Source organism: Actinomadura sediminis, from assembly GCF_042675525.1.
In the GTDB taxonomy this organism is placed as follows: domain Bacteria; phylum Actinomycetota; class Actinomycetes; order Streptosporangiales; family Streptosporangiaceae; genus Spirillospora; species Spirillospora sediminis.
This window is the reverse complement of record NZ_JBHTJA010000013.1, coordinates 53777-110406: the sequence shown is the minus strand read 5'-3', so window position 1 is coordinate 110406 and position 56630 is coordinate 53777. Positions and strand designations below refer to the sequence as shown.

The following is a 56630-nucleotide window of genomic DNA, read 5'->3' as shown; positions in this document are numbered from 1 at the left end:
CATCACCAAGGAGAAGAAGCTCACGAACATGCGGTCCTCGACGGGCGACGAGCTGGAGCGGCTCACGCCGCCGCGCGTCCTGTCCCTGGAGGAGGCGCTGGAGTTCTGCCGCGAGGACGAGTGCGTCGAGGTCACGCCGACCGCCGTCCGCATCCGCAAGGTCGTCCTGGACGCCAAGGAGCGCGAGCGGGCCCGCGCCCGCAGCAAGCGCTCCGGCTGATCCGCTCCGGCCGGATCCCGGCCGCACGCCGCACAAGGAAAACGGCCCCCGGCTCGATCGAGCCGGGGGCCGTTCCGTCGTCGGTGCCGGTCAGTTGAGCTGGACGTTGCCCGTCACGTCGGCGGCCAGGCGGAGCTGGTCGCCGTTCTTCAGCGGCGCCTCGACGCCGCGCGGGAGCCGCTCGCCGTTGACGAACGTCCCGTTCGTGGAGCCCTCGTCGCGCACCCACGCCGTCCCGGACGGGTCGAGCCACACCGTCGAGTGCCGCCGCGACACGTTGTCGTACTGCGTGAACGTCGACGCGACCGGCGACTGACCGGCGTCCCGGCCCAGCACGAGGTGCTGGCCCACCGACACCTTCAGCTCACCCGTCGGGAACTGCACCCGCAGGACGGGCGTGCCCTGCTGCCCGCCACCGGGCAGCGGCCGCAGGCACTGGTCGCACTGTGCGGCGCCCGGGCTGGACAGGACCGCCTCGCAGTACGGGCACATCATCGCCGTGCTGTCGCTGCGCGGCGGACCACCGTGCTGCTGGTCCGGCGGCAGGAGCGTCTGCTCCCGGCCGTGCGGCGGCGGCATCGGCGGCCGGTGGTCCGGCTGCGGCGGCGGACCGAACTGGTCGTGCTGCGGAGCCTGCGGCTGCGGCGCGCCCCACTGGTCCTGCGGCGGGCCGTACTGGTCCTGGGGCGGCCCGTACTGGTCCTGCGGGGGGCCGAACTGGTCCTGGCCGGGCGGCCCCGGCTGCTGCGGCTGCGGTGCGCCCCACTGGTCCTGCTGCGGCTGCGGAGCCCCCCACTGGTCGTTCTGCGGCGCCTGGTGCTGCGGCGGCGCCTGCATCGCGCCCGGGCCGCCGCCCTGCGGACCCGGAGGACCGTACTGGTCCTGCGGAGCCTGCGGCTGCGGCGCCCCCCACTGGTCCTGCTGCGGGGCCTGCGGCTGCGGTGCGCCCCACTGGTCCTGCTGCGGCTGCGGCGCCCCCCACTGGTCGTTCTGCGGGGCCTGCGGCTGCGGCGGGCCCCACTGGTCCTGGGGAGCCTGGTGCTGCGGCGCCTGCTGCTGCGGGGCCTGCTGGTACTGGTACTGGTCCTGCTGGTACTGGTCCTGGTACTGCGGGGCACCGCCGTGCTGCGGGCCCCCGTGCTGGGGGGCGCCGTGCTGCGGGGCGCCGTGCTGGGGAGCACCGTGCTGCGGGGCGCCGTGCTGGGGTCCCCCGTGCGGCGGGGCGCCGTGCTGGGGCGCGCCGTACTGCGACCCGCCCCCGGCCCGCGCCAGATTCGCGCCGCAGCTCATGCAGACCAGATCCCCGGGCTGGGACTGCTCACCGCAGACTGGACAGTTCAAGCTCGCCATGACACTTCCCCCGAGCGTACGCCGGCGCGTTCGAGCCTCGACGTGAGGTGTTCCATGTCGCCCCTTCGCGGGATCCCGATGTAGTACACCCGCCTTCCCTCCGGCCCTTCGTCCACGGACACCTGCACTCTGGGCCCAGCGCCTTTCTCGATCTTCCCGTCGTCGGCCAGCGCCCCGTACCGTTCTCGCCCGAGCGGCGACAGCGGCACGATGCGCTGGTTGGCCGACCCCCTCCAGAGTAGGGAGCCGCCCTCGGGGTGTCGCCCCCTCGGGTTGAGCCGGTCGACATATGGGCCCGTGATGACGGCGTCGCACATGTCCAGGATCTCCCGAGACTCGCGGGACCGCGCGAGCCGAGAGTAGACATATCCGCTGTAGACCAATATGTCGAACTTAATCGTCTCACGCGTGGGGGCGTCCCGCCATGCGCGGACCCCGTGCAGCAGCGCGGCCAGCGCGGCCGGCTGCTGGAACGGCTCGCCGCCCGAGATCGTCAGCCCGTCCACCGGTCCGGGCAGCGAGGCCAGCCAGCCGAGGATCGTCTCGACCGGCACGGCCTTGCCCGGATCGGCGCTCCAGGTGTCCCGGGACAGGCATCCGGGGCAGTGCAGCGTGCAGCCCTGCGTCCAGATGCCGGCGCGGGTCCCGGGGCCGAGCGCGGTCACCGGATGGTGCGCCTTGGCGAGCAGCAGCGAATGCGGGGAGCCGCCGCCCGTCACAGGAGGTCCAGATGCACGATACTGCCCTCACGGCGTATCCCGGACACGGTGACGGGCTCGTCCGGGACGAGCTCACGATCGAACAGCGCGCGCGCCAGCGGGTTGACGAAGTAGGACTCCAGCGCCATCCCGATGCCGCGCCCGCCGTTGTCGAGCTCGGCGGTGCACCAGCCCCGCAGCGTCTCCAGCGCGTCGTCCTCCATCGTCAGGGCGAGCCGGTGCTCCTCCGACACGCGCTTGCAGATGTTCGCGAACTGCAGGTCGAAGATCTGCTGGGCGGCGTCGGCGGAGATGAAGTCGAACACGACGATGTTGTCGCCGAACCGGTTCAGCAGCTCCGGCCGGTTCAGCACCTCGGTGAAGTGCTCGGCGACGGCGGCCTTGATGCGCTGCGCGACCTCGTCGTACGACATCCCGGGAGTGATGTTCTGCACACGGTTGGGCGACGCGTACGCCGCGCCGCCGCCGGGCGTCGTCAGGTCCCGCCCCGGCACGTACATCCCGAGGTTCGAGGTGAAGATCAGGATCGACTCGGAGAAGTGGACGGTGTTGCCGCGCCCGTCGGTGAGCCGCCCGTCCTCGAGGATCTGCAGGAACTTGTCGAGGATCCGCGGGTGCGCCTTCTCGATCTCGTCGAACAGCATCACCCGGAACGGGTCCTCGCGGACCGCGTTCGTCAGCTCGCCGCCCGCCTCGTGCCCCACATAGCCCGGCGGCGCCCCGATCAGCCGGTCGCCCGACCCCTCCCCGGAGAACTCGCTCATGTCGAACCGCAGGTAGGCCGACTCGTCCCCGAAGATCAGCTCGGTGACCGCCTTCGCCAGCTCCGTCTTGCCGGTGCCGGTCGGGCCCGCGAAGAACAGCACGCCCCGCGGGCGGCTGCCCGAGCGCGTCGCCTGCGCCCCCGACAGGCCCAGGACCGCGCGCTTGAGAATGTCGAGCGTCTTCGTCACCGCCTGCGGCTGCCCGATGACCCGCTCGGGCACCCGCTTCTCGCCCTCCAGCACCCGGCGCCGCAGGTGCCCGCGGCTCCACGGGTTGTCGAGCACCCCGAGCTTGTAGGTGCGGACGGCGTCCGGCAGGTCCGTCAGGCTGACGTTGCGTTCCTTCGCCAGCCGCGTCACCTCGATCATCGACTGCAGGGTGAGCCCGTCGGCCTGCTCGGCGAACGCGTCGCACGCGTCCGCGGCCGCCTGGTCCTCGCCCACGTCGCCGACCCCGAACGCGCGCGCCAGCAGCCGCGCCGTCTCCTGCCGGTCGCCCAGGTGCGGCCGCGGAATCGTGATCTCCCGGATCGTCTCGTTGTCGGCGGTCATCCACGGCGGCAGGTCGCCCGGCCGCTCCACCAGCCACACCACCGGGTTGTACAGCGGCTTCGGCCGCGCCCCCGCCACCCGCACCGGACGGGCCGTGCGCGACAGCTTCGCGCAGAACCGGAAGAAGTCGCGCTCGGCGGGCTCCAGGTCGGTCGGCGTCCGCGCGATCCGCGACGCCGAGTCGATCACGAACGCGGCGCGCACGTTGTCCTGCGGCCGCGCCACCGCCGCCAGGTGCCGCGACAGCGCCTCCAGGGACGGTTTCTCGTCCCCCTTCAACCGGCCCATCAGCCGCTCGGCGGCCCGCTTCGCCTCGTCCGACAGCTCGTCGCCGGCGTCCGGGCAGATCTGCAGCCCGTCCACCGGGTCGTAGACGGCCATGAACGCCGCGCCGCTCGCCCGCAGCGTCTCCCACAGCAGCTCGCGCAGCGGCAGCAGCCGCGCCGGGCCGCCCACCTGCGCGGGCGGCGCGAGGAAACTGTCGTAGAGGTTCCCCGACAGGACGTACTGCGAGTGCACCGACAGCGTCGCGTCCAGCTCCCGGATGAACGGCGGCCAGCCCTGCAGGCGTCCGCCCAGGGTCGGCGAATCAATGCTCATCAGGCCCGCTCCACTCCGCTTCCGTACCGGTCACTCGGCGCCGCGCGCCGTCACTGGCCGTGCGAGCGGCGGCGTTCCCGCCGTTCGGCACGCCCCCTAGTGTGCCGTGACTCGGCCGTCACCGGCAGTTCGCGGACCCCCGGGTCGAGCCGCCAGCCCACGTCGGACCGGATCCCGGCCTCGGCCAGGCGGGCCCGCGCGGCCTCGAACGCCGCGCACCACTCCGCCTCCCGCTCGGCGTCGATCCGCCGGTCGTCCTCGCTCCGCGCGGGCCGCTCCCGCATCATCGACGCCCGCACCTGCGCGTCGTCCACCCGCATCCGGACGCTGTGGTCCGGCCAGGCGCCCTTCGTCAGGACCATCGTGCCGTCGGACGCGGTGAGCGTCTCGAACCCGCCCGCCACCTCGTACCCGAGGTCCTCGAACGCCGCGGTGATCGAGTCGAGCACGTACCGGCGCTCCGCCTCCGCCTGCGCGGCGGCGTCCGCCTCGGCGGCCCGCCGCCGCTCCGCCTCCCGCAGCTCCCGCGTGCGCCGGTTGGCGTCCTGGATCCGCAGCCGCACCTCCTGCAGGACGCCCTCGGCCTCCGCGGCGGTCGCGGCGGACGCGAGCAGCCGCGCCGCCTCCACGACCGCCTCCCGCTCGGCGGGCCCGGCGTCGGGCAGCAGCCGCGCCATCACCCGGGCGAGCGTCCGCCGGACGTCGCCGGACTCCTCCGCCGGGACGGTCTCCGCCGGTTCGAGGTCGCCGGTGAGGGGCTCGGCGGGCGCGGCGAAGATCTGCGCGGTGACCTCGGCGGCCAGCAGGTCCGAGAGCGCCCGCTCGGCGTCGTCCAGGGCCCGGTCGGTGGCGGCGCACCACGCCGTGAGCTCCGCGGCGGGCCGCTCGTCGAGCGCCAGCGGCGTCGGCAGGTCGAGCGCCGCGCCCAGCCGGTCCCGGGTCTCGGCGAGCGCGGCGATGCGCGCGTTGCGTTCGACGACCTCGCGCAGCGCCCGCTCCTGCGTCTCCACCTCGGCGAGCGCCGCCGCCCGCGCCTCCGCGCGTCCCTCCGCCAGCGCGGCCAGCGCCTCCGCGCCGCGCCCCGCCAGGCCCGCGCCCCGCCCCAGCACCCGGTTCATGCCCAGGCTCAGCACGACCGCCGCGTCCAGCGCGATGTCGGCCTCGACTCCGCTGCTCATGCCCCTCCCGTCACCGTGCCCCGCGCCTGCCGCCAGCGGTGCAGCCGGACGCCCGCCGCGACGCCGTGCGCGACCGGCGCGGCGATCAGCACGAGCGTCCACAGCAGCCCCGCGACCGGCGTCACGGCCGCCAGCAGCAGGAAGACCAGCAGCAGCGGGACCGTCCCGGCCAGCAGCACGAGCCCGCAGCCCCGCCGCCCCGTCCGCTGCGCGGCGCCCGACACCGTCTGCGACGCCTTCGACAGGCCCCGCCCGCCCGCGCCCAGCACCTTGGAGAACATCGCCCACGGGCCGTGCGGCAGGTAGTCCGCGCTCTGCGCCCGCGCGAGCACGACCTCGGCGCCGCACTGCAAGCCCCACACGACGACCGACAGCACGGCCAGGAAACCGAACGGGACACCGGACGAACGCTGGAACCCGCCCACCGAACTCGTCCCGCCGTCCGGCCCGCCGCCGAACAGCGCGCCCACGATCCAGGAACCGGACAGCCAGACGGCCAGCAGCGGCAGCGTCCACAGGACGGCCCGCCCGGTGGCGGCGCCGCGCCCCGCGAGCCGCGCCCGTTCACGCTCCGCCCGCTGCGCCCGCAGCGCCTCCGTGCGCTCCGCCTCGGCGCGCCGCGCGCGTTTCGCCGACTCGATCTCGACGACCGCCTCCGGTGCCGCCAGCAGCACCGCCAGCATCCGCAGCGGGTCGTCGCCCGCCCCGCCCGCCAGCCACTCGAACCACGGCACCGGCTCGGCGCCCGCCGTCCGGGCCCGGGCCCGCTCCAGGCCCTCGGCGAGCTTCCGGCGGACGTCCGCCGGGTGCGCCGCGAGGGCCAGCAGCATGGCGAGCACGAGCGGCGGGTCGTCCGCCCCCGCGTCCGGCAGGCGCGCCGCCAGCGCCGGGGGCGGCGCGTCCTGCGCCCGGATCCACCGCGCGAGCTCGTTCCACGCCGCCGCGTGCGCCCGCCACTGCTCGTCCACCCCGGCCAGGTCGGCCCCGCCCGCGAAACCCGCCAGCTCCCGCAGCAGGCCGTGCCGCCACAGCTCCCGCACCAGCCGGCACGCCACCCGGTGCTCCGGCCCCGGATTCTCGACGTACGCGGGCAGCATGCGCAGGTCTTCCGCGGTCACCCGCCGCCCGAGGAAGTGCGGCGGAAGGTCCGGGTCGAGCCACCGCACCAGATACAGCAGCTTCAGGTCCGGGTCGACGTCCGCGGTCAGGCGGCCGTCGACCAGCTCGATGCTGCCGTCGTCCGGAAGTTCGGCGAGCCAGGCGCGCAGGCTCCGCCACGCCTCGCTGTTCTCACCGCGCCCGAAGAAGTACTGCGCGGCGTCCGCCCACTCCGCGACCAGCGCGCGCGCCAGTTCGTCCCGCCGCGCGTATCGGCGCCCCTTGAAGGGCAGACCAGTGCCCGTCTCCGGCCCGGTGGCCTCTTCGGCGACCGGGGGAGACCCGCCGTCCAGCCACGCCGCGACCTCCGCGCCCGACCAGCGCCGCCGCGGGTCGCGGGTCAGCAGCCCCCGGCACAGCAGCCGCAGCCGCGGGTCCGCGACGTCGTCCGCGCTCACCGGCCGGGTCGCGAGATGGTCGACGACCACGGTCTCGCTCAGCCCCCGGAACGGCGCCCGTCCCGTCGCCAGCTCCCGGACGATCATGCCGAGCGACCACCAGTCGCGCGCGGGCGACACCTGCCCCGACAGCGACTCCGGCGCCGCGTACGCCAGCGTCCGCGACGACGAGGCGAACACCACGCTCTGCTCGAGCACCTTGCTCAGGCCGAAGTCGGCGATCGCCAGCCGCAGCGGGTCGCCGCTCAGCACGAGCACGTTCTCCGGCTTGAGGTCGCGGTGCACGATCCCGGCCCGGTGCAGCGCCGTGAGACCGTCCGCGAGCTGCGCGGCGACGTCCGCGACCGCCTCCGGGGGCAGCGGCCCGTCCATGAGGGCCCGCAGGTTCCCGTCGGGCGCGTACGCCGTCACCTCGTAGTCGCGGCCGTCCGCGTGCCCCGTCTCGAGGATCCGCAGCACGTGCGGCGAACCGAGCTCCGGGAGCTTCGCCCACACGTCCCGGTCCGCCCGGTAGCCCCGCCGGAAGATCTTCGCGACGTGCTCGGCGCCCCGTGCGTCCCGGACCAGCAGCAGGTCCGACTCCGCGCCCTGCACGGGCAGCTCCGCGACGGCCTCGTACCGCTCGGCGAGCTCCGCCGGGAGCCGCATCAGCGACGCGCCGCCCGTCCCCCCGGGCCCGTCCCGGCGCGTCTCCGCCGCACCCCGAGGCCCGGGCACCCGGGCCTCGTCGCGCCGCGTCGTCCCCGCGTCCCGCCGCGTCCCGGCCGCCTCGTCCGTCCCGTCGACCTCGCCCACTGACAGCCCCGGCTAGCTCTTGTCCTTGATGACCCGCAGGTATTCGCTGATCTTGAACTGGTTGATGAGGAACTCGAGGGCCATCCGGGTCGTCACGAGTTGGAACAGCCAGATGATCGGGGTTGCGAGAATCGTCAGAACGCCGAGCATCTGATTCCACTCAAGGAATCCGACACCCGTCCAAGCGATGATCAAAGCGAAGAGCGTGATCAGCACGACCGCCAGCCGGTAGATGATCTTGATCATCTCGGCAGTGATCATGTAGTCGAAGCTGGTGTCGAATAGAGCGCCCACCAGGCCCTTACGTCGCGGCGGCGATGCCCATCCCTGCGGGGGTACCTGGGGTTGCGGGCCGGTCGCGTACGGGCCCGGGCCCGGCTGGTTCGGGTTCGGCTGTCCCTGGCCGTGGCCCTGGCCGGGCGGCGCGGCCGGGGGGCGGGGGTTCGGGACCGGGATGGGGCCGGTGCCGTGCTGATGTTGTTGCTGCTGCTGGGGATGCGGCGGGGGCGGTGGGCCGTACGGCCCTCCCGGGGGCTGCCCGCCCGCGGGCGGGCGCGCCGGCTGGCCGGGGTCCGAGGGGTTCGTCATCGCCGTCGTCTCCAGTGTTGAGCCGCCTACAGGGAGACTCTACGGCCTGTGCCCCGTCCCGCGCCGTCACCGACCCGCGCCGCCCGACCGAGGCGCGGGCCCGCCCGCACCGGCCTGTGCGGGGTCAGCGCGGTCTCCATGCCCTCCGGGACGACACGTTCGTGCGTCAACGGGTCGTTACTGTCACCGACGGGTGAGGTCGGGTGCCGTCCGGGCGTCGTTTCGGAACGTCGTTCCGCGTGCCCCGGCGGCGCCGTGGACGAAGACGCCTCGGGCGTCCGGCCCGTTCGGTTATCGTTCCGGGGGCTTCACTCGGCGGATCGGGGCGAGGTTCGATGATCGCGTTGGCGTTGGTTCCGCTGGGGTTCGTCGCCGGCCGGCTCGCCGCGCCGCTGGCGGAACCGTACGTCGGCGACGTGCCCGCCGGGGACCGGACGGCCCTCGGCGCGGTCACCGCACTGGTGTTCGGTGTGCTCGGGTTCGCCGTCGGGCTCGAACCCGTCCTGCCCGCCCTCCTCTACGTCGCGCTGGTCGGGACGCTGCTGGCGTTCGTCGACGTGCACGTCAAGCGGCTGCCGGACGGCTTCACGCTCCCGTCGTACGCGATCGTCCCGACGCTGCTCGCCGCCGCGGCGCCGTTCACCGCGGACGGGACGCGCCACTTCGCGCACGCGCTCGCCGGGATGGCGGCCCTGTTCCTGCTGTACGCGGTGCCGGCGTTCGTGAAGCCGTCCTGGCTGGGGCTCGGCGACGTCAAGCTCGCCGGGGTCCTCGGCCTGTGCCTCGGATGGTTCGGGCTGGAGACCTGGCTCGCGGCCGTCCTGCTGACGTACCTGCTCAGCGGCGTGCTGAACGCGGGCATCATGATCGTCCGCCGCAGTCCGCGGCGCGAGTTCGCCTACGGCCCGTACATGCTGGCCGGGGCGCTCGGCGCCGCGGTGCTCGCCTAGGGACGCCTACTCGCAGAGTTTCTTACCGGACTCGGCCTTCTCCCCGATGTTCTGGATGGCGGGCGGCGCGAGCTTCAGCCCCTTCTTCCCGATCACGAGCCGCACGCCGTCCTCCGGCGCGTTCCCGTCCGGGGTGAGCAGCGCCTCGGGGACGTCCCGCGCGAGGACGGACGCGTGCGCCTCGGCGGACGGGGCGAAGACGATGCGGCCGTCGGTGGCGCCGGGCGCGTCCTCGACGTCGTCGGCGACCGTGAACCCGCGCCGCTTCAGCTGCTTCACCACCCTGTCGACGGCCTTGTCCTTCGCCCCGGCGGACACGACGGTGATCTCGACGTCCTTCGGCTTCGGCGCGGGCTTCGCCGCCGGCGCGGCGGGCGCGGCGGGCAGCTTGTCGTCGTGCCGGATCGCCTCGAACATGGGGCCGGCCAGTTCGTCGTTCCACTGCACCCGGTTCGGGTCGGGCTTGTAGCCCTTGACCGGGACGGTGACGAACCGGACCTGCCCGGCGTTCATGCCCCGCAGGCCGTCCGCGAGCTTGCGCATGTCCGACAGGCCGAACTCGTCGTCGGTGGTGATGGAGTCCGTGGCGGCCTTGAGGAAGTCGTAGGTCCGGGCCGGGTCCGTCAGGACGTCGGAGCTCAGCGCCTTGTCCACGACGGCCGCCATGAACTTCTGCTGGCGCTCGATGCGCCCGAGGTCGGACCCGTTGCCCAGCGAGTAGCGGGCGCGGACGTACCCGAGGGCCTTCTCGCCCTTGACGGTCTGCTTTCCCGCGTCCAGATACAGTTCCGCGCGCGGATCGTTCACGGGCTTCTCGACGCAGATCTCCACGCCGCCCAGCGCGTCCACCATCCGCTTGAACCCGGAGAAGTCGATCTGCACGAAATGGTCGATGTGGACGCCCGTGAGCGACTCCAGCGTCTTCCACGTGCAGGTCGGGCCCGCGTAGGCGAACGCGCTGTTCAGCATTCCGAACCGTGCGGAGACCTTGTCGCCGTTCTCCTTCTCGCACTCGGGGATCTTCACCATCGAGTCGCGCGGGAAGCTCACCGCGACCGCCTGGTCCCGGTTCGGCGACAGGTGCAGCAGGATCGTCGTGTCCGACCGCGCGCCCGCCATCCCGGGCACCGCGTACTCGGCGTTGTCGCCCTCGCGGGTGTCCGAGCCGAGCAGCAGGATGTTGAGCGATTCGTTGAGCTTCTGCGGACGGTCCGTCCCCAGTTGCGACCCGACGTGCTTCTGCTCGATGCCGCCCATCAGGTCGCGGTAGAGCCAGTACGCGCCGCCGCTCCCGGCCACGAGCACCGCCACGAGGCCGATGGCGGTCCGGCGGAGGATCTTGCGGCGCCGGGACCGCCGCGCGTCGTCCCGGTCGGGGAAGGACACCGCCTGCGGGGCGTCGTCGTCCGATCCGCCGCCGGCGTCCTCGCCGTCCGCCTCATTCGCTTCGCCGGCACGGTCCCGCCGCTCGTCACCGCCGTCCGCGGCCGGGCCCTCGCGATCGTCGGCGTCGCCCGTGCCGGTGTCGCCCGTGCCGGTGTCGTCCTCGCGGGCGCGGTCGCGGCCGGACGCGTCCGCGCCGTCGGGAGCCGCGTCGTCCGCGTCGTCCCCCGGACGTCCGTGGACGGTGCCGTCTTCGTGGCCGGAGCCCTCCGCGAGGTCTTCGCGTCGTTCGGGACCGGTCGGCGGTTCGGTGCTCATGGGTGTGCGCAGCCGTTCGTGAAACGGTGTGTGTCGCTCATCGGTCCCGTCTCGGCAAGCCCGGATGGGGCGTGGTCGGTGCGGCTCGTCAGTTTACGAACTGGGGCGGGATCGCGGGTGATCGCGTGACTCCCTCTGTTAGATGCGCGGAAGTCGCGATCTGTTGACACGTTCGCCCGAATCGAGACGCACCGGGCGGTTCCGTACGATCGCAGCGTGAGCACGGGGTGGGTGATCGGCGGCCGGTTCACGATGCTGGACCGGATCGGGACGGGCGGGACGAGCCGGGTCTGGCGCGCGTTCGACCACGCGGAGGGACGGTACTGCGCGGCGAAGCTCGTCCGGCGGCGCGGGCCGACGACGGTGCTGCGGGCCGTCCGGGAGCAGGCGCTGCGGCTCGCGCACCCGCACGTGGTGACGCCCTACGCGTCCTGTGCGGCCGACGACGACGTGCTGCTCGCGATGGAGCTGGTCCGCGGCGGTTCCCTGCAGACGCTCCTCGGCGACTACGGCCGGCTGCCGCCCGCGTACGCGGCCGAGGTGCTGGACCAGCTGCTGGCCGCGCTGGGCCACATCCACGCGGCCGGGGTGGTGCACCGCGACGTGAAGCCTGCGAACCTGCTGCTGGAGCCGAGCGCGGTGGGGGCGCCGCTCGTCCGGCTCGCCGACTTCGGGATCGCGCTGGAGGACGACGGGGTGCGCGTCACCACGACCGGGTTCACCGTCGGCACCCCCGGTTACCTGGCGCCCGAGGTGCTCGACTGGAACCGGCCGGGGCCCCGCCAGGACCTCTACGCGGCCGGGATGGTCGGGTGGCGGATGCTGACCGGCGCGGGCGATCCGCAGCCGCGGCAGCCGGTCGGCGCGCCGCCCGCCGGGACGCCGCCCGGGCTGTGGTCGGTGGTCGGGTGCCTGTGCGACCCCGACCCGGAGCGGCGCCCGCCGGACGCCGCCGCGGCGCGCCGCGCCCTCGCCATGTGCGGGCTGGAGCTGCGGCTCCCGGCGTCCACCCTGGACGGCGAGGCGCTGCAGATCTTCGACCAGCTCGGCCCGCCGCCCGCGGCGCCGGGCGCGCCGGGCTGACCGGGACGGGCCGCGTCGCGCGGATCACGACTCGCTGAAGGTGATCTCGACGCGGCGGTTCCGGGCGCGGCCCTCGGGGTCGTCCTCGCCGTTCTTCTCGTTGGGGGCCACGGGATCGGTCTCGCCGCGGCCCACGGCGGTGATCTCGACGCCCGCGCCGGACAGGTGGCGCAGGAGTTCGGCCTTGACGGCGTCGGCGCGCTGCCGGGACAGGCGGCGGTTGTAGCCGGGCTCGCCTCGCGAGTCGGTGTGCCCGGAGACCTCGACGGTCCCGGTGGCGCCGCGGACGCGGCCGGCGAGCTCGGCGATGTGGCCGCGCGCCTCGGCGGTCAGCGCCGCCTTGTCGAACTCGAACAGGACGTCGGACGAGATCTGCACGGTCACCCGCCCGTCGCTGCTGTCCTCGCGTTCCAGGTCCACGACCGAATCGGACAGGTCGATGTCGCGGACGGCCGAGGCCGCGTCGATGTCCCGGACGGACGCGGTCACCGCGGCGTCCGGCACGTCCGGTCCGGCCGCGGCGGCCGCCGGGGTGCCCAGGGTGAGGACGAGCACCCCCGCCATCACCGTTCTCCGGTGCATGGGGTCACCTTTCGACAGGGATGTTGCGGAACGTCGGCCAGGAACCGAATTGCAGGTCCACCGCCTTGACGTTCTCCGGCGGGGCCGCGAACGTGAACTGCAGTGTTCCGGCCTTGCCGTTGTCGAGGTCGGTGGTGATGTCGTCGGTCGCCAGCTCGGCGCCGCCCGAGTCCTCGACGACGACGTAGCGCTTCAGGTTGACCGGGTCGATCAGCGCGGGGTCGATGCCGTCATTGCCGTTCAGCTTGTACGGGCTCGTTTCGTCCGGTCCGCCGGCGGGAAGCCGCGGGGTCATCTGGACGGTCAGGGTCGCGAGTCGCCCCCGCACCCGCAGGCCCATGACGGCGATCTCGACCTCGGCCGACGGCTCCTGCGGAGGGGCGCCGAGCGTGGCCTTCACGATGGGGTCGCCCGCGGCGTCGACGGACGGGGTGCCGCCGTCGGCCGCGCCCCCGGACGAGCCGGCGTCGTCGAGCATCGAGCAGCCGGTCGGACCGCCGGCCAGCAGCAGGACCGCGGCCGCGGCGGACGCGGCACGGTGGAACGGGCGCATGGGAGGAGCCGCCTTCCTGGTCGTCGCATGTGCAAACGATGATTTTCGTGGAACCATGGCACGGGCACAGACGTTCTGTGTGCGGACGAGAATCTAGTGTTTGCAGCTGCGAACGGTCAAGGGGGTTTCTGCGTTGAGCGCCGCCGAGGACACGATCGTCCGGAACCGGTCCCTGCAGGCCGAGTGGTACGGCGAGCCGCTGGGGGAGCGCGTGCGCCGCCTCCTCGACCGGCTCGGGCTGTCGCAGTCGGGCCTGGCGGGCGTGCTCGGCCTGTCCGCGCCGATGCTGTCGCAGCTCATGTCGGGCCAGCGCGCGAAGATCAGCAACCCGGCCGTGCTGCACCGCCTGATGGCGGTCGAGGAACTGGCCGCCGACCCCGGCTTCGCCGAACTGCCCGCGGCCCGGGTCAAGGAGCGGCTCGCGGAGATCCGCGCCGAGTCCGCGCCGACGACCTCCGGGCTGCGCGTGCCCACCGGCGATCGCGCGCCCGGTGCCGCGCCCGGTGCCGCGGCGCCCGAACGCGCACCGGACGGACGCGCGCCCGGGGTGCGCGCGCGGGCGGAGGCGGGGGCGCGGGACGTCCAGGCGCTGCTGCGCGAGGTCGCGTCGGCTGGCGAGATCGAGGAGGCGGCCGCGCTCCTCGCCGACCGGTACCCCGACCTCGCCGAGGCGCTCCGGGTGTACGGGACGGGCCGGACGGGCGAGGCGGAGGCGCACTTCGCCCAGACGGTGCTGCGGGCGCCGATCCGCTAGCACGAAAACGGAACGTCCGGCCGCCCGAGGATGGGCGGGCGGTCATGCCTACGCGCGCTCGTCTCGATTCCCCTTCGCCATAACGACTGCTTATGTATCTACGGTGCGGCCGGAGACCGTTTGCGCGCCTAAAGGCTGTGGTCAGGGTCACATGCGGGTCCGCCTGTTATGTATGTCACAGGTCCGCGCCAGTGGCGTAGGGTCGCTTCGCTGGAAGCGCGCACGGGGCGTCACCGCCCGCATGCGGCACGGCCTACGGCCGAGGCGCGAGGGCCGCATGGCGCGCGCAGACCGTGGTACGGGGATCACACGACCCGAGGCTCAGGAGAGCGATCGATGAGCACACTGGAGGCGCCGGCCAAATCCCGCGCCCAGATCAAGGAACGCACGCTCCGCAAGGACAACTGGCGGCTCTATCCCATCACCACCTTCGTGATCTTCACGGCGTGGGTGGTGTACGCGACGATCCGGGCTTTCTGGGGCGCGGCCTTCTTCGTCCCGGAATTCCACTACCTGTCGCCGTTCTTCTCGCCGTGCTTCAACGAGATCTGCAACGGCGTGACGGTGAACGGGCACACCGGCGACGCGGCGGAGTTCGGGACGTTCCTCCCGGCCGGCACCCGCGGCTGGATCCCGTTCGCGGTGATCTCCCTGCCGTTCCTGCTGCTGTTCCGGCTGACCTGCTACTACTACCGCAAGGCCTACTACCGGTCGTTCTGGGCGGCCCCGCAGGCCTGCGCCGTCCGCGAGCCGCACGCCAAGTACACCGGGGAGCGGCGCTTCCCGCTGATCGGGCAGAACCTGCACCGCTACTTCTGGATCGCCGCGGTGCTCATCTCCCTGATCAACACCTGGGACGCGATCCGCGCCTTCCACGGCGAGGGCGGCGGGTTCGGCATCGGCCTCGGCACGGTCATCCTCTGGGTGAACGTGATCCTGCTCTGGCTGTACACGCTGTCGTGCCACTCGTGCCGGCACATCGTGGGCGGCCGGCTGAAGAACTTCTCGAAGCACCCGGTGCGCTACCGGATGTGGGGCTGGATCTCCAAGATCAACGAGCGGCACGGGACGTACGCGCTGGTCACGCTCGGCTCCCTGGTCGTCGCCGACGTCTACGTGATGCTCGTCGCCAGCGAGACCATCTCCGACCTGCGCATCATCAACTGAAGGCCAAGGAATCATGACTGAGATCGAGAGGCACTCGTACGACGTCGTGGTGATCGGTGCCGGCGGCGCCGGGCTGCGCGCGGCGATCGAGGCTCGCCTCCAGGGCAAGAAGACGGCGATCATCTCCAAGTCGCTGTTCGGCAAGGCGCACACCGTCATGGCCGAGGGCGGCGCCGCCGCGGCGATGGGCAACGTCAACGCCAACGACAACTGGCAGGTGCACTTCCGCGACACGATGCGCGGCGGGAAGTTCCTCAACAGCTGGCGGATGGCCGAGCTGCACGCCAAGGAGGCCCCGGAGCGCATCTGGGAGCTCGAACTGTGGGGCGCGCTGTTCGACCGCACCAAGGACGGCAAGATCAGCCAGCGGAACTTCGGCGGGCACGAGTACCCGCGGCTGGCGCACGTCGGCGACCGGACGGGCCTGGAGCTGATCCGCACGGCCCAGCAGAAGATCGTCGCGCTGCAGCAGGAGGACCACGCCGAGCACGGCGACTACGAGGCCCGCCTCAAGGTGTGGGCCGAGACGACGATCACGCGGCTGCTCAAGGACGGCGACCGGATCTGCGGCGCGTTCGGGTACGTCCGCGAGACCGGCAAGTTCGTCGTGTTCGAGGCCCCGGCCGTCGTCCTGGCCACGGGCGGGATCGGCAAGGCGTTCAAGGTCACGTCGAACTCGTGGGAGTACACCGGCGACGGCCACGCGCTCGCCCTGCAGGCGGGCGCGACCCTGCTGAACATGGAGTTCGTCCAGTTCCACCCCACCGGGATGGTCTGGCCCCCGTCGGTGAAGGGGATCCTCGTCACCGAGTCGGTGCGCGGCGACCGCGGTGTCCTCAAGAACTCCGAGGGCAAGCGGTTCATGTTCGACTACATCCCCGAGGTCTTCAAGGACAAGTACGCCACCACCCCCGAAGAGGGCGACCGGTGGTACGACGACCCCGACAACAACCGGCGGCCCCCCGAGCTGCTGCCCCGTGACGAGGTCGCCCGCGCGATCAACTCCGAGGTGAAGGCCGGCCGCGGCTCCCCGCACGGCGGCGTGTTCCTCACGGTCGTCGACCGGATGCCGGGCGGCGCCGCGGAGATCGTCCGGCGGCTCCCGTCGATGCACCACCAGTTCAAGGAGCTGGCGGACGTCGACATCACCAAGGAGCCGATGGAGGTCGGGCCGACCTGCCACTACGTGATGGGCGGCGTCGAGGTCGACCCCGACACCGCGGCGGCGAAGGTCCCCGGCCTGTTCGCCGCCGGCGAGGTCGCGGGCGGGATGCACGGGTCGAACCGGCTCGGCGGCAACTCGCTGTCCGACCTGCTGGTGTTCGGGCGCCGCGCCGGGCTCGGCGCGTCCGAGTACGTCGACGCGCTCGACGCGCGTCCCGCCGTCCCGGACGAGATCGTGGACGCGGCCACCGCGGAGGCCCTCGCCCCGTTCGAGCGCGAGGGCGGCGAGAACCCGTACGCCGTCCACGCCGAACTGCAGACCACGATGAACGAGCTGGTCGGCATCATCCGCAAGGAGGAGGAGCTGCGGCAGGCCCTCGAAGCCCTGCAGAAGCTCCGCGAGCGCGTCGCCCGCGTCTCCGTCGAGCCGGTCGCGGTGAACGACGGCCGCGGCTACCACCCCGGCTGGCACCTCGCGCTGGACCTGCGCAACATGCTCCTGGTCTCGGAGGCCGTCGCGAAGGCCGCCCTCGAACGGCAGGAGAGCCGCGGCGGCCACACCCGCGACGACTACCCGCAGATGTCCGCGGAGTGGCGGAAGGTCAACCTCGTCTGCCGCCTGGCGGGCGACCCGGACGACCCGCACGTCGAGCTCACCCGGCAGCCGATGCCGCCGATGCGCGCGGACCTGCTCGGCCTGTTCGAGACCGACGAGCTGAAGAAGTACCTGACCGCCGAGGAACTGCCCGCCGACGTCGTCGCGCCGGGCGCGGCCGGTCCGGACGCGGCGAAGGCGGACGGCAAGGCCGACCACAAGGCCGACCACAAGGCGGACGAGAAGGCCGAGGGCGAGGAGGGCGACGGATGAGCTACGAGGCGAAGTTCCGCGTCTGGCGCGGCGACGAGGGCGAGGGCGAGCTCACCGACTACACGGTCGAGGTGAACGAGGGCGAGGTCGTCCTCGACATCATCCACCGCCTGCAGGCCACGCAGGCCCCGGACCTGGCCGTCCGCTGGAACTGCAAGGCCGGCAAGTGCGGCTCGTGCTCCGCCGAGATCAACGGCCTGCCGCGGCTGCTGTGCATGACCCGGATGTCGACCTTCGACCCGGACGAGACGATCACGGTCACGCCCGTCCGCACGTTCCCGGTCATCCGCGACCTGGTCACCGACGTCTCGTTCAACTACCAGAAGGCCCGCGAGATCCCCTCGTTCGACCCGGGCGACGCGAAGCCGGGCGAGCTGCGCATGCAGCAGGTGGACGTCGAGCGCTCGCAGGAGTTCCGCAAGTGCATCGAGTGCTTCCTGTGCCAGAACGTCTGCCACGTGATCCGCGACCACGAGGAGAACAAGCCCGAGTTCGCCGGGCCGCGCTACCTCATGCGGATCGGTGAGCTCGAGATGCACCCGGCCGACCAGGCCGACCGCCGCGAGATCGCCCAGCAGGACCACGGCCTCGGGTTCTGCAACATCACCAAGTGCTGCACCGAGGTCTGCCCCGAGCACATCAAGATCACCGACAACGCGCTGATCCCGATGAAGGAGCGGGTCGTCGGCCGCAAGTACGACCCGGTCGTCTGGCTCGGCACCAAGCTGGGGATCGTCAAGAAGGGTCAGGACACCCCCTCCGCCTGACCCCCCGGGCGGCCGGCGCCCCCCGGGCGCCGGCCGCCCGGGCCCGCCCGTGCCGGTGGCGGGCGGCGTGCCCCCGCACCGCCGCCCGCCGATCGCCGTTCCCCGTGAACGCCGCCGCGCACACCGCGCACCACCCTGGCGCACCGGCGAGTGGGACGAATAGGGAGAAGTACACACAACGTGTGATGGATTCGTGATTCTTTCCCCGGGACGGGTCCCGGGCGGTTCGCTTTAGCGTGGTGGCATGAGCGCCCTCGAACCGGGTCCGTTCCTGGCCGAACTCACCCCGGCCGAACGCGCCCGACTGGAAGACCTCGGACACGTCCGGGACTTCGGCCGCGGGGAGACGCTGTTCGTCGAGGGCGACCGGTCCGCGTGGGTGGCGATCCTGCTGAAGGGGCGGGTGAAGGCGTACACCTACCGCGAGCAGGGCGGGGAGGCGCTGCTGGCGGTGCGGGAGCCGGGCGCGCTGCTCGGCGAGGTCGCGGCGATCGACGGGCTGCCCCGGTCGGCGACGGTCGAGGCCCTCGAGCCGGTGCGGGCGCTCGCCGTCCCGTCGGCGGCGTTCATGCGGTTCCTCGAGGAGAACGGGCGCGTCTCGATCATCATCATGCGGATGCTGTGCCAGCGGTGGCGGGACGCCGACCGCAAGCGCGCGGAGTTCGGGATGTTCGACGCCACCGGCCGGGTCGCGCAGCGCCTCGTGGAGCTCGCCGAGCGGTTCGGGGTGCCGTACGGGTCCGGGCAGCCGGGCGGCGAGAGCGTCCGGATCACGCTGAACCTGTCGCAGGAGGAGCTGGCCGGCTGGGTCGGCGCGTCCCGGGAGGCGGTCAGCAAGGCGCTGCGGCACCTGCGCGGGCACGGGCTCATCGAGACGGGACGGCGCCGCCTGATCGTCCACGACCTGCAGGCGCTGCGCGAGCACATCCGCTAGCCGCCCGCGGGCGCGCGGGCGGCGGCCCGTACGCTGTGCAGGATGCAGTTGCAGCAGCTCGCCTATTTCGTGGCGGTCGCGGAGGTCCGGCACTTCACGCAGGCCGCCGAGCTCCTGCGCGTGGCGCAGCCGTCGCTGAGCAAGCAGATCCGCGCGCTGGAGGGCGAGCTGAACGTGTCGCTGTTCAGCCGGGCCCGGGGCAACATCGCCCTGACGCCCGCGGGGGAGGCGCTGCTGCCGCTGGCCAAGCGCATCCTCGCCGACGTCGAGACGGCCCGGGTCGAGGTGCAGGAACTCGCCGGGCTGCGGCGCGGCCGGGTGCGGCTCGGCGCGACGCCGTCGCTGTGCGCGGGGCTGCTCGCCGACGTGCTGCGCCGCTTCCACGACGCCTACCCGGGCATCCAGCTGATCGTCGAGGAGGGCGGCTCGCGCGACCTGGTGCGGCAGCTCACGCGCGGCGAGCTGGACCTGGCGCTGGTCATCCTGCCGCTGCACGGCGACCCGCCGCTGGACACCACCCCGATATTGCGCGAGTACCTGGTGGTGGCGTCCCCGGCCGAGCAGGCGGGGCGGACGCCGCTCCCGCGCCGCTCGTTCCTGCGGATCGACGACCTGCGGGACCGTCCGCTGGTGATGTTCCGCCCCGGCTACGACCTGCGGGAGGCGACGATCGGCGCGTGCCGCGCGGCCGGGTTCGAGCCGCGGTTCGCGGTCGAGGGCGGGGAGATGGACGCGGTGCTGCGGTTCGTCGAGGTGGGGCTGGGCATCGCGGTGGTGCCGAGCATGGTGCTGGCCGGGCGGCCGGGCCTGCGCGGCACCCCGCTCGTCCTGGACGAGGCGGCGCGGCGCGGCCACCTCGGCGAGGGCCTGCTGCGGACGATCGCGCTCGCGCACCGCAAGGACGTCGAGCTGACGCACGCCGCGCGAGCGTTCCAGGACACGATGGAGACCTTCCTCGTGGAGGCCGGCCTGGCCGGCAGCCTCCCCGAAGGCGTGGAGACCCTCGTTCACGACTGAGCCGCTCGTCCGCGCCTGAGCCGCTCGTGCGCGGCCGGGACGGGGTCAGCGGCCGAACCCCGGCCAGGCCCGTCCGATGAGCTGCCGGACGGGCCGGTGCGCCGGCCGTTCGGCGTCCGCGCCGGGAAGCCGCAGCCAGCCGCGGGTCCGCGTCTCCTTCACCGCGACGAGGACGGACCGGTAGGCGTCGGGCGCGCACACGGGGGTCTGCCGGATCACCTCGTCGTAGAACCAGTCGGACGCGATCAGCGCGAGGACACCGGGGGAGGCCCGCAGAGCGGACTTGACCGGTTCGGCCTCCAGCAGCCGGAAGGCGAGGTTGAGGGAGGAGCCGACCACGCCGTGCGGGTCGTAGCGGATCTCGCCGGCGTGGAGCGCGACCCGGAGCCTGATGCGCGCACCGGGGGCGGTCGTGCAGTTGTGCCGGACGAGCGGGGGGACGAGCGCGTCCGGGAGGCGCGCGGCGAGCCGTTCCTTCGGCACGCCGGGCGGCACGAGGACCATCGCGCCGTCGCCGCGGTCCTCGTAGTAGCAGGAGTTCCAGGGGACGCCGGATCCGGTGAAGGCGCGCTGGAGCGCGGCGTACATGCCCCGGCGGACGGCGAGCCGGTCCCAGTCCGTCCGGCTCCGGTGCCCGTAGCCCTCGACGTCGACGCACACGATCGATCGGTGAACGGCGGTCATCGGCGTCCGCCCCCTTCCGACTGCTGATGCATCTGCATATGCATGGGACAATGCACGTGCACGGGGACGTCATGCTAGTGCATGCCGCGCGGCGGGGGCCGCAGGACGGCGAAAGGCCCCGCCCGGTTGCCGCGGCCGGGCGGGGCCTCACGTGGGGGGACGGCTACTTCTTCTTGCCGCCCGCGGACGCCTTCAGGTAGTCGCCGTTGAGGCGGCCGATGACGTCCAGGCCGATGCCCTTCGGGCAGACGACGGTGCACTCGCCGGTGTTGGTGCAGCCGCCGAAGCCCTCGGAGTCGTGGGTGTCGAGCATGGACACGGCCCGGTCCCAGCGCTCCGGCTGGCCCTGCGGCATCAGCCCCAGATGGGTGATCTTCGCGCCGAGGAACAGCGCGGCCGAGCCGTTCGGGCACGCCGCGACGCACGCGCCGCAGCCGATGCACTCGGCGGCCTCGAACGCGGCGTCGGCGTCCGGCTTCGGGACGGGCGTCGAGTGGGCCTCGGGCGCGGTGCCGGTCGGCGCGGTGATGTACCCGCCGGACTGGATGATCCGGTCGAACGCGGAGCGGTCGACGACCAGGTCCTTGACGACCGGGAACGCCTTGGCCCGCCACGGCTCGACGTCGATGACCTCGCCGTCCTTGAACTTGCGCATGTGCAGCTGGCACGTCGTGGTGTTCCGCTCGGGACCGTGCGGCGTGCCGTTGATGACCAGCGAGCACATGCCGCAGATGCCCTCGCGGCAGTCGTGGTCGAACGCGACGGGCTCGGCCCCGTCGGCGATGAGCTTCTCGTTGAGGACGTCGAGCATCTCCAGGAACGAGGCGTCGGGGGAGATGTCGTCGAGCTTGTACTCGACCATCTTGCCCTTGTCCTGGGGGCCGCTCTGGCGCCAGACGCGCAGTGTGAGCTTCATGGTTACTTGTACGACCTCTGCGTCGGCTTGACGTATTCGAAGTTGAGGGTCTCCTTGTGCAGGACGGGCTTGGCGCCCTCGCCCTGCCACTCCCAGGCGGCGACGTAGCCGAACTCGTCGTCGTCGCGCTTGGCCTCGCCCTCCTCGTCCTGGCTCTCGGCGCGGAAGTGGCCGCCGCAGGACTCGGTGCGGTGCAGGGCGTCGATCACCATCAGCTCGCCCAGCTCGAGGAAGTCGGCGACGCGGCCGGCCTTCTCCAGCTGCTGGTTGAGCTCCTCGCCCTTGCCGGTGACCTTGACGCGCTTCCAGAACTCCTCGCGCAGCGCCGGGATGAGCTCGAGCGCCTTGCGCAGCCCCTCCTCGGTGCGCTCCATGCCGCAGTACTCCCACATGATGTGGCCGAGCTCGCGGTGGAAGGAGTCGACGGAGCGGTCGCCGTCGATCGACAGCAGCCGGTCGATCTGGCTCTTGACGCGCTCCTCGGCCTCGGCGATCGCGGTGTCGGACGCCGGGGGCAGGGAGTTCTTGGCGATGTAGTCGTTGATCGTGGCCGGCAGCACGAAGTAGCCGTCCGCGAGGCCCTGCATGAGGGCGGACGCGCCGAGGCGGTTCGCGCCGTGGTCGGAGAAGTTCGCCTCGCCGATCACGAACAGGCCGGGGATCGTGGACTCGAGGTCGTAGTCGACCCACAGCCCGCCCATGGTGTAGTGCACGGCGGGGTAGATGCGCATCGGCGTCTCGTACGGGTTCTCGCCCGTGATCCGCTCGTACATCTCGAACAGGTTCCCGTACTTCGCCTCGACCTTGTCGCGGCCGAGCCGCTCGATGGCGTCCGCGAAGTCGAGGTACACGCCGAGCCCGCCGGGGCCGACGCCGCGGCCCTCGTCGCAGACGTTCTTCGCGGCGCGGGACGCGATGTCGCGGGGCACCAGGTTGCCGAACGAGGGGTAGATGCGCTCGAGGTAGTAGTCGCGCTCGTCCTCGGGGATGTCGGCGGGACGGCGCTCGTCCTTCGCCTTCTTCGGCACCCAGACGCGGCCGTCGTTGCGCAGCGACTCCGACATCAGCGTCAGCTTCGACTGGTGGTCGCCGCTGACCGGAATGCAGGTCGGGTGGATCTGCGTGTAGCACGGGTTGGCGAACAGGGCGCCGTGCCGGTGCGCCCGCCACGACGCGGTGACGTTCGAGCCCATCGCGTTCGTCGACAGGAAGTACACGTTGCCGTAGCCGCCGGACGCCAGCACGACCGCGTCCGCCGTGTAGTGCTTGATCTCGCCGTTGATCAGGTTCCGGACGACGACGCCGCGGGCGCGCCCGTCCTCCATGATCAGGTCGAGCATCTCGTGGCGCGGGAACAGCTCCACGTTGCCGATCTCGACCTGCCGCATCAGCGCCTGGTAGGCGCCGAGGAGGAGCTGCTGCCCCGTCTGGCCGCGGGCGTAGAACGTCCGGGACACCTGGGTGCCGCCGAACGAGCGGTTGTCGAGCAGGCCGCCGTACTCGCGGGCGAACGGGACGCCCTGCGCGACGCACTGGTCGATGATGTTCCGGGAGATGTCGGCGAGCCGGTACACGTTCGACTCGCGGGACCGGAAGTCGCCGCCCTTGACCGTCTCGTAGAAGAGCCGGTACACGCTGTCGCCGTCGTTGCGGTAGTTCTTCGCGGCGTTGATGCCGCCCTGCGCGGCGATCGAGTGGGCGCGGCGCGGGCTGTCCTGGAAGCAGAACTGCTGCACGTGGTACCCGGCCTCGCCGAGCGTGGCGCCGGCGGAGCCGCCGGCCAGCCCGGTGCCGATGATGATGATCTTCTTCTTGCGCTTGTTGGCCGGGTTGATCTGCTTGGCCTCGAACTTGCGCGTGGTCCAGCGGTCCTCGATCGGGCCGGCGGGCACCTTGCCGTCGACGATCGGGTCGCCGAGCTCGTAAAGGTCGTCGCTCATGTTCAGCTCACCCATCCGAAGGTGATGGAGACGGGGACGGAGATGAAGCCGATCGTCACCACGGCGGAGACGGCGATGGCGAGGCCCCGCAGGAGGTTGTGGCTGCGCGGGCTGCGCAGCCCGAGGGTCTGGAACGCGCTCCAGATGCCGTGGTGCAGGTGCAGGCCGACCAGCAGCACCGCGAAGACGTACCAGACGGTGATGTACCAGCGGGACGGGTCGAAGTCCGCGATCATCCGCGCGTACGGGGTGTCGTCCGCGCCGAGCGGGTTCACCACGAAGAACGTCAGGTCCAGCAGGTGCCAGACCACGTAGATCGCGATGATGATCCCGCCGTAGCGCATCGTGTGGGTGGCGTAGCCCTGCGCGTGGCTCTTCTTCTTCGACTCGTACTTGACGGGACGCGCGGCGCGCGCACGGCGGGCCAGCGACACCGCCGACCACATGTGCAGGACCACCGCGACGACGAGGACGACCTCGATGATCGTCAGCACCGTGCGGTGGGGCACGGCGGGCTCGCCTATCGTGCGGAGCCAGTGCGCGTAGTGGTTGAAATCCTCCGCGCCGAAGAAGATCTTCAGGTTCCCGACCATGTGCGCGATCAGGTACAGCACGAGGATGCCGCCCGTCACCGCCATGACGGCCTTCTTGCCGACGGTCGATCGGTAGATCGCAGGTATCGCTATAGCCACGGGCGCACGTTATGTCCGACTCGGTGCAGAGCTCCAAGTCATCAGCGCACTCATTTCGATAGCCCAGGACTATCGACCGAGGAGAACGGGGGGTTTTCGCGTCCCGCCGGGGTGCCGGGGTGAGTGAGTTCACAGGGTGTTCGGGAACTCTGCCGCAGAGTGACCAACATGACATTGACGGACATCGAACGCCCTGGTCAGCCGCCCCGACGCGGGACCGGGCCGGTTCGTCGCGCTCCCGTCCGTCCTCCTGCTGTCACGCGTGGCGCGACAGCAGGAGGACGGCGAGGTCGTCGGTGAGGGCGTCCTCGTTGAGGTGCTCGACCTCGGAGACCAGCTCGTCGATCAGCGCGCGGCCGGTCGCGCCCGTCCCGCGCGCCGCGTGCGCGAGCTTCACCAGGCCCTCGGTGCCGAGCCGGGCCGACCCCGCGCCGATCCGGCCCTCGATCAGGCCGTCGGTGTAGAGCATCAGCCCCCACGACTCGCCGAGGTCGATCTCCGTCGTCGGCCACTCGGCGCCCGGGATCAGGCCGAGCGCCGGGCCGTGCGCGTAGTCCGGCAGCGCCGACACGTCGTACGAACCGTCCGGGCCCTCGCGGAACAGCAGCGGCGCCGGGTGCCCGGCCAGGTGCATCCGCGCGGTCCGCCGGGACGGCGCGATCGTGATCATGCAGAGGGTGGTGAAGATCTCCTCGTTGCGCCGCTCGTGCCCGAGGACGCTGTCGAGGGTGCCGAGCAGTTGCTCCCCGGTGTGCCCCGCCAGCACGAGCGTCCGCCACGCCATCCGCAGCTGGACGCCGAGCGCCGCCTCGTCCGGCCCGTGCCCGCAGACGTCCCCGATCATCAGGTGGACGGCGCCGCCCTCGGTCTGCACGGTGTCGTAGAAGTCGCCGCCGAGCAGGGCGCGCCGTCGGCCGGGCCGGTAGCGGGTGTGGTGCCGCAGCGACGGGTCGTCGATCAGGGGGACGGGCAGCAGCCCGCGTTCCAGCCGCGCGTTCTCGCGCCGCAGGATCCGCGCCTCGACGAGGCGCCGCTCGGTCTCCTCGGCGCGCTTGCGCTCGACCGAGTAGCGGACGGCGCGGGCCAGCAGCGGCCCGTCCACCTCCTGCTTGACCAGGTAGTCCTCGGCGCCGGCGGCGACGGCCCGCACCCCGAGGTGCGCGTCGTCCAGGCCGGTCAGCACCACGACGGCGGCGGTGCCGGACATCTCCAGAACCTCGCGCAGGCCGGCCATCCGGTCGTCGATGCCGGGCGCCGACAGGTCCACGACGATGCACTGCGTGCGCCGGGTGAGGGCGCGGCGGGCGCTCGCCAGGTCGGCGGCGACGGTGATGTCGGCGTCCAGGCCGCTGTCGGCGAGCATCTTCTCGACCATGAGGACGTCGGACGGCGTGTCGTCGATGAGGAGCAGGTCCACCCGCTCCTCGGTTCCCGAGGCGGGGGGACGCGTCTGATGGCTGATGGCGCTCACAAAGCTTCCAAGAAGTTAGGGCCGGCGACGGGCACTGGCAACGGCAGGACGGCTCCGCATGCCGCGCGTTCACCGCGCGGACGGACGGCCGCACCGGGGTGGTGGCATTTGCCTAACCGCCAGGGTCCCGGCTCATGGAGCGCTGGGGAAGCCCGCTCCGTACGGTCAGAGCTTAGCGTCTCCTTACCACGGCACGCACCGTCCACGTCGGCGCGCGCGGCCGGAATAATCAGTCGATTCACGACCCGCCACCTGCGTAGCCTGCGGCCCGTGAAGTCGTTGCCGGAGAAAGATCCAGGCAATCCCGACCATCGGTCTCCCGGCCGGTACCTCCTGTGGTTGCTGCGCGCGCAGTGGCGCATCGCGTCCGCCGGCGCGGCCCTCGGCGTCCTCTGGATGCTCGGCCACGTGCTGGTCCCCGCGGTGATCGGCCGGGCCGTGGACGCCATGACCGAACGGGAGGCCGGGGCGCTCGCCGCGTGGTCGGGCGTCCTGGTCCTCGTCGGCGCGTTCCAGGCGGCCGCGGGCGGTGCGCGCCACCGGTTCGCGGTCGCCTGCTGGCTCACCGCCGCCTACCGGACGATCCAGCTCGTCACCCGGCACGCGACGCGGCTGGGCGCGACGCTGCACAAGCGGATGAGCGCGGGGGAGGTCGTCAGCATCGGCATGTCCGACGTGGACGGCATCGGGGACGTCCTCGACATCGTGTCCCGGGGGGCCGGCGCCGTCGTCGCGATCGTCGCGGTCGCCGCGATCCTGCTGACGATCTCGCCGCCGCTCGGCCTGATCGTCCTCGTCGGCGTCCCGCTGATCCTGGTCCTGGCGGCGCCGCTGCTGCGCCCGTACCGGGAGCACGAGGAGGAGCACCGGGAACGCGTCGGCGACCTCAACACCCGCGCGACGGACCTCGTCGCGGGCCTGCGCGTGCTGCGCGGCGTCGGCGGGGAGGAGCTGTTCGCGGGCCGCTACGCCGCCGAGTCCGCGCGGGTCCGCGCCGCCGGGGTGGCCGTCGCCCGCGCCGAGTCCCGGCTGAGCGGCGCGGAGGTCCTGCTCCCCGGCCTGCTGATCGCGCTCGTGACCTGGGCCGGCGCCCGCTTCACCGTGCAGGGGACGATCTCCACGGGACAGCTCGTCTCGTTCTACGGGTACGCGGTCTTCCTCATCACGCCGCTGAAGACCCTCGGCGAGGCCGCCGGGAAGATCACCCGGGGCCTGGTCGCCGCCGACCGCGTGGTGCGCCTCCTCGACCTCGCCCCCGAGCGCGCGACCGGAGACGGCCCGCCCGCGCCGAGCCCGAAGACCGACACCGTCCTGACCGACACCGCTCTGACCGACACCGCTCTGACCGACACCGCTCTGACCGACACCGTCCTGACCGACACCGTCCTGACCGACGTCGACTCGGGTCTGGTCGTGCGCCCCGGGCGGCTCACCGCGATCGCGGCGGCCCGCCCCGAGGACGCCCGCGCGATCGCGGACCGGCTCGGCGGCTACGCCCCCGGCGCCGTCGACGTCGGCGGCGTGCCGCTGCACCTCCTGGGCGGCCTGCGGGAACGCATCGTGGTGGCGGTCAACGAGGACCGGCTGTTCGCCGGGACGCTGACCGAGGCGCTCACCCCCGCCCGCGGCCCCGTGGACCTGGAGCCCGCGCTGTGGGCCGCGAGCGCGACGGACATCGTCGCGGCGTCCGGCCCGGACGCGCGCGTCGCCGAGGCGGGCCGCGAGTTCTCCGGCGGGCAGCAGCAGCGCCTCCGCCTCGCGCGCGCCCTCGCCGCCGACCCGGAGGTGCTCATCCTGGACGAGCCCACCAGCGCGGTCGACGCGCACACCGAGGCGCGCATCGCCGACCGCCTCGCCCAAGCGCGCGCGGGCCGCACCACCGTGGTGTGCACCACGAGCCCGCTGATGCTCGACCGCGCCGCGCACGTCGCGTTCGTCCTGGACGGGCGCGTGGTCGCCGAAGGCACCCACCGCTACCTCCTCGACACCGACCCCCGCTACGCGGCCACCGTCACCCGAGGTGAGAACACCGTGCACGAGCCGACAGGGACGGGCGCCGCGGACGGCTTCGACGCCGCCGGGGACGCGGGGGTCGTGGACGGGGAGGGGGTGCGGTCGTGAGCGCGGAGATCCTGCCGGTGGCGTCGCCCGCGCAGGTGCGGGCGTACGCGCGGCGGCTGGTGCTGCGGTATCCGCGGGCGCTCGCGGGCGCTCTGGCGCTGCACGCGCTCGCGGCCGCCGCCGGGCTCGTCGCGCCGCGCCTGCTCGGCGACCTCGTCGAGGACGTCGCGGACGGACGCGCGGACGTCGACACCGCGGGGATCGCGATCGCCGTGTTCGTCGTCGTCCAGGGGGTGCTGAACCGGTACGCGCACCTGCAGTCGGCGAAGCTCGGCGAGCGGGTCCTCGCGCGGCTGCGGGAGGAGTTCGTGCGGCGGGTGCTGCGGCTGCCGCTGTCGGCGGTGGAGCGCGCGGGCACCGGCGACCTGGTGACGCGCGCGTCGCGGGACGTCGACACGCTCGCGACGTCCGTCCGGTACGCGATGCCCGAGACGCTGATCGCCGTGGTCGTCGTGACGCTGACGGCAGGTGCGCTGGTGCTGAACGGCCCGCTGGTCGCGCTGCCGTGCCTGGTGTCGGTGCCGCTCCTGTGGGCGGTGACCCGCTGGTACCTGCCGCGCGCCCGCGCGGGCTACCTGCGGGAGAACGCGGCGTACGCGCGGATCGCCGACGGCCTCGCCGAGACCGTGCACGGCGCGCGGACGGTCGAGGCGCTGGGGCTGGCGGAGCGGCGGCGCGCGCGGGGGGACGACGACATCGCCGCGGCGTTCGAGGTCGAGCGGTACACGCTGCGGCTGCGCACGGTGCTGTACCCGGTGATCGAGTTCGGGTTCGTGCTGCCGGTCGCGGCGACGCTGCTCTGCGGCGGCCTGCTGTACGTCAACGGGCACGCGTCGCTCGCGCAGGTGACGGCGGCGACCCTGTACGTGCAGCAGCTGAGCGGGCCGGTGGAGACGCTGCTGTCGTGGCTGGACGAGCTCCAGCTCGGCGGCGCGTCGCTGGCGCGGGTGCTGGGCGTGGCCGACGTCCCGCCGGACCGGGTCCCGCACGGCCGCGAGCCCGGCGGCGAGCGGATCACCGCACGCGACGTCCGGTACGCGTACCGGGACGGGCGGGACGTCCTGCACGGCGTGGACCTCGACCTGCGGCCGGGGGAGCGGCTCGCGGTGGTCGGGCCGAGCGGCGCCGGGAAGTCGACGCTGGGGCGGCTGCTCGCCGGGATCGACGGGCCCCGCACCGGGGAGGTCGCGGTCGGCGGCGTCCCGCTGGTCGGGCTTCCGCTCGACGACCTGCGCGGCCACGTCGCTCTGGTCACTCAGGAGCAGCACGTGTTCCGCGGGACGCTGCGCGACAACCTCGCGATGGCCCGCCCGGACGCGTCCGACGACGACCTGCGGCGCGTCCTGGCGGCCGTCGAGTGGGACGGCCCCGGCCTGGACGCCGAGGTCGGTTCGGGCGACGCGGCGCCGTCCCCGGCGCGGGCGCAGCAGCTCGCGCTGGCGCGGCTCGTCCTCGCGGACCCGCACACGCTCGTCCTGGACGAGGCGACGTCGCTGCTCGACCCGCGCGCGGCCCGCCGCCTGGAGCGTTCGCTGGCGGCGGCCATGGACGGGCGGACGGTCGTGGCGATCGCGCACCGCCTCCACACCGCGCACGACGCGGATCGTGTCGCGGTGGTGGAGGACGGGCGCATCGCCGAGCTCGGAACCCACGACGAGCTGCTCGCACAGAACGGGTCCTACGCCGCCCTGTGGGCGTCCTGGCACAGCTCCTAGCGCTTTACCTCGCCAGGGCGTTCTTGAGCCAGTCGACCTGGAGGTGCAGGAGGTTCTCCGCGACGACCTCCTGCGGGGTCATGTGCGTGACGCCCGACAGCGGCAGCACCGTGTGCGGGCGGCCCGCCGCGAGGAGCGCCGACGACAGCCGCAGCGTGTGCGCCGCGACCACGTTGTCGTCCGCGAGCCCGTGAATGATCATCAGCGGGCGCTCCAGCTTCCCGGCCATCTCGACGAGGGAGTTCGCCGCGTAGTTCTCCGGCTCCTCGTCGGGGTGGCCCAGGTACCGCTCGGTGTAGTGGGTGTCGTACAGCTTCCAGTCGGTGACGGGCGCGCCCGCGATGCCCGCGTGGAACACGTCCGGGCGCTTGAGGACGGCCAGTCCCGCGAGCCATCCGCCGAACGACCAGCCGCGGACGCCGACCCGGTCGAGGTCGAACGCGGCCGGGTGCAGCCGCGCCGCCTCGATCAGCGCGGCGATCTGGTCCTCCAGGACGGGCTCGACGAAGTCACCGCGCACCGCGCGCTCCCACGCGGGCCCGCGCCCGGGCGTCCCGCGCCCGTCCGCGACGACGACGGCGAAGCCCTGGTCGGCGAGCCACTGCGCCTCGCAGTACGCCCGCTGGACGGCGAGGACGCGCTGCGCGTGCGGGCCGCCGTAGGGGTCCATCAGGACCGGCAGCCGGCCGTGGCCGGGCTCCCACCCGGTCGGCAGCAGCACCGCCGTGCGGACCTCCCGGTCCCCGGCGCGGATCAGCTCGACCCGCGGCGTGATCACCGGCGTCTCGGCGAACGACGCGACCGGATGGGTCCCGGCGGGGCCGCGGACCTCGATCTCCGACCCCGGACGGTCCAGCCGCGCACCCGTCACGACCGTCACCGCGCCGGACCTGACGCCCCCGAAAACCCCCCGGCCCTGCGTGATTCTCGTCACGTCGCCGCCGTCGAGGGAGTAGAGGTGCACCTCCGTGGGCTCCTCCGACGCGGTGAACAGGATCGAGTCGCCCTCGACCCCGAGGATCGACCGCACCTGCAGCCCGCCCGGCGTCACCGGCTCCCCGCCGATCGTGATCCGCCGCGTGTCGGTCGTCCGGTCCTCGGTGACCCACACGAGTTCGCCGGCGCCCGTCCGCGCGGGCAGCCCCGGCACGATCTCCGTCCACACCGGGTCGTGCTCGTTGTGCAGCAGCGACGTCTCCCCGTTGGACGGGTCCACCCGCAGCACCCGCTGGGACCGCTGGTCGCGCGGCTGCACCACGATCAGCAGGCCGTGCCGGTCCCACGTCGCGTTCACCACGTACGGGAACTCGCCGCGGTCCCACGCGACCGCCAGCCGCCCGCCGTCCACCTTCAGCAGCACCAGCGAGACCAGCGCGTTCGGGGTCCCGGCGGCCGGGTAGGCGATCTCCGCGGGCGGCGCGTCCGGGTTCGCCGGGTCGGCGATGTGCCAGCGCTGCACCGGCGTCTCGTCGACCCGCGCCGCCAGCACCGTCCCGCCGTCCGGTGACCACCAGTGGCCGCGCATCCGGCCCATCTCCTCGGCCGCGACGAACTCCGCGAGCCCGTACGACACCTGCTCCGACTCCGGACGGACGAGCGCCCGGTCGTCGCTCCCGTCCATCTCGATCACCCGCAGGGTGCGGCCCGACACGTACGCGACGCGCCGCCCGGCCGGGTCCGGCCGCGGGTCGAACACCGGCGCCGCCGCGGGCAGCTCCCGCACCTCCCCGCCGAGCAGGTCGGCGACGTACAACTGCCCGCCGAGCGTGAACACCGCCCGCCGCACGTCCCGGTCGACGGCGTACCCGACGATGCCTCCGGCCTGCTCGCGGGCCCGTTCCCGGCGCGCCCGCTCCGCCGCGGGCAGGTCCTCCTCGCCGGGCACGTCCAGCGCGGCGGGGTCGGCGACGAGCCGCTCCTCGCCCGTCGTCACGTCCAGCGTCCACAGGCAGGTGACGGGGTCGTCGCCGGCCCGGGTGCGCAGGAACACGACGCGCGACTCGTCCGGGGCGATCTGGAAGGCGCGCGGGACGCCGAGGGAGAAGCGTCGGGTGCGGGCGCTCTGCCGCGGATAGCTGATGCTCATGGGAATCGAGTCTGCCAGCCTGATCGTTGGAGAAGTGACGGCGCGCGTGCCCCGCGCACCCCTATGATCACGGGTCGTCGCCTCGTGGGCGGTTAACGACCCCTTCCCGGGTCCTCGCTCGCGTAAGCTCAAAGCTTCCCCAAGCACTTGTTGTCGTCGCGGGCGGTGAGGAGAGGTCAATGTCGGAGCTGCAGCCGGGGGATCCCCGGCGGCTGGGCTCGTACGAGGTGGTCGAGCGCCTCGGCGAGGGCGGCCAGGGGGTGGTCTACCTCGGCGTCGACGCCTCCGGGAACCAGGCCGCGATCAAGCTGCTGCGGACCGACCTGGCCGCGGACGCCTCGGCCCGGAACCGGTTCGTCCGCGAGGCCCAGGCCGCCAAGCAGGTCGCGCGGTTCTGCACGGCGCAGGTCCTCGAGGCCGACGTCGTGGGCGATCAGCCGTACATCGCGAGCGAGTACGTGCCCGGCCCGTCCCTGTACAAGCAGGTGACGGAGAGCGGCCCCATCACCGGCGCCGCCCTCGAGCGGCTCGCGATCGGCACGCTCACCGCCCTCACCGCGATCCACCAGGCCGGCATCGTCCACCGCGACTTCAAGCCGCACAACGTCATCATGGCCCCGGACGGCCCCCGCGTGATCGACTTCGGTATCGCGCGGGCCCTCGACACCGGCCAGACGAACGCGACGAAGGCGATCGGCACCCCGTCCTACATGGCCCCCGAGCAGGTCGCGGGCGCGACCCTCACCGAGGCCGTGGACGTCTGGGCGTGGGCGACCACGATGGTGTTCGCCGCGACCGGGCGCCCCCCGTTCGGCGACGACACGGTCGTCGCGGTCATCAACCGGGTCATGCACGAGCCCCCGTCCCTCGAGGGCGTCCCGCGGGACCTGCACCCCATGATCTCCGCGTGCCTGGCCAAGGAGCCCGCCCAGCGCCCGACGGCCCAGCAGCTGATGATGACCCTCATCGGCGGCGCGAACCCGAACACCCCGATGGCGGCGGGCCAGACCCGCATGGACGACCCGACGCAGGCGACGTCGATGCTCGCCGAGGGCTCCACCCTGGCCGCGGGCATGGGCGTCGCGGGCATGGGCGCGATGGGCGCCCACCGCGTCTCGCCCGCCGACTACACCGGCGACCTCCCGCCCGCCCAGGGCTACACCGGCGCGCACCGCGGCGGCCCGCACTACGACGACTACGACGACTTCGAGCCCGAGCGCCGCTCCAAGGCCCCGATCGTCGCGGGCGTCGCCGTCATCGCGATGCTCGCCGTCATCGTGGGCGTCTTCATGGCGAGCCGCGGCGGCGACGGCGAGACGAACCTCCCGGTCCAGCCGACGACCTCCGAGGTGTCGGATACGCCCACCACGGACGAGCCGACGCAGCAGGAGCCCACCTTCAGCGAGGAGCCGACCACCGAGGCGCCCCGGACGTCCGAGGCACCGCGGACCTCCGAGGCCCCGCAGACCTCCCAGGCTCCGACGCCCAGCGGCGGCACCGGCGGCGGCGGTGGCGGCGCAGGCGACGATGACGACGACAACCCGCCGACCGACCCTCCGCCGAGCAACACGCCGACGCCCAACGACACCCCGACGGGCGGCGGTGGCGGCGGCGGAGGCGGCGGCCTGGGCCCCAACTGACGGGCCCCGACTGACGGGCCCCGACTGATCGTCGTCCGGCCTGGTGAGGGTTCGAACGGAACGCCTGTGACCCCGTCCGGCTCGTGCCGGGCGGGGTTCCGGCGTTCCCGGGGCGCGGGGAGCACGTCCGCGCGGTGGCGGATCCGTGGATTCGGGGTCCGATGGAGGGCGGTCATCGCCGGTGGGGCGCGGGCTGAGTAGGCTCATTACCCATGAAGGAGCCGCGGATCCTGTTCGTCCATGCCCATCCGGACGACGAGTCCATCGGGACCGGGGCGACCATGGCCAAATACGCCGCCGAGGGCGCCCACGTCTGTCTCGTCACCTGCACGCTCGGTGAGGAGGGCGAGGTGATCCCGGAGGAGCTGCGCCATCTGGCGCCCGACAAGGAGGATCGCCTCGGCGAGTACCGGATCGGGGAACTCGCGGAGGCGTGCGCGGCGCTCGGGGTGACCGACCACCGGTACCTGGGCGGGCCGGGGCGGTGGCGCGACTCGGGGATGATGGGCACCGCGGCGAACGACCACCCGCGGAGCTTCTGGCGCGCGGACGTGGACGAGGCGGGCGCCGAACTGGCGAAGGTCGTCCGGGAGGTCCGGCCGCACGTGATCGTCACCTATGACGAGCGCGGCAACTACGGGCATCCGGACCACATCCAGGCGCACCGGGTGGCGTGGCGCGCGTTCGAGCTGGCGGCCGACCCCGCCCACGAGGACGGCGCCGAGCCGTGGCGGGCCGCGAAGTTCTACGCGTACGCGACGCCGCGCACGGTGCTGGCGCGGGCGATCGCGGTGATGCGGGAGGCGCGGCTGCCGTTCGCGCGCGTGGCGGGTCTCGACGAGCTGGGATCGGGCGTCCCGGACGACCAGGTCACCACGGTCGTGGACGCGCGGGCGCACCTGCCGGCGAAGCTCGCGGCGCTGCGGGCGCACCGGACGCAGATCGTGGTGGCGCCCGAGCAGGTGGGGCCGTTCTTCGCGCTGTCGAACAACCTGGGGCAGCAGGCGTTCGGCACCGAGTACTTCATCCTGCAGGCGGGCGAGCCGGGGCCGCTCGGGCCGGGCCGCCGGGAGCGGGACCTGTTCGCCGGGCTCGCGGACGCGGCGGGCTGACCCGCTGGATACCCTGGCGCCCGTGGAGAACGACGAGACCGAGACCGAGTCGCCGGCCGAGGCGGTCGTGTCCGCCCTGGCGTACGTGATGCTCGCGGTGCTCGGCGCCGTGTACGGGCTCGTCGGCTCGTTCGTCCAGGACTGGACGGTGCGCGGGGTCCCGGTCGCGTCGATCGTGCTCGTCGTGGTGCTGTTCGCGCTGGTGCGGTCCGCGGGCTGGGGGATGGGCGGACGGACGGGCGCGGTGATCCCCGCGTTCCTGTGGCTGATCGTGGTGTTCGTGATGTCGCTGCAGCGTCCGGAGGGCGATCTGGTGGTGCCGGCGACGATCGCGGGCTACGTGTACATCATCGGGGGCCTGCTGGCGGCGGTGTTCGGGGTGATGCGGGTCCCGCCGTCCGGGCGGTCGGGGCAGTGGCTGCTGAGGGGCGCCGCCCGTACCCGCGGGTAGGGTGCTGACGCTGTGGGCGATGAACGTGGCGAGGGCGTCGATCCGGCGCTGTTCCGTGCGGTGGTGGGCCGGTTCGCGACCGGCGTGGCGATCGTGACGACGGTGTCCGCCGACGGCGCCGACCACGCGATGACCGTGAACGCGTTCACGTCGGTGTCGCTGGAGCCGCTGCTGGTGATGTTCTGCGCGGAGAAGCTCGCGCGGTTCCACGACGTGGTGCTGGAGACGGGCCGGTGGGCGGTGTCGGTGCTGCCCGAGGACATGCGGGACGCGTCGCAGTGGTTCGCGACGCGGGGCCGGACGCTGGACGGGCAGCTGCTGGGCTGGGCGCACACGCGCGGGCCCGCGACCGGCACGCCGATCCTGTCGCGGGCCGTGGCGGCCGTCGAGTGCCGGACCCACGCCGTCCACGACGGCGGTGATCACACCATCGTGGTCGGGGAGGTCGTCGGCCTGGACGTCCCGGATCCGGAGGGGCGCCCGCTGATCTTCTATGAGGGCGCCTACCGCACCCTGGACTGACCGGCCGGGACGGTCTCGGACGCCGCGGCGGGCGCGGCGGCGCGGCGGTGCCCCTTCACGCCGAGGCAGGCGGCGGCGCCGAGCAGGACGACGGCGATCGGCACGGCCACCGTGGGGACCATCGCGTCGGTGAACCCGTGCCCGAACACCTGCGCGGCGAGGTCCTGGACGCGTCCGGCGACGTCCGGCGGGAGACCGGCGGGCGCCTGGTGGGCGCCGGTCTGGCCGGCGCCGACCTCAAGGCCGCCCTCGGCGGCGTTCGCGAAGCCGTCGACGAACCCTGCGCGGGCGTCCGGCGGCAGTGCCGCGGCGCGCTGCGCCGCCTCCTCCTGCAGGGCGGCGGCGAGCCGGTTCTGCATGACCGCGCCGACGGCGGCGCCGCCGAGCACCGAGCCCATCTGCCGGATCGTGTTGTTGACGCCGGAGGCGGCGCCCGCCAGGTGCGGCGGCACGTTGCGGGTCGCCTCGGTGGCCATCGGCGCGAACACGCCGCCGACGCCGAGCCCGGTGAGGACGAGCGGCGCGATGAACGCCGTCCAGTCCGTGGCGACGTCCGCGACGGCGACCAGCCACAGCATGCCGAGCGCGTAGAGGGTGAGGCCCGTCATGAGGATGAACTTGCCGCCGATGCGGTCGGACAGGCGGCCCGCGAACGGGGCGAGGAACATCGACACGACCGACGACGGCGCCATGACGAGCCCCGCCTTGAGCGCGCTGAACTCCAGCACGGACTGCAGGTAGATCGTCATCGGCAGGAACATCCCGACCATGCCGACGGACACGGCCGCGCCCACCAGGTTCAGGATCGTGAAGTTGCGGTCGCGGAACAGCGAGAACGGCACGAGCGGCTCGCGGTCCTGCCGTCCCCGCTGGTGCAGCACGAACACGGCGAACAGGACGGCCCCGGCGGCGAGGAGCCCCCAGATCCGCGCGTCCCACCCGAACTTCTCGCCCTCGGTGAGCGCGAACACGAAGCAGAACAGCGCGGCGGACGCGAGCAGCACGCCCGGGACGTCGAACCGGTGCCGGACGCCGGGGGTGTGCGGCGGCAGGATCGGGATCGCGAGCGCCAGCACGAGGATCCCGATCGGCAGGTTCACGAAGAAGATCCACCGCCAGTCGAGGGTGGTGACCAGCAGCCCGCCGACGGTCGGTCCCGCGATCGTGGACACCCCGGCGACCGCGCCCCAGACGCCGAGCGCCGCGCCGCGCCGTTCCGGCGGGAACACGTTGATGATGATCGACATCGTCTGCGGCATCAGCAGCGCGGCGCCGAGGCCCTGCACGGCGCGGGCTGCGATCAGCTGCGCCGGGTCCTGCGCGACGCCGCACACGAGGCTGGCCAGCGTGAACACCACGACGCCGGCGATGAACAGGTTCTTCTTGCCCCACAGGTCGCCGAGCCTGCCCGCGGTGATCAGCAGGACGGCGAGCACGAGGATGTAGGCGTTGACGACCCACAGGACCTGGTCCAGCGAGGCGTCCAGCTTGTCGATCATGCTCGGGATCGCGATGTTCACGATCGTCAGGTCGAGCAGCGTCATGAAGAAGCCGAGGGACAGGGTGAGCAGGATCGCCCACGGGTTGCCGCGCCACCTGCTCACTCGGTCCCCCTCGTCGCGTCGGAGTCGGTCCAGGCGATCCGGCCGGACTCCAGGTCGCCGGCGAGCGCGCGGACGTGGTCGAGCTCGGCGCGCACCCGCGCGATCGTCAGCTCCTGGTCGAGCAGCTTGTAGCGTTCGAGGCCGTTCTTGCGCAGCGCCTCGTAGGCGGTCTCGTTCGCGGCGAGGAGCGCCTCCAGGGCCACGGTGCGGCTGCGCAGCAGCCGCGCGACCTCTGCGGGGGAGAGCAGGTTCGCGAACGCCAGCGCGGTGCCGAGGGCCGGGAACTCCTCGGTCGGCTTGGCGAACAGTTCCGCGAGCCGGTTGTGGGCGGCGTCCCGTCCGGCGGTGGTGACGGCGTAGACGGTGCGTTCGGGACGGCGGCCCTCGCGGGACGTCTCGAGCGGCTCGACGAGTCCGGCGGCGGCGAGCCGGTCGACGGTGTGGTACAGCGAGCCGGGCGTGATCTTGACGGCGGCGTCGTAGTGGCAGGTGCGGATGCGCTGCTGCATCTCGTACGGGTGCATGGGCCCGTCGCACAGCATCCGCAGCACGGTCAGCGCCGGCGCGGTGAGCGGTTTCGGCATGGTCGGTGCCTCATTGATTCGTCCAAATTAGTCCGCTCAGACTAATCCAACGCGGAGCACCGTGGGAGCGAATCGAAGAAACCCGACATGTCCGCCCGGCGAACGCCGTGTCGGCGAACGCCTGTCAGCGGACGGCGTCCACGGTGTTCGAGCCGCCGTGGCGGGCCACGTACTCCCCGATCCGGTCCTCGCGGACGGCCGCGAACAGCTCCGCCGCACCGGCGTGGTCGAGCAGGATCACGCTCTGGTCGCCCCGGGCCGCGGGACGGTCGACGGGCGTGGTCACGTACTCCAGCGTGCCGACGTCCAGCAGCCGCGTCGCGAGCTTGCGCAGCGTCGCCGCCGACACCGTCTCGTCCACGGTGACCGCGCCGGTGACCGCCCGGATGAACCGGTCGATCTTGATGGGGTTCCGGGTGTCGAGGGCCTTGCCCGCGAGGGCCTCCAGGAACGCCTGCTGGCGCTTGATCCGGTCCAGGTCGCCGTTCGGCAGGTTCACCCGCTGCCGGACGAAGTCGAGGGCCTCGACCCCGTCGAGGTGCTGGGTCCCGGCCTCCCACGCGCGCTGGTGCTTGGGGTCGTAGGTGTCCTGGGTGATCGTGACGGTCACGCCGCCGAGCGCGTCGGTCATCTCCACGAAGCCGCCGAAGTCCAGGGCCGCGTAGTGGTCGATCCGGACGCCGGTGAGGGTCTCCACCGTGCGGATCAGCAGCCGCGGCCCGCCGTAGGCGAACGCCGCGTTGATCTTGTCGGTGCCGTGGCCGGGGATCGGCACCCAGCTGTCGCGCGGGATCGCCACCACCGACACCCGGTCGCCGCTCTCCGCCAGGTGGACGATCATGAGCGCGTCCGCGCGGGCGCCCATCGACGGGATGTCGTCGCGCCGGTCGGAGCCGATCAGCAGCCAGTTCTCGCCGCGCCCGGTGGCGGCCGGGCGGTCGCCGGACGTCGGCAGCGCCCCCGCGACCCGGTCGACCTGACCGTTGTAGGAGTGCTGCAGCGCGTACGCGCCGCCGACGACCGCCAGCAGCAGGACGAGCGCCGCGCCGCCGCAGCCGATCAGGATGCGGCGCCGGCGCCGGTCGCGCGGGTTCGTGCCCGCGGCGTCCTTGTCGTCCGTCTGGGGGGCTCCCTGCGCAGTGTCGTCCTGCTGGGGCGGCGTGGGCTGCATGGGGCCACCCTGGGCCGTGCGCCGCGCGCGCGCCGACGCGGCATGCGGACGAAAACCGACTCTTTGCCGATCCCGGGGTTTCCGATGGGACCGAGGAAGGCCATGGGCCGCCGCCGGGCGCCGTTGACCGGCGACGGCCCCGTATGGGGAGTGCCCCGCTCAGCGGGTCGCCGTGCTCAGCCCTTGAGGGCGATCTCCAGCTGGTCCAGCGCCCAGTCCAGGTCGGCGCGTTCGATGACCAGCGGCGGCGCGAGGCGGAGCGTGGTGTCGTGGGTCTCCTTGGCGAGGACGCCGAGCCCCATCAGCCGCTCGCTGACCGGGCGGGCCTTCCCGTGCAGCTCGACGCCCGCCCACAGCCCGCGGCCGCGCACCTCGCGGACGAGATCGCCCGAAAGCCCGCCGAGCCGCTCGTGCATGTGGGCGCCGAGCGTCCTGGAGCGTTCCTGGTACTCGCCCGTCCGGAGCATCGCGACGACCTCGCGGCCGATGGCGCACGCGAGCGGGTTGCCGCCGAACGTCGAGCCGTGCTGGCCGGGCTTGAACACGCCGAGGACGTCCGCGTCCGCGACGACCGCCGACACCGGCATGATCCCGCCCCCGAGCGCCTTGCCGAGGACGTACACGTCCGGGACGACGTCCTCGTGCTCGACCGCGAACGTGGTGCCGGTGCGGCCGAGGCCCGACTGGATCTCGTCGGCGATCATCAGCGAGCCGTTCGCCGTGCACAGCTCCCGGACGGCGCGCAGGAACCCGCTCGGGGGGACGTTCACGCCGGCCTCGCCCTGGATCGGCTCGACCAGCACGCCGACGGTCTCCTCGTCCATCGCCGCCTTGAGGGCCTCGACGTCGCCGTAGGGGACGGTGCGGAAGCCGGGCGTGTACGGGCCGTAGGAGTCGCGGGCGTCCGGGTCGGTCGAGAAACTGATGATCGTGGTCGTCCGGCCGTGGAAGTTGCCCTCGAACGTGATGATGTTCGCCCGGTCGGCGGGGACGCCCCGCACCTCGTACCCCCACTTGCGGGCGGTCTTCAGCGCGGTCTCGACGGCCTCGGCGCCGCTGTTCATCGGCAGCACCATGTCCTTGCCGCACAGGTCGGCGAGCTCGGTCACGAACGGGCCGAACTGGTCGTGGTCGAAGGCGCGGCTGACCAGCGTCACCCGGTCGAGCTGCCGCCGCGCGGCCTCGGTGAGGCGCGGGTTGCGGTGCCCGAAGTTGACGGCCGAGTACGCGGCCAGCATGTCCAGGTAGCGGCGCCCCTCGACGTCGGTCACCCACGCGCCCTCGGCGGTGGAGACGGCGATCGGCAGCGGGTGGTAGTTGTGCGCGCTGTGCTCTTCCGACAGCGCCCGCAGCTTCTCGGTCGGCGTCACGACGCTCCTTCGGGGCTCGGGCCCCGGCCGGTCGGGCCGGGGGCAACGCTGAACACCGGACGGGACGGGCCCGGTGCCGAGGGGGGAGGACCGGACGGGACGGGTGGCCGGCGGTCCGTTCCACAGCGTATGTTCGGGACCAAGCGCCGACCAGTGACGAAAACCGACTTAGGGGGTGTTGTTTGTTGCGTCTTGACGAGATCGACCGGCGGATCGTTGCGCGCCTCCTCGAGGACGGCCGCGCCTCCTACGCGCAGATCGGCGACCGGGTCGGGCTGTCGGCCCCGGCGGTGAAGCGGCGCGTCGACCGGCTCCGCGCGGACGGCGTCATCACCGGCTTCGCCGCCGTCGTCGACCCGGCCGCCGTCGGCTGGACGACCGAGGCGTTCATCGAGATCTTCTGCACCGGCGCGACGTCCCCCGAGGAGATCCACTCGAGCGTCCGCGGCCACCCCGAGGTCGTCGCGGCCTACACGATCAGCGGGGACGCCAGCGCGCTCGTCCACGTGCGGGCCCGCGACATCCAGCACCTGGAGCAGACGCTCGAGCGGCTCCGCCGGGAGGACAACATCACCGCGACGAAGACGTCGATCGTCCTGTCGCGGCTGATCGGGCACCCGTTCGACGCGCCGTCCGGCCGTCCCGACCCTGCCGGGACACCGGCGGTTACCGGACAGTAGGCTGCCGGTCATGGAGTTCGCGACCGCTGACCTCATCGACGACTTCGGGGACGAGCTGCGCAGCTGCGAGACGCAGTTCCGCCAGTACGGGGGCCGCACGCGGTTCGCCGGGCCCGTCTCGACCGTCCGCTGCCACCGCGACAACGGCCTGGTCAAGAAGCTGCTGAACACCCCCGGCGAGGGCCGGGTGCTCGTCGTGGACGGCGGCGGCTCGCTCGCCTCCGCGCTGATGGGCGACCTGATCGCGGCCGCCGCGGTCGAGCACGGCTGGGCCGGCGTGGTGATCAACGGTGCGGTGCGGGACGTCGCCGCGCTGCGCGGGCTCGACCTCGGCGCGAAGGCGCTCGGCTCGAACCCGCGCAAGAGCGCCAAGGACGCCGCCGGGGACGTGGACGTCCCGGTGACGTTCGGCGGCGCGGAGTTCCGGCCCGGCGACTGGCTCTACAGCGACGAGGACGGCATCGTCGTCGCGTCGCGGAACGTCCTCGGCTGAGGCCGGGGCACGCGCCATGATCACTGGCGCGACCTGCCAGAACGAACCGGACAAGATCGTCTAAGTCCTCCATAGGACCTGGAAGCGCGCGTATCTACCGTCGCAGTACCCCCGTGCGACAGGAGTGAGATGCGCGCCAAGAACGCTCTCGTGGTGCCCGCGGCCGCGGCGATGCTGCTCGCGGGCCTCGCGGCCGCCCCGGCCGCCGCGGAGCCGGGCCCCTCGGGACCCGAACCCGCAGTGAACCCGTGGCAGATGCGGCACTGGCCGCAGACACAGCCGTGGCAGCGTCCCGAGCCGTCCCCGCGGACGTTCGCCGCGACCGCCGGCCCGCGGCCCATCGACCCGCAGAACTACGAGCTCCCCGACACGATGACCTGGGACGACTACAGGTCCGTCCCCGGGACCTCGTGGGCCGACCCGTCCCGCGAGGGGTCCATCAAGAACTTCAAGGGCGCGGTCGTCCTCGTCGACTACCCGAACCAGCCGTTCGTCGTCACGCAGCCGAAGAACTCGTCCGTCTTCGGCAACCCGAACCTGGTCGGCGACGTCCCGCGCGAGGACGTCGCCCAGTTCTACGAGAACTTCCTGAACAAGCCGCAGGACCTCAACCACGGCCACACCCTCCACGAGTACTGGATGGAGGACTCCGGTGGCCGCTACGGGGTCGACCTCACGGCCTTCGGCGCCTACCGGATGCCCGCGAAGGACCACGAGTACGGCATCGACGACCGGATGCAGAAGGGCAACGGCTGCCCCGAGGGCGACACCTGCAACCGCGACCTGCGCACCGACGCCCGCGCCGCGTGGGTCGCGGACGTCGGCGAGAAGACGGCGGCGGAGTTCGACTTCGTGTTCTACCTCTCCGCCGGTCAGGATGAGTCGTCCACCTGGCAGGAGTTCGGCGAGATGAAGTTCGGCACGAAGGAGCAGGTGCCGGACCCGTGGGGCCCGGACGACCCGAAGCTGCCGAACTGGGTCGACACCCGCTACATCCCCTGGACGTCCTGGCAGGCCGGCTCGACGATCTGGCCGAACGCCACCCGCGGCAGCTCCACGCAGGCCGAGAGCTCCGGCATGGGCGTGTTCGCGCACGAGTTCAGCCACATCCTGGGCATCGGCGACAACTACAACAACCCGTACGGCGACCCGCCGCGCCGCGCGTTCAGCGGCCCGTGGGACATGCTGAGCCGCGGCAGCTTCAACGGGCCGGGCGGCCCGCACGCCCGCTGGACCATCCCGGCGACCGGCGCGTCCATGGGCGCCCAGCACATGCTGCGCAACAAGCTCGAACTCGGCATCGTCGACCCGTCCAAGGTCCTGCAGATCGACCGCGAGACGCTCGCCGCGCGGGGCATGGTCGTCGCGAAGATCACCGCGCGCGCCGCCGAGCCGGGCGAGAACGCCCTCGCGGGCGTCAACCTCAAGCTCGGCGCGGGCGGCGACAAGAGCCCCGGGTGCGACACCGGCACCGACCCGATGTGCGACGGCGGCGGCTACGACAACTACACCGTCGAGGTCGTCGACCGCATGGGCTTCGACTCCTTCACCCCCGACTCCGGCGTCCTCCTGGCCAAGACCAAGGACGAGGACGACTCCCCGTTCATCTGGGTGAAGGACGCGAACCCGCAGGACATCGACAAGGTCGACTTCGTCCTCCCGGACGGGACGAAGAAGAAGATGACGATCGGCGACTACCGGCAGCTCTCGGACGCCCTCTTCCACGCGGGCACGGACTCCGGCAGCGAGTTCGAGTACGTCGACGAGGCGAACCGCCTGCACTTCTACGTCCTCGACCTCGAGCGCGACGAGGACGGCGTCCTGTCGTACACGGTCGGGATCCGGTCCCTCGACGACGCCGCCCCGCGGCGGCGCGGCGTCAAGGTCGACTCCGGCAAGGCGAGCCGCGAGGCCGGCGGCTGGCTGAAGTGCACGATGGAGGTCCACAACCGGGGCAAGGGCGGCACCGGCGTCCACGGCTCCGACGTGTTCCGCCTGGCGGCCGCGGTGGACGGCGGCGGCTGGCAGGTGCGGCTGCCGAACGAGCTCGCCACCGCCCGCGACCGGCACAGCACCTGGGTCGAGGTGTGGGCGAAGCCCGGCCCGGACGCCGAGCGCAAGGCCAGGCTGCGGCTGACCGGCACCTCCGAGAGCGACCCGAACGTGTCCGACTCCGGGACGTGCCGCCTTCGCTGACGTCCCCCTCCCCGGCGGGCCCGGGGCACCGCGACCTCCGCGCGGCGCCCCGGGCCCGCCCGCGTCCGGGCGCCCGGGTAATGCCGAACGCACCGAAAGTTGCCCCCGCATGGTGATGTCGCGCCCGCCCGCCGCCCGCGCCCTCGGTTACGTTGCCGAACGTGATGATCTTTCAGCGAGCGACGACGGCCCGCGCGGCCGGGATCCCACTGGCGGCGCTGGCCGCGATCGTCCCCGGCGCCGTCCACGCCCCCGCCCGCGCGGCGGCCGCCCCCGACCGCGGCGACGTCGCCCTGCGCCACGCCGCGACCTCCGCCTCCGCCCTCCGCGCCCTCGACGGCCGCCTCCGGCGCAGCGGCGTCAACGCGGTGCTGCGCGCGTCCGGCGCCCGCAAGCTGGGCAAGGACCGGTGCGGCAAGGCCGCCGCCGTGCCGCCCGGCTCCCTCGCGTACTGCTTCGACCGCAAGGACTCCCGCACGAAGACCTGGGTTCCGCAGGGCGTCACCACCGTGTCGGACGCCGTCGCCGACGAGGACTGGAACGGCGACCACCCGATGCTCGTGTCGTGGCACGGCGGCGAGAGCGTCCGCGTCACGTTCGTCGACCCCGACCGCCGCACCTACCGGCACGTCCTGCTCGTCCAGCCCGTCCAGAAGGGCGGACGGGCCACGTTCGGCGACATCGACATCCACGCGGGCGGGATCGCCTGGTTCGAGAACCGGCTCTACGTCGCCGACACCACCCGCGGGTTCCGCGTGTTCGACATGACGCGGATCTACGACCTGGGGTCGAGCGAGTCCGGTTCGACGAAGCGGCCCGGACGCGTCGGCCTGCACGGCAGCACCTACTACGGGCACGGCCACCGCTACGTGATGCCGCAGGTCGCGACCTGGCGGTACGTCGGGGGCCGCGCGCCGTCGGGCACCTGCCGGGGCGAGGGCCCGCTGCGCACGTCCTGGACCGCCGTCGACCGCACCGCGTGGCCCCCGTCCCTCATCGCGGGCGAGTACTGCAAGGACGAGAAGCCGCGCGGCCGCGTCGCGGTCTGGCCGCTGCGCGAGGGCGCCGGCCCGGTGTCGTCCGGCGGCGTCGCCCGCGCGAGCCTGGTCGCGTCCATGCCCGACGACCAGATCCAGGGCGCCGTCCGGACGAACGGCTACTGGTGGTTCACCCGCGGCCGCGGCCGCGGCGAGCGCGGCGAGATGCTCGTGACCCGCGCCGACCTGTTCGGCGGCTGGGACGACGTCACCCGCCACACCATCTCCCACGGCCCCGAAGACCTCTCCTGCCACCGCGGCGCCCGCCGCATCTGGACGGTCGCCGAGTACGCGGGCCGCCGCGCCCTCTGGGGCCTCCCCGCGAGCGCCTGCCACTGATCAGACCCGGACGGGCGCCCGCTCGGGCTCGGCGACGGCGTCCCGGCGCCGCACCTGGCCCAGCGCGACCGCACCGAGCGCGAGAACGCCCAGGCCCGCGCCGATCCACGCCGTGGACGCGTACCCGCCGCCCGCGCCGATCGCGAGGCCGCCCAGCCACGGGCCCGCCGTGATCCCGACGTTGAACGCGGCGACGTTCCCCGCCGCGACCAGCGTGGCCGCACCGTCCACCATCCCGAACGCCCGCGTGTTCAGCGCCGGGTTCGTCGCGAACCCGACGAACCCCAGCAGGAACACGAGCGCGACCGTGGGAACCGCCGACTCCATCGCCAGCGCGAGTCCCACCGACACGACGACGAGCCCGGCGAACCCCGCGTACAGCGTCGGCACGGTCCGCGCGTCGGCCGTCCGTCCACCGATCGTGATCCCGATCAGCGCACCCGCCCCGTACAGCGCGAGCACCCCGGGCACCCACGCCTCCGCGATCCCGGTCGTGTCCGTCAGCATCGCGCCCAGGTAGCCGAACGTGACCAGCAGCCCGCCCGTCGCCAGCGACGTCGCCGCGAACGCGAGCCACAACCGCGGGACGCCCAGGGCGCGCACCTGCTCCCGCACCCGCGGGACCTCGCCCGCGGACCGTCCGCCCGGGATCGTCGCGGCGACCCCCGCCATCGCGACCACCGACATCACCGCGACCGCCCAGAACGCCGCACGCCACCCGAACTGCTGCCCCACGACCGTCCCCGCGGGCAACCCCGCGATCGTCGCGATCGTCAGCCCGCCCGCGACGACGCTCATCGCCCGTCCCCGCGCGTTCGCCGGCACCAGCTCCATGGCCGTCGCCGCCGCGACCGCCCAGAACCCGGCGTAGACGAACGCGCCCACCACCCGCGTCCCGAACAGCACCCAGTACCCGGGCGTCAACGCGCCCACCACGTGGGCGAGCGCGAACACCGCGAGGAACGCCAGCAGCGCCCGCCGCCGCGGCCACCGCAGCGTGAGGACGGCCAGCACCGGCGCCCCCACGAGCATCCCGATCGCGAACGCCGAGATCAGCAGGCCCGCGTCCGGGACCGACACCCCCAGGTCGTCCGCCATGGCGGGCAGCAGGCCCGCCAGCATCAGCTCCGACGTCCCCTGCGCGAAGATCGCCGCACCCAGCACGTACACGGCCGGTCGCATGACCGCCCTCCATTCTGAATCGATCAGTCTAAAATCGGCCCGCGAAAAACGGCGGCCGTGCCCGGCCGCCGCCCTAGATCGCGTCCATCGCGGTCGCCGCGACCGCCAGCAGCGTCGCCCGGCCGGCGCCGCCCCGCGCCGCCACCCGGATGCCGCCGACCGTCGCCGTGACGAACTCCGCGAGCACCGCCGCGTCCTTCCCGGCGTCGATCTCGCCGGACGACATGCCGGTCTCGATCGCCGCCCGCAGCGCGTCCAGCCGCCGCCGCTTGTCCCGCTCGAGCATCTCGGCGATCCCCGGGTCCCGCGGCGCGACCTCCACCATCGAGTTCACGACCAGGCACCCGAGCGGCTCGGCGTCATCGGCCTCGGCGGCGCTCTCCAGCACCGCGCGCAGCCGCTCGCGCACCGTCCGCCCGGTGTCCTCCAGCGTCTCGATCAGCCCGCCCGTCTTGATCTCCATGTACCGGGCGAGGGCCTTCTCGAACAGCTCGTGCTTGCTCGCGAACGCGTTGTAGATGCTGCTGCGCCCGAGCCCCGTCGCCTCGCACAGCTCCGCCGTCGACGTCCCGTCGTACCCGCTCGTCCAGAACGCCCGCATGGCCGCCTCGACGGCCCGCCCCTCCTCGAACATTCGCGGTCGTGCCATGCGGCGAGCGTAGCACGTTATGGACTGGCTGATCCAAAATCGTCGAGGCGCTTCCAGAGGTGGACGTCCGCATGCCCGCCCGGAATGCCCCGCGTCCGTCCGGTCTCAACGAACCCGTGCCGCCGGTAGAAGCCCGGAGCCTGGAAGACGAAGACGGCGCGGGCGGCGGATGGACGGAGGCCGAACGCAGGGATGTCGGCAGATGCCCGGACGGGTGCCGCGGTCAGTGCGGCGGAGGGAGCGGGTTCACCGCGTTGCCCAGGTCGCAGCCCGCCTCGCCCGGCATCCGCTGGATGCGCGGCGGGATCCACACGTTCGTCCCGCCGGGCGCCACACGGGCGACCGTGCAGTCGAGCGCGTCGCCGAAGTAGGGCTTGACGGTCAGGACGACGCCGACCACGCCGTCCACCGTCGGAACCGTCCCCACCTGCACTTTGATGCGGGAATCGAGGTCGAGGGACGCGACCGCCTCCCGCACCTCCGCCTCGCTCACCGTGCCGCCGTCCGGGACCCGCGGCAGCGTCTTCCCGATCTCCTCCACGGACGGGATCTCCGGATCCTCCGGCCACGGCGCGAACGTCAGCGGCGCGCCCGCCGGGCACTCGACGCCGTCCGGTTCCTCCTGCCAGTCCGTCTTCTCGGTGACCCGCAACTCGAAGCATCGCCGGACGGTGACGGTCTGCTGCTCATTCGGCCACGGCTCCGTCCCGGTCCCGGGCACGCGGACGACGACCGTCGCGCCCGCCCGCCCGTCCGGCCGCAGCCGCAGCACCTCGACACCGTCGATGTCGTCCGCGAGATGCCCGATGTCCTGTGCTGGCCGGTCCGCGGCACGGTGCAGCTTCCGCGCGACCTCGCGGGCGGTCGCGCGGGCGTCGTCGTCGGCCTGCTCCTCGGCCGACGCGACCGTGAGCCCGCAGGACGTCACGGCGAGCAGGGGCAGGAGCGGAAGGATCAGAAGTCGGCGCACGGCATCACGCTCGCAGACCGAAAACGCCTGCGATATCCGTACAAATACTCAGGTGCGGGCCGGTTCGGTGTCCCGCTCCCGCTCCGTCCCCGGCTCGTCCGGCTCCCCGTCCCGCCGCGACGGCCCCGCCGGACGCCCGCGTCCCCACGCCATCGCCGCCGCGAAGCACGCGAACGGCATCGCGGGCAGCATGTACCGGTAGTCGAAGTCCACGGTGATCGGCGGCACCGCCAGCAGCGTCACCGCCGACGCCCAGAACAGGAACGTCCGCGGGCGCGCCCGCCGCCACAGCAGGCCCGCCGCGCCCGCCAGCAGCACGACGCCCAGCACCGTCCCCGGCACCCGCACATGCTCCTGGTACCAGCGCATGACGTCCGCGTACGGGCCCACGATCCGCGTCTCCCCGGACCCGTGCGCGTACTCGCGGACGACGTCCGTCCGACGCCCCCCGCCGATCACCGGCAGATCCCGGTGCTCCCGCGTCTCGGTCGGGAAGTGGTACCGGGCCTCCGTCCCCACCGTCGGGTACCGGTCGCGATCCCACGCGAACGTCCGGACGAAGAAGTCGTACGCCACCACCCGCACGTAGTCGAGCGGCTGATTCATGATCGCCCACATCGCGAACCGCTGCGCCAGCGCGTTCGTCTCCGCCGGGAACGGCTCCCCGTCCGTCCACCCGGTCGGCGAGTTCGCCTCCCAGATCTGGTGCGACGACGCGGGCCGATCGTCCGGCGCCCCGTACGGGCACAGCCGCGCCAGATCCGGCGGCGGCCGGTGCGCGTCGCAGTCGGCGAACGCCGCCGTCCGCCCCCACAGGAAGATCCCGTCCACGCCGCTCATCCCGAACCGGCCGTGCTCCGACCCGTACCACGTCGCGTAGCTCCCCAGCGGAACGGCGAACGCCGCGCCGAGCGCCACGTACGCCGTCCACCGCGTCCGCCGCAGCAGCAGGTACAGCACCACGATCACGAACAGCGGCACCCCGACCGTCCGCGTCACCGACGCCAGCCCCAGCAGCGCGCCCACCACCGCGGCCCGCCGCCACCCCGTCGCCCCCGGCCGCGCCATCAGCAGCATCGCCCCGAACACCAGCACCGTGAACAGCGTGTCCGACAGCAGCAGATGCTCGAGCTCGATCTGGAAGGCGTCCAGCAGCACCGGCGCCACCGCCAGCGCCGCCCAGTGCCGCCGCACCTCGAAGTCCCGGACCAGCATCCGGTAGCCCAGCACCGCGATCCCCACGACCGCCGCATGCTGCAAGGCCGTCACGAGCGCCAGGCTGTGGAACGGCCTCAGCAGCCACAGGAACAACCCGTACCCGGACGGCCGCAACTGGTGCGGGAACGGGTCGTTCGCGATCCGCAGGAAGTCGTAACTGTCGTTGAACCAGAGCGCCGGCGGGAACCCGAGCATCGTCACCACCCGGAGCAGCACCCCGGCCAGCAGCACCGCCGAGAACAGCCGGTTGCCCCGCACGGCGGCCCGCACCGAGCCTGCCACCGGACGACGGCCGAACCTGGGGGAGAGCAACACCGGGAACCTAACTCTGGACGTGCGACGGACGGAGACCACCGCGACCCCGCGGGCGCGCCGCGCACGGACCACCGGGCGGCCGGTCTCCTATGCGATTGTCGGCGACGAGCCGCGGCGCGGGGGACGGGGGGAAGAAGAGCGGATCGCCGATCCGTCCGGCGATGATCCTTGAGTGACGCCGCCACAACCCCGCGCAATGGCGGCGATCATAGCAGCGGCCCCTCGATGCCCTGGATGCCTGTCTTGCCCTTGCCGGGAACCCGAATCGCCTCCTCGGCCCGCCCCGCCGAACCAGACCGAACCCCCGGCCTCAGCCGTCCTCCAGCACCTCCAGCACGGGCAATCGCCCTTCGGTAACCGCCCCGGCCGCCTCCGGCGCGATCGGCTCCCCTTCGAGGGTTGTATCGCCGAGCTGGACCGGCACGGAAGGACCGACGAGGTACCTGCCCGGCGGCAGCCTTTTCGGGCCCGGCAAGGTAACGGTTCGGGTCTCTGTCCACTTGCTCATGTATGCGCATTGAGCGGGAACATAGGGTTGCGCCTCCCCGGCTACCTTGCTAATTGCGGGAATCGTGATCGCATTTGTGTTCTTAGGAGGCTTGTCGCGTTTTGCCGGGGGAGAGGGGTAGAACGCCAGGATCGTGGTGCTCTCGTCCCCGTCTGATTCGACATGACCACCGCCGAATCCGAAGGTGTACTCACGTTCGACGTCGGGACGGTTCGAGTTCTCCCCGTAGCATTGCCGCCGCCCATCGGGAAGGTAGGCCCCGCCCCACGGGGTTCGGGCACGGAACTGAACGACGACCCTGACCTGCGTCCCGGGTTTGGCCTTGGCGGGCGTCACCGACAGCTTCAGGTCCATCCAGGGTGTTTCGGACGCCGGCATATTCGGCAAGCCGACGAGCACTCCGGGCTTGGTGAAATATCCGTGCACCGCTCCATGGCTCACGCCTCCGGCGTCCGGAGGCGACGGCCAGAACAGCCAGCCGGCGATGACGGCTCCCGCGCCCGCCGTCCCGATGCCGGCGATGCCCTTGCCGCCGCCCACCTTGGCCAGAAAGCCCTTGGATGTGGAACCGGCCGCTTTGGCGACGACATCCGCCGTTGCGGCTCCTTGAACGTATCCGGCCGAGGCCGCCTGCCCGGCCGCACTCGAAGCGGCGGCTCCAGTACCGACTCCGGCCCCTACCCCGGACGCGCCGGGGGCCAGGAGAGCACCACCGAACAAGGTCAGCGGGACGGCCGTCCCGACAAGTGCGGCCAACGCTCCGAGCGCAATGATCCCTCGGCGTTCCCAGTCAGGTCCGTACGTGCGGACGGCAATGGCTTCGAGTTCGTCCACGAACTCGACCGCGTTCCAGATGCGCTCGGACGGGTCCTTGGCCATGCCGCGCTCGATCAAGGGATGGAGCGGCTCGGGCACCCGATCCAGCGACGGGCGCTTCTCGATGTGCTTGGTGCGCAGCTCGTCAATGGTCGTTCCCTGGAACGGCTTCTTCCCGGTGACGCACTCGACGAAGACGCACGTCGCCGCGTAGATGTCGGTCGCGGGCGTCGCCGGTTCGCCGTTCCACTGCTCCGGCGCCATGTACGCAGGTGTGCCGCTCTTGTCTCCCTGGCCGGAGAGGACTGCGATACCGAAGTCGATCAGCTTGCTCTGCCCGTCGTCCTGCACGAGGACGTTCGCGGGTTTGTAGTCACGATGGACGACGCCCGCGCCATGAGCAGCCGCCAACCCCAGCAGCGAACCCTTCAGGACGGTCAGCGCGCCCTCAGGGGCGAGCGGTTCGCTGCGCTCGTCCAGGACCCTACGCAGCGACCGGCCGGGAACCGCCTCCATGATGATCGCGGCACCCTCGGGCCACTCCACGTAATACAAGAGTTGAGCTACGTGCGGGTCGGTCACCCGCCGGAGTACGTCCGCCTCGCGGCGGAAGGTGTCCCTGGCCGCCGCATCGGCTAGGAGCGCAGGTGCGAGATACTTGATGGCGACTGGAATGCCGCCGGCCTCATGCCGGGCGAGGACGACCTGGCCTTGGGCTCCCGCTCCTAGTTCTGCGACCTCGACATATCCCGGCAGACTCCACCCGTGCGGCATTAACTTCCTGTGTTCGTCTGGATTTCGCCGACGACGAGGGGAGTCGGCGCAGAGGTCATGCTCTGGTCGGGAAGAGTTCCGGAAGCCGCATCGCACTCCGCGCCATCACAGGCCCAAGTCAGTTGCCACGTGATGGTGGCGGTGATGCTGTAGGCGCCACCGGGTCGCCCGGCAGACGATCGTTTGTAGGTGTACTGGCAGGTTCGGCCATCTCGGCTGCCGGCGTCGTCGCAAACGAGCCTGCCCTCACCCAGGTTCCAGGTCACCGATACCGGTGTTGCCGTTCCCTGGACCGTCTGCCCCGCACCGCCGATCGGATCGGTCTTGAAGGTCTCGAAGCCGTCGACCCACAAGGACGTGCGCATGCGCACGTACGTCCTGCCTTCGGGCGACGTGTGGACGACCGGTGCGGGAAACGCCACCGAGCTAAAGGCTTGCTGGACGAGTTCCGCGGTGGCCGGTGCCGCCGGGGCCGGCGCTTCGCCGCCTTGAGGCACCGGTACGACATCGTTGGCTTGATTGTCGGCCAAGCCCTCTGGGTCGGGAGGTGCCAAGGGACCTGCGCTGTTACTGGATCCTTCGCCACCCGAGTGTCCGCCTCCTCCGGTGCTTCCTCCACCCCCGCCGGTCCAACTACAGCTCATCCCTGTCGATCCGCCTGCCCCGGGGCGGCACGGTGCGGCGTGGGCCGGTGGGGTCGCGATGAGCGGGGTGGTGAGGGCCGTGGCGGTGAGGACGGCCTTGACGGTGCGGCGTCGGCGGTGCGGGCGACGGGACGAGGGGTTCGGTGACATCGCGTGTCCTTCGTTGGACGTGGCGGTGGTGGCTGTGCCGGGTGCGGCGGCGCGGGCGGTCAGCATGCGCGGTCCCGGACGGACGCGGCGACCTTCCAGGTTCCGGAGTCCCACTGGACGGTCGAGCGGTAGAGGTACGCGCCGCCGGGGCCGCCGCCGAGGCGTTCGCCGGTCGTCGCGGAGTAGCGGTAGCCGGCGAGAGTCCGGACGCAGTCGATGACGTACACCTTCGTGCTGTCGGTCGACTTGGCGTACACGCGCGGGTTGTGCGTGTTCGTGAACCGCCAGATCTCGCCTTCGGCCTCGGTCGCCTCGATGTCGTCGGTGACCTCGGCGAGGAGCGGGTCCATCGCGACGGACGCGAGTTCGGACGCGTCGTTCTTCTCGTACGCCTGCTTGTAGACCTTCTGGTACTCGCGGTACCGGTCGAGGACGGTCTTGTAGAGCTGGGCGGTCGGGACGGCCGAGGGGGCGGGCGCGGCGGACGTCGGGGCGGACGCGGGGCCGGTGGCGAAGGTGCCGCTCGGGTCGAGTTGGCCGCCGGACGAGCCGGACGTCCCGCAGCCCGTGAGCACGAGGACGATCGAGGCGCACGCCGCCGGGGCGGCGCGGCGTACCGTCCAGGCGGGGGAACGTACCAACCGGGCGCGCATCGCCATCCCTGTTCGTCGTCCGACAGCGGGGCGGAGTACGGCGAAAGCTTACAGATGCCGCCGGGGACGGAAAAGGGATTCGTCAGCCTTGGGGGCCGCCCGGGACGGGTGTGCGCTGCCCGCCACGGCCTGCCGAGCCCGCGTTACCCCGAGGCAAGGGACGTCCCCCGTCGAGCGACAAGGGCGGCGGGATGGACCAAAGGTGGCACGTCGAGTTACTTGCCGCCCGACTTGTTCCCATTGCTGGATGCGCGATCGGCGTTGTTCAGCACGTCCAGTGCGTCCGCCTTGACGATTACGGCCTTCCCCGGAACGCCGCGGACGAGGCCGCGCGCCTTGAGGATCTTGACGGCCTCGGTCGCGGTCCGCGGAGACACATCGCATTCCGCGGCGAGCTCGGCGCCGGACGGGATGGCCGACTTGGGCGGGTACGTCCCGTCCTTAATGCGCGCCTCGACCAGGTCTGCGAGTTGTTCGCGGAGCGGGGCGTCGCCGTCGAGCTCGACCATGATCCGAATCTATGCCTAGCCTGCGCATGCTTCTTAGGACGCTTAGGCTGCGTAAGCTGCGTAGGTTGCCTATGGTGGGGGTGCTGGTGACACAAGTCGGCCCCGGGCGACGCTGGCACGTCGCGGCCGGGGCCTAGAGACGACTGCGAAGGAGTCGCCCCATGGCAGAGAAGACTACGGCTCGTGCGTCCGCGCGGTGGGAGGAGCCGGTCTACGACGAGTGCGGCAAGTTCTGGACGGCGCACGTCCGGCATCGGCTGACCGATCGGGAGCGGGCGGCCGGGCTGGAGGCGGCGGTCTACGGGCCGGATGTGGACGCGTGTGTTCGCGAGACAGTCCGGCAAGACCGAGTGTGGTGCGAATTCCCGCTGCGGTCGGGGGACCCGGGCGGTGCTCGGGAGCGGCTGCGGTTCCTGACGTCCGGGGGCGCGGCGTGATGGGGGCGACGTTGGCCGCGCTTGTGCTGTGCGGGATGGTCGTCCTGGCGTGTTCGGTCGCGGGCACGGTGGCGATGGCGGCGGTCCTGGACCGGCGGCGACCCCGCTACCAGGGCAGGCACCGCCGCGCGTTCTGAGGTCCTAGGTCCGCGCCGCTGCGGCGGCCGGGGCGCTCTCCGGCGAGGCGGTCGCGGTCCCCGGATGGTTCCGGTAGGGGAGAGGCACCGAACGTCCAGCCGGGAGGCAGGGGAAGCGGGCCGAACTCGGTGTTGGGAGTTCGGCCCGCTGGGGGCGCTACGGGCCGCCGGGGGTGGGTGGTCGCCGGGTCACAGTGCGAGGAGCATGCGATGGGCGATGCCGGTGTCCCGTAGCGGTTTGAGGGCCAGGCGTACCAGGGCCAGTGCGTTGTCGTCGCCGGTGATCCGGTTGGCGCTGAGTTCACCGCACGACAGGCACTGGTGAATGATCATCCACTCGCCGTCGGGCCGTACCGATACGCTCAGCGGCTCCATCCGGCCGCGGCAGTCCGCGTCCCGGTCGCCGGGGACCCGCCGGTCGACGTGCAGGCTGGTCAGGCAGTTCGGGCAGTGGTTGCGGTGCGTGGTGCCCGGCGCGTCCGGCGACACCTCCAGCCGGCAGCCCGCGCAACGGAAGGCGTTCGCCCGGTGTCCTCCCTGGCTGTGGAGGACGTCCTTGTGCCGCTGCGGACGCCGTCCGGCCTGCGCGCGTCCGCCCTGGTTCCTCACCCGTCTCGGCATGGTCGGTCTGCTCCTCTCACAGGTCGGCGAATACTTCGAGCGGGAACGGCGGCTGTGCCAGTGGCCGCACGGCCATGCGCATGAGGATGAGCTGGTTGTCGTCCGCGCAGATGGGGTTGGACGTCAGCTCGTCGCACAGCGCGCAACGGTGGATGATCATCCAGTCGCCGGTGCGGAGGACGGCGATGGCGATCGGCGACATCCGGCCCCGGCAGTCGCTCGGGCCGCCCTCGACGTGGTCGAGAACGTGCCGGGAGTGCAGGCACGAGGGGCAGTGATTGCGCCGCGTGCCGTCGCCGGCCACGTCGGACACGGTCAGGCCGCACCGTACGCAGGCGAACGTTCCGGTCAGGGTGCTGTGCGGAGTGCTTCGTGACACCCGGAATGCTCCTTGCTGAGAAGTCTGTGATGACAGCAAGAGCAGGCCGAGCGGCCTCGATCAGGCGTCCGGGCCCGTGCGTCGCGCATGCGGGCATGGACTGGGCTATGGCACCGGAGGCTCACGTCCGGTCGCCGTCCGGGGCGGACGGCATGACGAAACGGTCAGGCGGTGCGGTGAGGCGCGCTCGGCGCTGGCCGGGACACAAAGTCTCTTTTCTAGGGCCCGTGAGCCCAGACAGGATCGACGTAACGACGGTCAGAGTAACAACGGCTCCACGGCGGGTGCCAGCGATTTATCGGCCGCCCGTTCGCCCTCGTGAGCAGCGAAGATCCAGCGACCCACGAGCAGGAGCGCGCGCCGTGGACGCGTGCGGCGCGGTATGCGCGTGGTGGCGTCCGCGGGCGGCCGCGGTGGTCACGCCGAGCCGGCGGCCGTTGACGCGGCGGCCGGGGCGGGCGTCGCCCCGGGCCGTTGGCGGTCGATCGCGGGTCAGGCGATGATCGAGGGCACGGCCCGCACGTCGGACGCACACGGAAGGGCGCCCCCATGGCCATCTCGCTCGCGGAGCTTCCCGGCTTGGTCGGTGCGGAGCTCTTCTGCTCGGAGTGGGTCCGTCTCGACGCCGCGGACGAGGAGGCGTTCGGGCACGCGACGTTGCTGCGGGAGGAGTTCCTCGGGCGGCCGCCGTCCGGCCGGGATCCGGACGGGGAGCGGCCGATCTCCGGGTTCCTGCTGCTGTCGATGCTCGTGGCGTTCCACAAGCGCGAACTGGATTTCGGTGGAGCGTCCGGCCTGAACTACGGGGTCGACCGGGTGCGGTTCCTGAGGCCGGTGCGGAGCGGCCGGCGGGTCCGGGTGCGGGCGACGTTGACGGACGTCCGGGAGAGGGGGCCGGGACGCACGCGGGTCCTCACCCGGAACGTCCTGGAGGTCGAGGGCGCCGACGCGCCCGTGATGATCGCCGACTGGATCGCCTTCTTCGTCGAAGAGGCCGCCGGAGCGGGTCAGCAGGGCGGCCATTTCCCGTCGGACGTCCGGCAGAGCGGCTCGCCGTCGGCGTTGTAGTGGATGTTCGGCGAGTACTTGACCGTGCCGAGCTGCGGGTCGGTCGTTCCGTTCGGGTCCGCCATCGCCCAGGCGGCGCCCTGGAAGGAGGCTCCCGTGAGGCCGGACACGGAGCACTGGCCCATGTCGCTCCACCATGAACCTCGGGGCGCGAGGCTGATGCCCCTCCACGGGGACGAGCGCTGCGGGCAGTTCTTCGTCGCGCCGTCGTGGTACTTGACCAGCGCGACCACGTTCAGTTGCTCGTTGCCCGTGTTCTTGACCTGCATGCCGAACGTGGCCGACGTGCCGGCAACGTTCAGGCGCGTGCAGGCCCTCACCTGGAGCGGTGAACCGTGGACGGCCGACCGCCACGAGCCGCAGTGCAGGTTCGGGCCCGAGAAGGGCAGGCTCGGTGTCGTGCGGTTCGCGCGCCGGGTGGACGGCCTGGTCGCGTTCGGCGTGTTCTCCCGCGCCGTCGGGGACGCCTTCGACGATCGCGTCGGTGGCGGTGCGGCCGACGCGGCGGGAGGGGCGGGAGCGGCGTTCGTGCGGGCGGCCTCGGTCGGGCCTTCCGAGGCGTTCGACGCTTCCTCGCCCTTCAGCGCCGGGGCGATCGCGTAGGCGGCGCCCGCGACCAGCGCGACCGCCGCCGCTGCCGCCGCGACCCGGATCCCGCGCCGACCCGGTTTCCGGGAGGGTTCCGGCGCCGCGGTCCGCTCGGCCGCGGCGGCGTCCGGACGCGTGGGGGCTCCGGCGGGCGGGGCGCCGGGGTGCCAGACGGGGCCGGGGAGGTCGCGGAGGCGTTCGGCGACCTGGTGCGCGGTGGGGCGGCGCGCGGGGTCCTTGTGCAGGCAGGCCCGGACGACCTCGGCGAGCGACGGTTCGAGGCCGGTGAGGTCGGGTTCCTCGTGCAGGACCGCGTGCATGATCGT

52 protein-coding genes (2 of these 52 running past the window's edge) are annotated in these 56630 nt (G+C 72.7%); 22 read left to right on the top strand and 30 right to left on the bottom strand.

Annotation, left to right across the window (positions count from 1 at the left end; all coding sequences use genetic code 11):
- On the top strand, positions 1 to 220 hold the end of the coding sequence (gene typA / locus ACFQ11_RS10260) for a translational GTPase TypA (protein WP_378297773.1). The gene continues 1634 nt to the left of window position 1, outside the view; only the last 220 of its 1854 coding nucleotides appear in the window; its start codon lies beyond the left edge, outside the window; its stop codon occupies positions 218 to 220.
- A 90-nt stretch (positions 221 to 310) separates the two neighbouring features.
- Here the strand turns inward: typA and ACFQ11_RS10255 are convergent, their stop codons facing one another.
- Genes ACFQ11_RS10255 through ACFQ11_RS10230 form a run of 6 tightly spaced genes read right to left on the bottom strand, consistent with a single transcriptional unit; the run spans position 311 to position 8322 of the window.
- Positions 311 to 1570, bottom strand: coding sequence for an FHA domain-containing protein (locus ACFQ11_RS10255; protein ID WP_378297772.1), 1260 nt, complete (start codon positions 1568 to 1570; stop codon positions 311 to 313).
- Positions 1558 to 2289, bottom strand: coding sequence for a 4Fe-4S single cluster domain-containing protein (locus tag ACFQ11_RS10250; protein WP_378297771.1), 732 nt, complete (start codon positions 2287 to 2289; stop codon positions 1558 to 1560). The genes ACFQ11_RS10255 and ACFQ11_RS10250 overlap by 13 nt, the downstream gene beginning before the upstream one ends.
- Positions 2286 to 4205, bottom strand: coding sequence for an AAA family ATPase (locus ACFQ11_RS10245; RefSeq protein WP_378297770.1), 1920 nt, complete (start codon positions 4203 to 4205; stop codon positions 2286 to 2288). The genes ACFQ11_RS10250 and ACFQ11_RS10245 overlap by 4 nt, the downstream gene beginning before the upstream one ends.
- A 50-nt stretch (positions 4206 to 4255) precedes the next feature.
- A complete protein-coding gene (locus ACFQ11_RS10240; protein WP_378297769.1) occupies positions 4256 to 5383 on the bottom strand; it encodes a response regulator receiver protein in 1128 nt (375 codons plus the stop codon).
- Entirely contained in the window at positions 5380 to 7734 is a 2355-nt protein-coding gene (locus tag ACFQ11_RS10235; RefSeq protein ID WP_378297768.1) for a protein kinase domain-containing protein, read from the bottom strand. The genes ACFQ11_RS10240 and ACFQ11_RS10235 overlap by 4 nt, the downstream gene beginning before the upstream one ends.
- A 12-nt stretch (positions 7735 to 7746) precedes the next feature.
- Positions 7747 to 8322 carry a DUF4282 domain-containing protein gene (locus ACFQ11_RS10230; RefSeq protein ID WP_378297767.1) on the bottom strand — a complete coding sequence of 192 codons (576 nt, stop codon included), beginning with the start codon at positions 8320 to 8322 and terminating at the stop codon, positions 7747 to 7749.
- Between the two features lie 335 nt (positions 8323 to 8657).
- Between ACFQ11_RS10230 and ACFQ11_RS10225 the strand changes: the two genes are divergently transcribed.
- A complete protein-coding gene (locus ACFQ11_RS10225) occupies positions 8658 to 9272 on the top strand; it encodes a prepilin peptidase (RefSeq protein ID WP_378297766.1) in 615 nt (204 codons plus the stop codon).
- Positions 9273 to 9278: 6 nt separating this feature from the next.
- Here ACFQ11_RS10225 and ACFQ11_RS10220 read toward each other — a convergent pair whose 3' ends face one another.
- Entirely contained in the window at positions 9279 to 10973 is a 1695-nt protein-coding gene (locus ACFQ11_RS10220; RefSeq protein ID WP_378297765.1) for an LCP family protein, read from the bottom strand.
- Positions 10974 to 11189: 216 nt separating this feature from the next.
- On the opposite strand from ACFQ11_RS10220, the gene ACFQ11_RS10215 reads away from it, so the two are divergent.
- Positions 11190 to 12056, top strand: coding sequence for a serine/threonine-protein kinase (locus ACFQ11_RS10215; protein WP_378297764.1), 867 nt, complete (start codon positions 11190 to 11192; stop codon positions 12054 to 12056).
- Between the two features lie 24 nt (positions 12057 to 12080).
- On the opposite strand, the gene ACFQ11_RS10210 is transcribed toward ACFQ11_RS10215, so the two are convergent.
- Together ACFQ11_RS10210 and ACFQ11_RS10205 are read right to left on the bottom strand one after the other, a co-directional pair.
- Entirely contained in the window at positions 12081 to 12638 is a 558-nt protein-coding gene (locus ACFQ11_RS10210) for an OmpA family protein (RefSeq protein WP_378297763.1), read from the bottom strand.
- 4 nt (positions 12639 to 12642) lie between these two features.
- A complete protein-coding gene (locus tag ACFQ11_RS10205) occupies positions 12643 to 13191 on the bottom strand; it encodes a hypothetical protein (protein WP_378297762.1) in 549 nt (182 codons plus the stop codon).
- A gap of 133 nt (positions 13192 to 13324) precedes the next feature.
- Between ACFQ11_RS10205 and ACFQ11_RS10200 the strand changes: the two genes are divergently transcribed.
- From ACFQ11_RS10200 to ACFQ11_RS10175, 6 genes are all read left to right on the top strand, one after another.
- A complete protein-coding gene (locus ACFQ11_RS10200) occupies positions 13325 to 13945 on the top strand; it encodes a helix-turn-helix domain-containing protein (protein ID WP_378297761.1) in 621 nt (206 codons plus the stop codon).
- Between the two features lie 336 nt (positions 13946 to 14281).
- The gene (locus ACFQ11_RS10195; RefSeq protein WP_378297760.1) at positions 14282 to 15112 is read left to right on the top strand and encodes a hypothetical protein; all 831 of its coding nucleotides are present in this window, start codon (positions 14282 to 14284) and stop codon (positions 15110 to 15112) included.
- Between the two features lie 13 nt (positions 15113 to 15125).
- A complete protein-coding gene (locus tag ACFQ11_RS10190) occupies positions 15126 to 17144 on the top strand; it encodes a fumarate reductase/succinate dehydrogenase flavoprotein subunit (protein WP_378297759.1) in 2019 nt (672 codons plus the stop codon).
- Positions 17141 to 17911 carry a succinate dehydrogenase/fumarate reductase iron-sulfur subunit gene (locus tag ACFQ11_RS10185; RefSeq protein ID WP_378297758.1) on the top strand — a complete coding sequence of 257 codons (771 nt, stop codon included), beginning with the start codon at positions 17141 to 17143 and terminating at the stop codon, positions 17909 to 17911. Before ACFQ11_RS10190 ends, ACFQ11_RS10185 begins: the two co-directional genes overlap by 4 nt.
- Positions 17912 to 18155: 244 nt before the next feature.
- Positions 18156 to 18845: a Crp/Fnr family transcriptional regulator gene (locus ACFQ11_RS10180; RefSeq protein ID WP_378297757.1), complete on the top strand. Its 690-nt coding sequence runs from the start codon at positions 18156 to 18158 to the stop codon at positions 18843 to 18845.
- A 42-nt stretch (positions 18846 to 18887) separates the two neighbouring features.
- The gene (locus ACFQ11_RS10175; protein ID WP_378297756.1) at positions 18888 to 19862 is read left to right on the top strand and encodes a LysR family transcriptional regulator; all 975 of its coding nucleotides are present in this window, start codon (positions 18888 to 18890) and stop codon (positions 19860 to 19862) included.
- 45 nt (positions 19863 to 19907) lie between these two features.
- Here the strand turns inward: ACFQ11_RS10175 and ACFQ11_RS10170 are convergent, their stop codons facing one another.
- The 5 genes from ACFQ11_RS10170 to ACFQ11_RS10150 all read right to left on the bottom strand — a co-directional run bounded on the left by ACFQ11_RS10170 (position 19908) and on the right by ACFQ11_RS10150 (position 25511).
- The gene (locus ACFQ11_RS10170; protein WP_378297755.1) at positions 19908 to 20546 is read right to left on the bottom strand and encodes a hypothetical protein; all 639 of its coding nucleotides are present in this window, start codon (positions 20544 to 20546) and stop codon (positions 19908 to 19910) included.
- A 163-nt stretch (positions 20547 to 20709) separates the two neighbouring features.
- Positions 20710 to 21462, bottom strand: coding sequence for a succinate dehydrogenase/fumarate reductase iron-sulfur subunit (locus ACFQ11_RS10165; RefSeq protein WP_378297754.1), 753 nt, complete (start codon positions 21460 to 21462; stop codon positions 20710 to 20712).
- A 2-nt stretch (positions 21463 to 21464) separates the two neighbouring features.
- Positions 21465 to 23402 (bottom strand): fumarate reductase/succinate dehydrogenase flavoprotein subunit, encoded by a 1938-nt coding sequence (locus tag ACFQ11_RS10160; protein ID WP_378297753.1) that lies wholly within the window; start codon positions 23400 to 23402, stop codon positions 21465 to 21467.
- A gap of 2 nt (positions 23403 to 23404) precedes the next feature.
- Positions 23405 to 24094, bottom strand: a complete 690-nt coding sequence (locus tag ACFQ11_RS10155; protein WP_378297752.1) for a succinate dehydrogenase cytochrome b subunit — start codon at positions 24092 to 24094, stop codon at positions 23405 to 23407.
- A 256-nt stretch (positions 24095 to 24350) separates the two neighbouring features.
- Complete coding sequence (locus ACFQ11_RS10150) at positions 24351 to 25511, bottom strand: PP2C family protein-serine/threonine phosphatase (protein ID WP_378297751.1); 1161 nt, start codon at positions 25509 to 25511, stop codon at positions 24351 to 24353.
- A 324-nt stretch (positions 25512 to 25835) separates the two neighbouring features.
- Between ACFQ11_RS10150 and ACFQ11_RS10145 the strand changes: the two genes are divergently transcribed.
- Complete coding sequence (locus ACFQ11_RS10145) at positions 25836 to 27686, top strand: ABC transporter transmembrane domain-containing protein (protein ID WP_378297750.1); 1851 nt, start codon at positions 25836 to 25838, stop codon at positions 27684 to 27686.
- Positions 27683 to 29401, top strand: a complete 1719-nt coding sequence (locus ACFQ11_RS10140) for an ABC transporter ATP-binding protein (protein WP_378297749.1) — start codon at positions 27683 to 27685, stop codon at positions 29399 to 29401. Before ACFQ11_RS10145 ends, ACFQ11_RS10140 begins: the two co-directional genes overlap by 4 nt.
- A 4-nt stretch (positions 29402 to 29405) precedes the next feature.
- Here the strand turns inward: ACFQ11_RS10140 and ACFQ11_RS10135 are convergent, their stop codons facing one another.
- Positions 29406 to 31487: a S9 family peptidase gene (locus ACFQ11_RS10135; protein WP_378297748.1), complete on the bottom strand. Its 2082-nt coding sequence runs from the start codon at positions 31485 to 31487 to the stop codon at positions 29406 to 29408.
- 179 nt (positions 31488 to 31666) lie between these two features.
- Between ACFQ11_RS10135 and ACFQ11_RS10130 the strand changes: the two genes are divergently transcribed.
- From ACFQ11_RS10130 to ACFQ11_RS10115, 4 genes are all read left to right on the top strand, one after another.
- Entirely contained in the window at positions 31667 to 33127 is a 1461-nt protein-coding gene (locus ACFQ11_RS10130) for a serine/threonine-protein kinase (protein WP_378297747.1), read from the top strand.
- A 212-nt stretch (positions 33128 to 33339) separates the two neighbouring features.
- On the top strand, positions 33340 to 34239 hold the full coding sequence (gene mshB / locus ACFQ11_RS10125) for an N-acetyl-1-D-myo-inositol-2-amino-2-deoxy-alpha-D-glucopyranoside deacetylase (RefSeq protein ID WP_378297746.1): 900 nt from the start codon (positions 33340 to 33342) through the stop codon (positions 34237 to 34239).
- Positions 34240 to 34261: 22 nt separating this feature from the next.
- Entirely contained in the window at positions 34262 to 34690 is a 429-nt protein-coding gene (locus ACFQ11_RS10120) for a DUF6113 family protein (RefSeq protein WP_378297745.1), read from the top strand.
- A 12-nt stretch (positions 34691 to 34702) separates the two neighbouring features.
- Positions 34703 to 35212, top strand: coding sequence for a flavin reductase family protein (locus tag ACFQ11_RS10115; RefSeq protein WP_378297744.1), 510 nt, complete (start codon positions 34703 to 34705; stop codon positions 35210 to 35212).
- Here the strand turns inward: ACFQ11_RS10115 and ACFQ11_RS10110 are convergent.
- The 4 genes from ACFQ11_RS10110 to rocD form a co-directional block, all read right to left on the bottom strand.
- Positions 35194 to 36816, bottom strand: a complete 1623-nt coding sequence (locus ACFQ11_RS10110) for a DHA2 family efflux MFS transporter permease subunit (protein WP_378297743.1) — start codon at positions 36814 to 36816, stop codon at positions 35194 to 35196. The two genes, ACFQ11_RS10115 and ACFQ11_RS10110, sit on opposite strands and share 19 nt — an antisense overlap.
- Positions 36813 to 37400, bottom strand: coding sequence for a PadR family transcriptional regulator (locus ACFQ11_RS10105; RefSeq protein WP_378297742.1), 588 nt, complete (start codon positions 37398 to 37400; stop codon positions 36813 to 36815). Before ACFQ11_RS10105 ends, ACFQ11_RS10110 begins: the two co-directional genes overlap by 4 nt.
- Before the next feature lie 124 nt (positions 37401 to 37524).
- Positions 37525 to 38571, bottom strand: a complete 1047-nt coding sequence (locus ACFQ11_RS10100; protein WP_378297741.1) for an LCP family protein — start codon at positions 38569 to 38571, stop codon at positions 37525 to 37527.
- Between the two features lie 176 nt (positions 38572 to 38747).
- Positions 38748 to 39941: an ornithine--oxo-acid transaminase gene (rocD, locus tag ACFQ11_RS10095; RefSeq protein WP_378297740.1), complete on the bottom strand. Its 1194-nt coding sequence runs from the start codon at positions 39939 to 39941 to the stop codon at positions 38748 to 38750.
- A 185-nt stretch (positions 39942 to 40126) separates the two neighbouring features.
- Between rocD and ACFQ11_RS10090 the strand changes: the two genes are divergently transcribed.
- The 4 genes from ACFQ11_RS10090 (at position 40127) to ACFQ11_RS10075 (ending at position 44686) form a co-directional block, all read left to right on the top strand.
- Positions 40127 to 40621, top strand: coding sequence for an Lrp/AsnC family transcriptional regulator (locus ACFQ11_RS10090; protein WP_378297739.1), 495 nt, complete (start codon positions 40127 to 40129; stop codon positions 40619 to 40621).
- A 10-nt stretch (positions 40622 to 40631) separates the two neighbouring features.
- Complete coding sequence (gene rraA / locus ACFQ11_RS10085; protein ID WP_378297738.1) at positions 40632 to 41114, top strand: ribonuclease E activity regulator RraA; 483 nt, start codon at positions 40632 to 40634, stop codon at positions 41112 to 41114.
- Positions 41115 to 41243: 129 nt separating this feature from the next.
- On the top strand, positions 41244 to 43310 hold the full coding sequence (locus ACFQ11_RS10080) for a M6 family metalloprotease domain-containing protein (protein ID WP_378297737.1): 2067 nt from the start codon (positions 41244 to 41246) through the stop codon (positions 43308 to 43310).
- 164 nt (positions 43311 to 43474) lie between these two features.
- Positions 43475 to 44686, top strand: coding sequence for a hypothetical protein (locus tag ACFQ11_RS10075; RefSeq protein WP_378297736.1), 1212 nt, complete (start codon positions 43475 to 43477; stop codon positions 44684 to 44686).
- On the opposite strand, the gene ACFQ11_RS10070 is transcribed toward ACFQ11_RS10075, so the two are convergent.
- The 8 genes from ACFQ11_RS10070 to ACFQ11_RS10035 form a co-directional block, all read right to left on the bottom strand.
- A complete protein-coding gene (locus ACFQ11_RS10070) occupies positions 44687 to 45868 on the bottom strand; it encodes a Cmx/CmrA family chloramphenicol efflux MFS transporter (protein ID WP_378297735.1) in 1182 nt (393 codons plus the stop codon). It abuts the gene before it with no gap.
- Positions 45869 to 45941: 73 nt separating this feature from the next.
- Positions 45942 to 46517 (bottom strand): TetR/AcrR family transcriptional regulator, encoded by a 576-nt coding sequence (locus tag ACFQ11_RS10065; RefSeq protein ID WP_378297734.1) that lies wholly within the window; start codon positions 46515 to 46517, stop codon positions 45942 to 45944.
- A gap of 223 nt (positions 46518 to 46740) precedes the next feature.
- Positions 46741 to 47487, bottom strand: a complete 747-nt coding sequence (locus ACFQ11_RS10060) for a hypothetical protein (protein ID WP_378297733.1) — start codon at positions 47485 to 47487, stop codon at positions 46741 to 46743.
- 48 nt (positions 47488 to 47535) lie between these two features.
- Complete coding sequence (locus ACFQ11_RS10055) at positions 47536 to 48987, bottom strand: hypothetical protein (RefSeq protein WP_378297732.1); 1452 nt, start codon at positions 48985 to 48987, stop codon at positions 47536 to 47538.
- 343 nt (positions 48988 to 49330) lie between these two features.
- Entirely contained in the window at positions 49331 to 51118 is a 1788-nt protein-coding gene (locus ACFQ11_RS10050; protein WP_378297731.1) for a serine/threonine-protein kinase, read from the bottom strand.
- On the bottom strand, positions 51118 to 51648 hold the full coding sequence (locus tag ACFQ11_RS10045; protein WP_378297730.1) for a hypothetical protein: 531 nt from the start codon (positions 51646 to 51648) through the stop codon (positions 51118 to 51120). The genes ACFQ11_RS10050 and ACFQ11_RS10045 overlap by 1 nt, the downstream gene beginning before the upstream one ends.
- A 323-nt stretch (positions 51649 to 51971) precedes the next feature.
- On the bottom strand, positions 51972 to 52565 hold the full coding sequence (locus ACFQ11_RS10040; protein ID WP_378297729.1) for a hypothetical protein: 594 nt from the start codon (positions 52563 to 52565) through the stop codon (positions 51972 to 51974).
- 215 nt (positions 52566 to 52780) lie between these two features.
- Positions 52781 to 53074: a winged helix-turn-helix domain-containing protein gene (locus ACFQ11_RS10035; RefSeq protein ID WP_378297728.1), complete on the bottom strand. Its 294-nt coding sequence runs from the start codon at positions 53072 to 53074 to the stop codon at positions 52781 to 52783.
- 161 nt (positions 53075 to 53235) lie between these two features.
- Here ACFQ11_RS10035 and ACFQ11_RS10030 point away from each other — a divergent pair, with 161 nt between their 5' ends.
- Together ACFQ11_RS10030 and ACFQ11_RS10025 are read left to right on the top strand one after the other, a co-directional pair.
- Positions 53236 to 53511, top strand: a complete 276-nt coding sequence (locus ACFQ11_RS10030; RefSeq protein ID WP_378297727.1) for a hypothetical protein — start codon at positions 53236 to 53238, stop codon at positions 53509 to 53511.
- Between the two features lie 11 nt (positions 53512 to 53522).
- Positions 53523 to 53648, top strand: a complete 126-nt coding sequence (locus ACFQ11_RS10025; protein WP_378297726.1) for a hypothetical protein — start codon at positions 53523 to 53525, stop codon at positions 53646 to 53648.
- Positions 53649 to 53837: 189 nt separating this feature from the next.
- Here the strand turns inward: ACFQ11_RS10025 and ACFQ11_RS10020 are convergent, their stop codons facing one another.
- Complete coding sequence (locus ACFQ11_RS10020) at positions 53838 to 54269, bottom strand: RNHCP domain-containing protein (RefSeq protein WP_378297725.1); 432 nt, start codon at positions 54267 to 54269, stop codon at positions 53838 to 53840.
- 16 nt (positions 54270 to 54285) lie between these two features.
- Positions 54286 to 54648 (bottom strand): RNHCP domain-containing protein, encoded by a 363-nt coding sequence (locus tag ACFQ11_RS10015; protein WP_378297724.1) that lies wholly within the window; start codon positions 54646 to 54648, stop codon positions 54286 to 54288.
- 549 nt (positions 54649 to 55197) lie between these two features.
- Here ACFQ11_RS10015 and ACFQ11_RS10010 point away from each other — a divergent pair.
- Positions 55198 to 55716 (top strand): hotdog family protein, encoded by a 519-nt coding sequence (locus tag ACFQ11_RS10010; protein ID WP_378297723.1) that lies wholly within the window; start codon positions 55198 to 55200, stop codon positions 55714 to 55716.
- Here the strand turns inward: ACFQ11_RS10010 and ACFQ11_RS10005 are convergent.
- Positions 55656 to 56630 carry the 3' portion of a serine/threonine-protein kinase gene (locus tag ACFQ11_RS10005; protein WP_378297722.1) on the bottom strand. The gene runs 678 nt beyond the window's last position, so the window shows 975 of its 1653 coding nt (coding positions 679–1653); its start codon lies off the right edge, out of view; its stop codon occupies positions 55656 to 55658. The two genes, ACFQ11_RS10010 and ACFQ11_RS10005, sit on opposite strands and share 61 nt — an antisense overlap.

Bases quoted from the DNA above. Each gene is read 5' to 3' on its own strand.
- ACFQ11_RS10205 (WP_378297762.1), bottom strand. From the start codon at position 13,191: ATGCGCCCGTTCCACCGTGCCGCGTCCGCCGCGGCCGCGGTCCTGCTG.
- ACFQ11_RS10010 (WP_378297723.1), top strand. From the start codon at position 55,198: ATGGCCATCTCGCTCGCGGAGCTTCCCGGCTTGGTCGGTGCGGAGCTC.
- ACFQ11_RS10245 (WP_378297770.1), bottom strand. From the start codon at position 4,205: ATGAGCATTGATTCGCCGACCCTGGGCGGACGCCTGCAGGGCTGGCCG.
- ACFQ11_RS10220 (WP_378297765.1), bottom strand. From the start codon at position 10,973: ATGAGCACCGAACCGCCGACCGGTCCCGAACGACGCGAAGACCTCGCG.
- ACFQ11_RS10230 (WP_378297767.1), bottom strand. From the start codon at position 8,322: ATGACGAACCCCTCGGACCCCGGCCAGCCGGCGCGCCCGCCCGCGGGC.
- ACFQ11_RS10040 (WP_378297729.1), bottom strand. From the start codon at position 52,565: ATGCGCGCCCGGTTGGTACGTTCCCCCGCCTGGACGGTACGCCGCGCC.
- mshB (WP_378297746.1), top strand. From the start codon at position 33,340: ATGAAGGAGCCGCGGATCCTGTTCGTCCATGCCCATCCGGACGACGAG.
- ACFQ11_RS10240 (WP_378297769.1), bottom strand. From the start codon at position 5,383: ATGAGCAGCGGAGTCGAGGCCGACATCGCGCTGGACGCGGCGGTCGTG.
- ACFQ11_RS10020 (WP_378297725.1), bottom strand. From the start codon at position 54,269: ATGCCGAGACGGGTGAGGAACCAGGGCGGACGCGCGCAGGCCGGACGG.
- ACFQ11_RS10065 (WP_378297734.1), bottom strand. From the start codon at position 46,517: ATGGCACGACCGCGAATGTTCGAGGAGGGGCGGGCCGTCGAGGCGGCC.
- ACFQ11_RS10255 (WP_378297772.1), bottom strand. From the start codon at position 1,570: ATGGCGAGCTTGAACTGTCCAGTCTGCGGTGAGCAGTCCCAGCCCGGG.
- ACFQ11_RS10225 (WP_378297766.1), top strand. From the start codon at position 8,658: ATGATCGCGTTGGCGTTGGTTCCGCTGGGGTTCGTCGCCGGCCGGCTC.
- rraA (WP_378297738.1), top strand. From the start codon at position 40,632: ATGGAGTTCGCGACCGCTGACCTCATCGACGACTTCGGGGACGAGCTG.
- ACFQ11_RS10180 (WP_378297757.1), top strand. From the start codon at position 18,156: ATGAGCGCCCTCGAACCGGGTCCGTTCCTGGCCGAACTCACCCCGGCC.
- ACFQ11_RS10080 (WP_378297737.1), top strand. From the start codon at position 41,244: ATGCGCGCCAAGAACGCTCTCGTGGTGCCCGCGGCCGCGGCGATGCTG.
- ACFQ11_RS10075 (WP_378297736.1), top strand. From the start codon at position 43,475: ATGATCTTTCAGCGAGCGACGACGGCCCGCGCGGCCGGGATCCCACTG.
- ACFQ11_RS10070 (WP_378297735.1), bottom strand. From the start codon at position 45,868: ATGCGACCGGCCGTGTACGTGCTGGGTGCGGCGATCTTCGCGCAGGGG.
- ACFQ11_RS10130 (WP_378297747.1), top strand. From the start codon at position 31,667: ATGTCGGAGCTGCAGCCGGGGGATCCCCGGCGGCTGGGCTCGTACGAG.
- ACFQ11_RS10030 (WP_378297727.1), top strand. From the start codon at position 53,236: ATGGCAGAGAAGACTACGGCTCGTGCGTCCGCGCGGTGGGAGGAGCCG.
- ACFQ11_RS10170 (WP_378297755.1), bottom strand. From the start codon at position 20,546: ATGACCGCCGTTCACCGATCGATCGTGTGCGTCGACGTCGAGGGCTAC.
- ACFQ11_RS10100 (WP_378297741.1), bottom strand. From the start codon at position 38,571: ATGCAGCCCACGCCGCCCCAGCAGGACGACACTGCGCAGGGAGCCCCC.
- ACFQ11_RS10175 (WP_378297756.1), top strand. From the start codon at position 18,888: ATGCAGTTGCAGCAGCTCGCCTATTTCGTGGCGGTCGCGGAGGTCCGG.
- ACFQ11_RS10190 (WP_378297759.1), top strand. From the start codon at position 15,126: ATGACTGAGATCGAGAGGCACTCGTACGACGTCGTGGTGATCGGTGCC.
- ACFQ11_RS10050 (WP_378297731.1), bottom strand. From the start codon at position 51,118: ATGCCGCACGGGTGGAGTCTGCCGGGATATGTCGAGGTCGCAGAACTA.
- ACFQ11_RS10210 (WP_378297763.1), bottom strand. From the start codon at position 12,638: ATGCACCGGAGAACGGTGATGGCGGGGGTGCTCGTCCTCACCCTGGGC.
- ACFQ11_RS10165 (WP_378297754.1), bottom strand. From the start codon at position 21,462: ATGAAGCTCACACTGCGCGTCTGGCGCCAGAGCGGCCCCCAGGACAAG.
- ACFQ11_RS10160 (WP_378297753.1), bottom strand. From the start codon at position 23,402: ATGAGCGACGACCTTTACGAGCTCGGCGACCCGATCGTCGACGGCAAG.
- ACFQ11_RS10105 (WP_378297742.1), bottom strand. From the start codon at position 37,400: ATGCCGAAACCGCTCACCGCGCCGGCGCTGACCGTGCTGCGGATGCTG.
- ACFQ11_RS10135 (WP_378297748.1), bottom strand. From the start codon at position 31,487: ATGAGCATCAGCTATCCGCGGCAGAGCGCCCGCACCCGACGCTTCTCC.
- ACFQ11_RS10185 (WP_378297758.1), top strand. From the start codon at position 17,141: ATGAGCTACGAGGCGAAGTTCCGCGTCTGGCGCGGCGACGAGGGCGAG.
- ACFQ11_RS10195 (WP_378297760.1), top strand. From the start codon at position 14,282: ATGAGCACACTGGAGGCGCCGGCCAAATCCCGCGCCCAGATCAAGGAA.
- ACFQ11_RS10035 (WP_378297728.1), bottom strand. From the start codon at position 53,074: ATGGTCGAGCTCGACGGCGACGCCCCGCTCCGCGAACAACTCGCAGAC.